The sequence below is a fragment of the Pantoea vagans genome, from assembly GCF_004792415.1.
Lineage (GTDB): Bacteria > Pseudomonadota > Gammaproteobacteria > Enterobacterales > Enterobacteriaceae > Pantoea > Pantoea vagans.
In genome coordinates, this window is sequence record NZ_CP038853.1 from 3,490,543 (window position 1) to 3,548,213 (window position 57,671).

46 protein-coding genes and 1 tRNA gene (1 of these 47 running past the window's edge) are annotated in these 57,671 nt (G+C 51.9%); 22 read left to right on the forward strand and 25 right to left on the reverse strand.

Translation table 11 applies throughout. The features are described from left to right. Positions 1 to 1,040: 1,040 nt before the first annotated feature. The 5 genes from EGO56_RS16495 to EGO56_RS16515 form a co-directional block, all read right to left on the reverse strand. Positions 1,041 to 1,361 carry a hypothetical protein gene (locus EGO56_RS16495; RefSeq protein ID WP_135910240.1) on the reverse strand — a complete coding sequence of 107 codons (321 nt, stop codon included), beginning with the start codon at positions 1,359 to 1,361 and terminating at the stop codon, positions 1,041 to 1,043. A 136-nt stretch (positions 1,362 to 1,497) separates the two neighbouring features. Then, on the reverse strand, positions 1,498 to 3,585 hold the full coding sequence (locus tag EGO56_RS16500) for a GmrSD restriction endonuclease domain-containing protein (RefSeq protein ID WP_135910242.1): 2,088 nt from the start codon (positions 3,583 to 3,585) through the stop codon (positions 1,498 to 1,500). A gap of 135 nt (positions 3,586 to 3,720) precedes the next feature. Continuing rightward, entirely contained in the window at positions 3,721 to 6,969 is a 3,249-nt protein-coding gene (locus tag EGO56_RS16505; RefSeq protein ID WP_135910244.1) for a type I restriction endonuclease subunit R, read from the reverse strand. Continuing rightward, positions 6,966 to 8,348: a restriction endonuclease subunit S gene (locus tag EGO56_RS16510; RefSeq protein ID WP_135910246.1), complete on the reverse strand. Its 1,383-nt coding sequence runs from the start codon at positions 8,346 to 8,348 to the stop codon at positions 6,966 to 6,968. Before EGO56_RS16510 ends, EGO56_RS16505 begins: the two co-directional genes overlap by 4 nt. After that, positions 8,348 to 10,708, reverse strand: a complete 2,361-nt coding sequence (locus tag EGO56_RS16515) for a type I restriction-modification system subunit M (protein ID WP_135910247.1) — start codon at positions 10,706 to 10,708, stop codon at positions 8,348 to 8,350. The genes EGO56_RS16510 and EGO56_RS16515 overlap by 1 nt, the downstream gene beginning before the upstream one ends. A gap of 370 nt (positions 10,709 to 11,078) precedes the next feature. Between EGO56_RS16515 and EGO56_RS16520 the strand changes: the two genes are divergently transcribed. The 6 genes from EGO56_RS16520 to EGO56_RS16545 are packed head-to-tail and all read left to right on the forward strand — an operon-like array spanning position 11,079 to position 21,872. Next, positions 11,079 to 13,115, forward strand: a complete 2,037-nt coding sequence (locus EGO56_RS16520; RefSeq protein ID WP_135910249.1) for a hypothetical protein — start codon at positions 11,079 to 11,081, stop codon at positions 13,113 to 13,115. After that, positions 13,112 to 13,975, forward strand: coding sequence for an OmpA family protein (locus EGO56_RS16525; RefSeq protein WP_135910251.1), 864 nt, complete (start codon positions 13,112 to 13,114; stop codon positions 13,973 to 13,975). Before EGO56_RS16520 ends, EGO56_RS16525 begins: the two co-directional genes overlap by 4 nt. After that, the gene (locus tag EGO56_RS16530; protein WP_135910253.1) at positions 13,972 to 15,297 is read left to right on the forward strand and encodes an EH signature domain-containing protein; all 1,326 of its coding nucleotides are present in this window, start codon (positions 13,972 to 13,974) and stop codon (positions 15,295 to 15,297) included. Before EGO56_RS16525 ends, EGO56_RS16530 begins: the two co-directional genes overlap by 4 nt. Further along, on the forward strand, positions 15,294 to 18,422 hold the full coding sequence (locus tag EGO56_RS16535) for a DEAD/DEAH box helicase (RefSeq protein WP_135910255.1): 3,129 nt from the start codon (positions 15,294 to 15,296) through the stop codon (positions 18,420 to 18,422). Before EGO56_RS16530 ends, EGO56_RS16535 begins: the two co-directional genes overlap by 4 nt. A gap of 39 nt (positions 18,423 to 18,461) precedes the next feature. Continuing rightward, on the forward strand, positions 18,462 to 20,636 hold the full coding sequence (locus EGO56_RS16540; protein ID WP_135910257.1) for an McrB family protein: 2,175 nt from the start codon (positions 18,462 to 18,464) through the stop codon (positions 20,634 to 20,636). A 3-nt stretch (positions 20,637 to 20,639) separates the two neighbouring features. Further along, positions 20,640 to 21,872, forward strand: a complete 1,233-nt coding sequence (locus EGO56_RS16545) for an McrC family protein (protein WP_135910259.1) — start codon at positions 20,640 to 20,642, stop codon at positions 21,870 to 21,872. Between the two features lie 408 nt (positions 21,873 to 22,280). Here EGO56_RS16545 and EGO56_RS16550 read toward each other — a convergent pair whose 3' ends face one another. The 7 genes from EGO56_RS16550 to EGO56_RS16580 all read right to left on the reverse strand — a co-directional run bounded on the left by EGO56_RS16550 (position 22,281) and on the right by EGO56_RS16580 (position 27,064). Then, positions 22,281 to 22,631, reverse strand: coding sequence for a DUF1493 family protein (locus EGO56_RS16550; RefSeq protein WP_135910260.1), 351 nt, complete (start codon positions 22,629 to 22,631; stop codon positions 22,281 to 22,283). Then, the gene (locus EGO56_RS16555) at positions 22,625 to 23,068 is read right to left on the reverse strand and encodes an STM2901 family protein (protein WP_110331299.1); all 444 of its coding nucleotides are present in this window, start codon (positions 23,066 to 23,068) and stop codon (positions 22,625 to 22,627) included. The genes EGO56_RS16550 and EGO56_RS16555 overlap by 7 nt, the downstream gene beginning before the upstream one ends. A 275-nt stretch (positions 23,069 to 23,343) precedes the next feature. Continuing rightward, on the reverse strand, positions 23,344 to 25,674 hold the full coding sequence (locus EGO56_RS16560; protein WP_135910261.1) for a phage/plasmid primase, P4 family: 2,331 nt from the start codon (positions 25,672 to 25,674) through the stop codon (positions 23,344 to 23,346). Between the two features lie 14 nt (positions 25,675 to 25,688). Further along, positions 25,689 to 26,012: a DUF5375 domain-containing protein gene (locus tag EGO56_RS16565; RefSeq protein ID WP_135910262.1), complete on the reverse strand. Its 324-nt coding sequence runs from the start codon at positions 26,010 to 26,012 to the stop codon at positions 25,689 to 25,691. Further along, positions 26,009 to 26,233, reverse strand: coding sequence for a hypothetical protein (locus EGO56_RS16570; RefSeq protein ID WP_135910263.1), 225 nt, complete (start codon positions 26,231 to 26,233; stop codon positions 26,009 to 26,011). Before EGO56_RS16570 ends, EGO56_RS16565 begins: the two co-directional genes overlap by 4 nt. After that, entirely contained in the window at positions 26,230 to 26,769 is a 540-nt protein-coding gene (locus EGO56_RS16575; RefSeq protein WP_135910597.1) for a host cell division inhibitor Icd-like protein, read from the reverse strand. The genes EGO56_RS16570 and EGO56_RS16575 overlap by 4 nt, the downstream gene beginning before the upstream one ends. Positions 26,770 to 26,797: 28 nt before the next feature. Beyond that, positions 26,798 to 27,064, reverse strand: coding sequence for a helix-turn-helix transcriptional regulator (locus EGO56_RS16580; protein ID WP_135910264.1), 267 nt, complete (start codon positions 27,062 to 27,064; stop codon positions 26,798 to 26,800). A gap of 532 nt (positions 27,065 to 27,596) precedes the next feature. Between EGO56_RS16580 and EGO56_RS16585 the strand changes: the two genes are divergently transcribed. The 6 genes from EGO56_RS16585 (at position 27,597) to EGO56_RS16610 (ending at position 31,833) form a co-directional block, all read left to right on the forward strand. Beyond that, entirely contained in the window at positions 27,597 to 28,340 is a 744-nt protein-coding gene (locus tag EGO56_RS16585; protein ID WP_135910265.1) for a phage polarity suppression protein, read from the forward strand. Then, positions 28,337 to 28,897 (forward strand): phage polarity suppression protein, encoded by a 561-nt coding sequence (locus tag EGO56_RS16590; RefSeq protein ID WP_135910266.1) that lies wholly within the window; start codon positions 28,337 to 28,339, stop codon positions 28,895 to 28,897. Before EGO56_RS16585 ends, EGO56_RS16590 begins: the two co-directional genes overlap by 4 nt. Further along, a complete protein-coding gene (locus tag EGO56_RS16595) occupies positions 28,888 to 29,163 on the forward strand; it encodes an ogr/Delta-like zinc finger family protein (RefSeq protein ID WP_135910267.1) in 276 nt (91 codons plus the stop codon). Before EGO56_RS16590 ends, EGO56_RS16595 begins: the two co-directional genes overlap by 10 nt. Before the next feature lie 15 nt (positions 29,164 to 29,178). Next, positions 29,179 to 29,991: a hypothetical protein gene (locus EGO56_RS16600; RefSeq protein ID WP_135910268.1), complete on the forward strand. Its 813-nt coding sequence runs from the start codon at positions 29,179 to 29,181 to the stop codon at positions 29,989 to 29,991. A gap of 395 nt (positions 29,992 to 30,386) precedes the next feature. After that, positions 30,387 to 30,767: a protein gop gene (locus EGO56_RS16605; protein WP_135910269.1), complete on the forward strand. Its 381-nt coding sequence runs from the start codon at positions 30,387 to 30,389 to the stop codon at positions 30,765 to 30,767. Position 30,768: 1 nt separating this feature from the next. Next, positions 30,769 to 31,833, forward strand: coding sequence for a beta family protein (locus tag EGO56_RS16610; protein WP_135910270.1), 1,065 nt, complete (start codon positions 30,769 to 30,771; stop codon positions 31,831 to 31,833). Positions 31,834 to 31,856: 23 nt separating this feature from the next. On the opposite strand, the gene EGO56_RS16615 is transcribed toward EGO56_RS16610, so the two are convergent. The 6 genes from EGO56_RS16615 to EGO56_RS16640 all read right to left on the reverse strand — a co-directional run bounded on the left by EGO56_RS16615 (position 31,857) and on the right by EGO56_RS16640 (position 37,028). After that, entirely contained in the window at positions 31,857 to 32,648 is a 792-nt protein-coding gene (locus tag EGO56_RS16615) for a sce7726 family protein (protein ID WP_135910271.1), read from the reverse strand. Between the two features lie 94 nt (positions 32,649 to 32,742). Then, positions 32,743 to 34,008 (reverse strand): tyrosine-type recombinase/integrase, encoded by a 1,266-nt coding sequence (locus tag EGO56_RS16620; protein ID WP_135910272.1) that lies wholly within the window; start codon positions 34,006 to 34,008, stop codon positions 32,743 to 32,745. Between the two features lie 163 nt (positions 34,009 to 34,171). Next, a tRNA-Leu gene (locus EGO56_RS16625) sits at positions 34,172 to 34,256 on the reverse strand. A gap of 122 nt (positions 34,257 to 34,378) precedes the next feature. Next, entirely contained in the window at positions 34,379 to 35,410 is a 1,032-nt protein-coding gene (locus EGO56_RS16630; RefSeq protein ID WP_135910598.1) for a DUF1176 domain-containing protein, read from the reverse strand. Positions 35,411 to 35,626: 216 nt separating this feature from the next. Further along, complete coding sequence (locus EGO56_RS16635; RefSeq protein ID WP_135910273.1) at positions 35,627 to 36,610, reverse strand: YsnF/AvaK domain-containing protein; 984 nt, start codon at positions 36,608 to 36,610, stop codon at positions 35,627 to 35,629. A gap of 16 nt (positions 36,611 to 36,626) precedes the next feature. Continuing rightward, a complete protein-coding gene (locus EGO56_RS16640) occupies positions 36,627 to 37,028 on the reverse strand; it encodes a DUF2382 domain-containing protein (RefSeq protein WP_135910274.1) in 402 nt (133 codons plus the stop codon). Positions 37,029 to 37,549: 521 nt separating this feature from the next. On the opposite strand from EGO56_RS16640, the gene EGO56_RS16645 reads away from it, so the two are divergent. The 3 genes from EGO56_RS16645 to EGO56_RS16655 all read left to right on the forward strand — a co-directional run bounded on the left by EGO56_RS16645 (position 37,550) and on the right by EGO56_RS16655 (position 39,499). Then, positions 37,550 to 38,059: a YjjA family protein gene (locus EGO56_RS16645; protein ID WP_135910275.1), complete on the forward strand. Its 510-nt coding sequence runs from the start codon at positions 37,550 to 37,552 to the stop codon at positions 38,057 to 38,059. A gap of 120 nt (positions 38,060 to 38,179) precedes the next feature. Continuing rightward, positions 38,180 to 38,815, forward strand: coding sequence for a hypothetical protein (locus tag EGO56_RS16650; protein ID WP_135910276.1), 636 nt, complete (start codon positions 38,180 to 38,182; stop codon positions 38,813 to 38,815). 15 nt (positions 38,816 to 38,830) lie between these two features. Beyond that, positions 38,831 to 39,499 carry a MarC family NAAT transporter gene (locus EGO56_RS16655; RefSeq protein ID WP_135910277.1) on the forward strand — a complete coding sequence of 223 codons (669 nt, stop codon included), beginning with the start codon at positions 38,831 to 38,833 and terminating at the stop codon, positions 39,497 to 39,499. Between the two features lie 43 nt (positions 39,500 to 39,542). Here the strand turns inward: EGO56_RS16655 and EGO56_RS16660 are convergent, their stop codons facing one another. The 3 genes from EGO56_RS16660 to EGO56_RS16670 are packed head-to-tail and all read right to left on the reverse strand — an operon-like array spanning position 39,543 to position 43,338. Continuing rightward, positions 39,543 to 40,805 carry a c-type cytochrome gene (locus EGO56_RS16660; RefSeq protein ID WP_135910278.1) on the reverse strand — a complete coding sequence of 421 codons (1,263 nt, stop codon included), beginning with the start codon at positions 40,803 to 40,805 and terminating at the stop codon, positions 39,543 to 39,545. A 4-nt stretch (positions 40,806 to 40,809) separates the two neighbouring features. Beyond that, positions 40,810 to 42,579, reverse strand: a complete 1,770-nt coding sequence (locus EGO56_RS16665) for a GMC family oxidoreductase (RefSeq protein WP_135910279.1) — start codon at positions 42,577 to 42,579, stop codon at positions 40,810 to 40,812. Between the two features lie 30 nt (positions 42,580 to 42,609). Further along, positions 42,610 to 43,338: a gluconate 2-dehydrogenase subunit 3 family protein gene (locus EGO56_RS16670; protein ID WP_135910280.1), complete on the reverse strand. Its 729-nt coding sequence runs from the start codon at positions 43,336 to 43,338 to the stop codon at positions 42,610 to 42,612. Positions 43,339 to 44,026: 688 nt separating this feature from the next. Between EGO56_RS16670 and EGO56_RS16675 the strand changes: the two genes are divergently transcribed. The 3 genes from EGO56_RS16675 to EGO56_RS16685 all read left to right on the forward strand — a co-directional run bounded on the left by EGO56_RS16675 (position 44,027) and on the right by EGO56_RS16685 (position 48,535). Then, positions 44,027 to 45,604, forward strand: coding sequence for an ABC transporter substrate-binding protein (locus EGO56_RS16675; RefSeq protein WP_135910281.1), 1,578 nt, complete (start codon positions 44,027 to 44,029; stop codon positions 45,602 to 45,604). A 121-nt stretch (positions 45,605 to 45,725) separates the two neighbouring features. Then, complete coding sequence (locus EGO56_RS16680) at positions 45,726 to 47,228, forward strand: helicase HerA-like C-terminal domain-containing protein (protein ID WP_135910282.1); 1,503 nt, start codon at positions 45,726 to 45,728, stop codon at positions 47,226 to 47,228. Between the two features lie 26 nt (positions 47,229 to 47,254). Continuing rightward, on the forward strand, positions 47,255 to 48,535 hold the full coding sequence (locus tag EGO56_RS16685) for a DUF445 domain-containing protein (protein WP_135910283.1): 1,281 nt from the start codon (positions 47,255 to 47,257) through the stop codon (positions 48,533 to 48,535). A gap of 9 nt (positions 48,536 to 48,544) precedes the next feature. On the opposite strand, the gene EGO56_RS16690 is transcribed toward EGO56_RS16685, so the two are convergent. Next, positions 48,545 to 49,453 carry a LysR family transcriptional regulator gene (locus EGO56_RS16690; protein ID WP_135910284.1) on the reverse strand — a complete coding sequence of 303 codons (909 nt, stop codon included), beginning with the start codon at positions 49,451 to 49,453 and terminating at the stop codon, positions 48,545 to 48,547. A 101-nt stretch (positions 49,454 to 49,554) separates the two neighbouring features. On the opposite strand from EGO56_RS16690, the gene EGO56_RS16695 reads away from it, so the two are divergent. Next, the gene (locus EGO56_RS16695) at positions 49,555 to 50,184 is read left to right on the forward strand and encodes an NADPH-dependent F420 reductase (RefSeq protein ID WP_135910285.1); all 630 of its coding nucleotides are present in this window, start codon (positions 49,555 to 49,557) and stop codon (positions 50,182 to 50,184) included. 62 nt (positions 50,185 to 50,246) lie between these two features. On the opposite strand, the gene lptG is transcribed toward EGO56_RS16695, so the two are convergent. Together lptG and lptF are read right to left on the reverse strand one after the other, a co-directional pair. After that, on the reverse strand, positions 50,247 to 51,323 hold the full coding sequence (gene lptG, locus EGO56_RS16700; RefSeq protein ID WP_033731354.1) for an LPS export ABC transporter permease LptG: 1,077 nt from the start codon (positions 51,321 to 51,323) through the stop codon (positions 50,247 to 50,249). Beyond that, positions 51,323 to 52,423 carry an LPS export ABC transporter permease LptF gene (gene lptF, locus EGO56_RS16705; RefSeq protein ID WP_033731353.1) on the reverse strand — a complete coding sequence of 367 codons (1,101 nt, stop codon included), beginning with the start codon at positions 52,421 to 52,423 and terminating at the stop codon, positions 51,323 to 51,325. The genes lptG and lptF overlap by 1 nt, the downstream gene beginning before the upstream one ends. Positions 52,424 to 52,691: 268 nt before the next feature. On the opposite strand from lptF, the gene pepA reads away from it, so the two are divergent. The 3 genes from pepA (at position 52,692) to EGO56_RS16720 (ending at position 57,588) form a co-directional block, all read left to right on the forward strand. Beyond that, on the forward strand, positions 52,692 to 54,203 hold the full coding sequence (gene pepA, locus EGO56_RS16710; RefSeq protein WP_009092357.1) for a leucyl aminopeptidase: 1,512 nt from the start codon (positions 52,692 to 52,694) through the stop codon (positions 54,201 to 54,203). Between the two features lie 65 nt (positions 54,204 to 54,268). Then, positions 54,269 to 54,727 (forward strand): DNA polymerase III subunit chi, encoded by a 459-nt coding sequence (locus tag EGO56_RS16715; RefSeq protein WP_135910286.1) that lies wholly within the window; start codon positions 54,269 to 54,271, stop codon positions 54,725 to 54,727. A gap of 5 nt (positions 54,728 to 54,732) precedes the next feature. Next, complete coding sequence (locus EGO56_RS16720; protein ID WP_033731351.1) at positions 54,733 to 57,588, forward strand: valine--tRNA ligase; 2,856 nt, start codon at positions 54,733 to 54,735, stop codon at positions 57,586 to 57,588. A gap of 51 nt (positions 57,589 to 57,639) precedes the next feature. Here the strand turns inward: EGO56_RS16720 and EGO56_RS16725 are convergent, their stop codons facing one another. Then, a protein-coding gene (locus tag EGO56_RS16725) for a hypothetical protein (protein WP_135910287.1) crosses the window boundary here: on the reverse strand, positions 57,640 to 57,671 show its 3' portion. 490 nt of this gene lie beyond the right edge of the window; only the last 32 of its 522 coding nucleotides appear in the window; the start codon falls outside the window, past its right edge — the gene reads right to left on this strand; its stop codon occupies positions 57,640 to 57,642.

Below are 57,671 nucleotides of genomic sequence, written 5' to 3' on the forward strand. Positions count from 1 at the left end.
GCGCGGGTGTGTTGCAGCACATCCGCACCGCGCTAAATACCTGTATATATCATCAGGAAAGAGAAGAAAAGTCCAGCTTAAAACAGCCTTGAATAAGCTATTTATAAAATCATTTGAATATAAATATTAAGGTTTATCTGGCAGGAAATAATAAGTCTCGCGCCAGCCAAGTGCGCAGGTAAATAATGATCAGGAGTTTTTCCGCGAGGATCTTTTAACTGTACTCACTGCACGTTCGGCCTTGGTTATTTTTCAGCAACGCGGCGACGCTTTTTTCTCAGTGTAATAAAATTTTCCGATACAAGACCCGGATACACACGAAGGTTACTCCGCTTTACGTTTTCTATTCACATATAATCTTCGATTATCCAGTCATTCTGCTATAGTGCAAACGATTTGGATTATCTTAACGTAGCACCATTTACGAAGTGGCTATAAATATCCCGCATGTAAGCATTTAATTGTGACATGAGTTCTCTCTGAGACCGATCAACCATCCAGTCTTTACCTGCAGGAACGAGGGCTTCCCTGGAAATCATTTTACAGGCCCCCGGTTACGGTAAGCACCATTGCCAGAGAACACGAGGAACGTACCTAAATCCGAAAGGGACAGCAGTGAGTAGTACGCATCATTGATGATGAACTTTCCATTTAAAGCCATAGATAATCCTTATATCTATAATCTTCAGTGCTTCTATACTACGCCTTTGAAATCAGTATGAGGAATGATTTTATATGGAAAAAAAATTGAAATTTTGGAATAGAGCAACTATGTTAGTGAAGAGTTAATAGAGAGGCGGAGAACTTGTAAAATACGTCACGCACAGATAAAAAATTCATGAGCCTTTTAACATTACAATTAATGATTTATATTTTTTATTAGCTTTAGAAAAGCTCCGACCTCATCAGGCAACTACCGAATCATTATTAAAATATCGATTATCTGACAGGAATGATATAAAACACTATCGCACTCCCGTCAGCTGAACCTACTCTTAACCTCGAGGCTTAAGTAGCCTTTAAATTAAAATGCTAATGATTTATTTTTGAATTATTAACACCCAGTAGGTTTTTGCTAAATCCTCTGGGTTCGGCGGCATTTTACCAGATTTCATTGAGGATAAAGCTGACATATCTGACTGCTCCAGAACATGCGTAACTTTCCAGCCTGCTTTTGACAAAGCAGGTACTGAGCCAGAGATATCGCTACCACATGAAAACTGAGTATTATCAGACAAAGTTGCTGCACTATTGGATTGAGGCAGTGAGGCCGAACGACAGACGTGCGCCTCCTCAGCTAAAACAGTGGTAGAAAAGAGACCCAAAGCAAAAATAGAGGCTAAAAATTTTAATGTTAGCATAAGAAAAGCTCCTTTACAGAATCGTAGATGTAATCAGGTAACTAAATTAAGGAAATATTCTTATCGATTAATATTTCCTTCCCTTTATTTTGCAAAGCAAATACACGAAACTTTCCAGCTCGTGAATTTTTAAAAACTAGTTATCCATTTGACGTTCAAATGCCTGCGTTACTAGAGACATTACATAAGGTAAATCTTCCAGCTTCTCGAATCCAATCTCAACATCACCATTTCCCCATCGACCCATATTAGAGACATCCCGGCATAATCCACGCGGATCATTAATTTCAGCAAACGGAATATTCAGTGAAAGATGCAGTCGCTTTGCCTGCGGCACGACATCCACAAAATTTACTTCAGCCTTATAGGCAACATAAAGCTTCAGGAAAACCTCTGTGACGCATGGGTCAAGCGCCAGCGTTGCTTTACGGAATGCTTCGAACAACTCATGAACATGTTTTTTCATAAGGTGGGGATGGTCTTTTAAGCCATAGGAAATATTACCTTCACTTTTATGTTGGTAATTTTTTAGCGAATCTGCGGGAAGACTGGCACTTGGCCAGACATGACTTGCCTGCTCTGCCATCTTTTTCGCTCTGGCTATAATCGTCTCTTCATTCCATTCGCTAAGAGCAGCAAGCCCGTCATTCAGGCGCAAATGACTAAATTTAAATCCCCCATCCATATCACGCTTATCAGCGAATGAGCGATTGCTATATTCAGAGTTATAACCCGTTAGTGTCAGATTCCCCAGTGAATGCCGCCATGTTTCCCATACACGCTGCCATTCATCTCCTAACTCAACTTTCCACGCAGTTGGTACTTTGTCAATCTGGTTATCACACTGTGGCATGATGTGTTCAATGGTATATTCATCAACCGGGATAGGTTCTTTATGGTTATGATTTTCGAGTTTTCTAAGCCAGTAGCTACGACTTCTGAAGTTATAGAGATCGCGTGTTTGTATATCTCTTTTAAACTCCTCATCGGTCGGGAATCGACGATAAGATGGCAGCAATATAAACGCCGCTTTTAAACTTTCCAGATATCTTTCTTTATAAAAGCTTTTACTCAACCCAGCGAAAGTTTTGTTCATTGAGTTTGTTGGGATAGCACATACTGCCCGACGAAAAACATAGCTTTCTATCAAACGCAAAGCTTCCGAAAAGTCATTTAATTTCAGAACATTCAGTTGGTAGTCATCATAGAGTTCCAGCATAAGAGGATAGGCAACATCCATCCTTAACTCACGAATGTTATGGAATATCTCTTTAAGCTGTTTGTTTTTCTCAATACCTAATGCAATCGCACAATAGTAAGTGGCATATTTATGTATCTCTGCAACTGCAATTTCAACAGGCTGTCTGTTGCGACAGAAGTACTCTTTAAATGCATCATAAATACCATCAATCTTAGGGATATCTCCCGTCTTTACCGTCAGGTAGTGACGCATAAAAGCATCAAATTGCTCAGAATAAGCTTCCTGACCAAACAGAAGCTCCATCTTACGCCAGTGATCATTATACAACATCGTCTGACGCTCGTTTTCCAGCCCCATGAGGATGTAATTGCGGATAAGATCGGCCTGACTTAATTTTTTCCCCGTGGAGTTCATACTTTCAAAGATAAGCTGTGGGTTATCATGATCGCGCTGAAGAGAAATATCGACCACGATGAGTTTACTCAGCCCTTTACAGACAATATCCAGCAGTTCCTTATTTCTCAACCTTTCTCTGAAATACTCAAAATTTTCTGATACGCGTAAAGAAACATTCTCTGGCTGAGGTTTTCCATCAATAATAGCGCGTAACGTGTCGTTGTCAGTTTTAGATAGAATGAGTTTATAGCGCTTCTCGCCTGACAATAAGGGGTTGGTTAAATAGAAACCCCGTAACTGAGCTTGATTGAACCCTTCAATAAATTCTTCATCGCCTACAGCTTCGGCTAAAGCTGCGATTAACAATGAGACTGTAGTGATGCGCTGTTGACCATCAATGATCAACAAGGGTGACTGAGAAGTCACCGAATAAAGTCCGTTTTCGATATAGACTACGGAACCGATAAAATGTCCTTGATTATTCTCATCTCTTCCACAGCGAAGAATATCATCCCAAAGCTGTTCGCACTCCTTCAGACTCCATGAATAAATACGCTGATAGATCGGGATAACTAGCTGAGGCGCTGTCTGCAGAAAGTTGAGCAACTTGGCTTCTTTTGCCTTCATCCTTAAATTTCCTTGTTAACTATCTTAATTACAAAAGATGGTTATAACTAAATCCATAATAATTATGAGGCGAAAAGCAACAAGAGAAATACATTCCTTATCACTTAAACACCCCACTCATCGCCGACTTAAAAATTATGCCCCTTTCAACATATCAAACACCACCCGAGCAAAGCCCTTCGCCAGTTCAGGGTTAGAGAGATATTGCACCATCATCTCCTGCTGGGCGTCGTTGCTGTCCATAACAGCATCATCAATGGCTTTAGGGAAATCACCTAACATCGCCTGTTCGCGCGTATTATTCGCAATCTGGGTCATCACAGACTGGTTTTCTGACAGCTTGTCACGCACCGCGAAGGCATAATTGATCATGTCTTTATCGGTGAGATTATCGGTGACAAATAGCTCATTAAGGCGAGACAGAATATTCGACAGAAACTCTTCTTTCTTGTCCTTCGGCTTCGCTGTACCGACATCATTCCCCGGCTTGATTTTGTATTCTTCAGCATCCTCTTGCAGCTTCAGGTGCTGTTCGTGAAGCTTAGACAGGCGATAATGGCTCATCTCCACGTTGCTTAAATCAATCTCATCTTCTTCGATACGCTGTTCATGCAGCAACGGACGTAGGTGACGAGCAAACAGGCTCAGCTTCTCCAGGTTCTTGTCGTCGTAATCGACGATTTGCGACATAAACTCGTAAAAGCGGACAAAGCTGCCGAGATCTTTTTTGAAGATATCCAGCTTACTTTTTTCTTTCTCGCAGTCCTTAAAGGTGTTTTCTGCATTGGTGATCAGCACAACATCGCCGGTCTTCTTAGTGCGTTCAAATATCTCTTTAGCCAGCACATAGGCATCAATCGCCGAGGTATAGCGATGCTTCCAGCGTTCCACCGCAGGTTTGCAGATATTGCTAATGGCTGCGTTGGATTTGTTTTTGCTAAAGAACGCGTCACAGAACTGCTCCACTTCGTTCCACAGGAAAATACCGCTGGTACGCAGCTTTTCAAAAAGCTCAAAGACCAACTGCGGATCGCTGACGTCCATCAGCTCTGCTGTCTGGTAGTACGGCTGGAAAGCCTTCAAAATCTCGTCAGGTTCGTTGTAGAAATCGAGCACAAAGGTGCCGGACTGCGCCTTCCCTGGATAGGTACGGTTCAGGCGCGAAAGCGTCTGTACGCACTCCACGCCGCCCAGCTTTTTATCCACATACATGGCGCACAGCTTGGGCTGGTCAAAACCAGTCTGGAATTTGTTGGCCACCAGCATCACCTGGTAGTCGTCAGTATCAAACGCTGTACGCATATCCCGGCCTTTCAGTCCGGGGTTCATGTTTATCTCAGTGAATTTCTGGTTGAGCAGCGCAAGGCTGTTGTGGTCATCTTCATGGAATTCCACTTCCCCGGAGAACGCCACCATTGCGCTGATCTTGTCGTAATTTTGCTGGGCGATGTATTTATCGAACGCCAGCTTGTAGCGTACCGCCGCCTTACGCGAACTGGTCACCACCATCGCTTTCGCCTGACCGGCCAGTAAGTGCATCACATGCTTACGAAAGTGCTCAACAATCACCTTCACTTTCTGCGACACGTTATGATCGTGTAGCGACACCCACTGGTTAAGTTTGATCTTCGCTTTCTTGCTGTCCACTTCCCGGTCAGGATCGTCCAGCTTTTGCAGCAGCTTGTACGCCACCTTGTAGTTGGTGTAATTCTTCAGCACATCGAGAATAAAGCCTTCCTCGATTGCCTGACGCATGGAGTAAACGTGGAACGCTTCCGGTTTGTTCGTTTTCGACGCCGGTTCCAGCGGATGAGGACGACGACCAAACAACTCCAGTGTTTTGGCTTTCGGCGTGGCGGTGAAGGCGTAATAGCTAAGGTTGTTGCTGCCTTTACGCGCGGCAACGGTGGCATCCAGAATATCTTCTGAAGATATCTCCACATCGTCATCCGCCTCTTCGGTCATCAGCACTTCTTTCAGCTGACGCGCCGTAGAGCCGCTCTGCGAGGAGTGCGCTTCATCGGCAATCACCGCGTATTTACGCTGCTTGAGGCTGACGCTGTTTTCAATCGCTTTCAGGACAAACGGGAAGGTCTGAATGGTGACGATAATGATCGGCTGCGAATTTTCCAGCGCGCTGGCCAGCTTCTCCGATTTAGAGCCGTCACCTTCTTTGTTATTGATACGCCCGACCACGCCATCCTGATGTTCGAACTGATAGATGGTGTCCTGCAGCTGATCGTCAAGCACGGTGCGGTCCGTCACCACAATCACCGAGTGGAACTGCTTCTCGCCATTTTCATCGTACAGGCGGGAAAGCTGGTGGGCCGTCCAGGCGATAGAGTTCGATTTTCCCGACCCCGCACTGTGCTGAATCAGGTATTTATTGCCGGTGCCTTCCACTGTGGCGGCGGTGATCAGTTTGTTCACCACGTCCCACTGGTGATAGCGCGGGAAAATCAGGCTCTCGGTTTTGTACTTAAGGCCAATAGCGTTTTCTTTTTCGACGATTTGCAGGTGCACGAAGCTCGCGAGAATTTTCAGCAGATTGTCCGGCAACAGCACCTCATTCCACAGGTAGCTGGTGGCGTAGTCGTTGGTATCTTCCGGGATGTCATTGCCCGCGCCGCCGTCATGAGTCCCTTTGTTAAACGGCAGGAAGAAAGTTTTATCGCCATCGAGTTTGGTCGCCATAAACACTTCGTACTGGCTGACGGCAAAGTGCACCAGCGCGCCGCGTTTAAAAGTCAGCAGCGGCTCGGGTTTATTAGTGCCCGGGTCCTTTGGCAAACGCGTTTTCTTATACTGAGTAATGGCGTTTTGCACTGTCTGTTTAAATTCAGACTTCAGTTCCAGGGTCGCTATTGGCAGGCCATTAACGAACAACACCAGGTCGATCCGCCATTTCTTCGCCTTAACGCCCGTTTCTTCAAATGCGGCGCTCGACGCATGTGGGCTGTAAACCAGCTCCGGCACGATGCGGCAGACATTATGTTTGTAGCGCGTCAAGGTTTCCGGATTGAGGTTATGTTCCGGCTTAAACTGGCACAGGGAAAAACGCGCATTATGGTTTTTGATGCCATGACGCAGCACGCCAAGCGTGCCATAAGTGCGCGACAGCATATCGGTGGCGTTGATGTCCGCTTTTTTCAGCTGCGCCACCAGCGCATCGAGGAAGTGACGCTCGGTATCGGTAGGATAAATTTTGGCAAATTTCTCCCACTCCTGCGGCTGCGTAGTCTGCACAAAGGTCAGCGCATCCTGCGAGTACAGCGCGCGTTCGCGATCGTAGCCGTCGGTTTTGCCACAAGTCCAACCTCGATCGAGCATCTGCGCGATCATTTCATCCTGGAAAACCAGCTCTTTGGTGCTATCCATGCTCATGCGGTGGCCTCCTGTGGCTCCTCAATGTCCTGCGTGTCAGGGGCAACCCAATCACGGACGTCGATTTTTCCGGTGACGGCGGCAGAGATAAGGGCGGTGCGTCGTTCCTGGAGTAAAGAGACTTGCAATAATGCCCTATCAATTAATTGATTATAAGACTCATTCATCCTGTCGACATAAAGCAAAATACGGCTAATTTCATTCATTGGTGGTACGGGCAGATATATTGACTCAATACCTTCACTGGAAATATTTGGTTGATTTGTAACTGTCATATTATTTACAAAATGAGCCAAAAACGCTGATGATTGTGTTGAAATCAAAATATATCTCGCCATATTTTTACTCCTAACCATCATAAAACCGACCCTTTGATTAACAAGGGGGGCACTGTCATCATCAAGTAATGTAACTTTTATGCCGCCAGATATAACCGGACGAGTCATTGCAAAGACCAATGCCCCATTGGGGGCAAGATATTCTTTATGCGTAAATGAAAAGCTGGGGGGTAAGAAAGATGAGTCCCCCCAATCAAAACTAAGGTGAGAAACGTTGGATATCTTAATTACAGGATAACCTTCATCGGTAAAGTCAGTGCTTTTAAAAGCGAATCCACCAATGACTTTACCAAAATGCTTGATGCGTTTAACTTCCCAATGCTCCGGCACATCCCCCAGCCACTCAACACCAGAATCTTTCATCTGCACATCAGGGTCTAGTCCTTTGGTGACGGCATGGCTAATCACTGCCTGACGTTTTTCTTTCAGCAGTTCAATCAACTGCTGTTGCTTCTCGATCAGGTTATCGATTTTTGCGGTTTCGTGCTTGAGAAAATTTACTATTATTGATTGTTCTTTTTTACCTGGAAGCCCAAATTTAAAATTATTTAGAAGTTCTGAAGGTACCCTCTTCAATCCACCAGCACCGGTCATAGCACCTTCAGCGATGGACATGAAGTTATCTTCCTGAAGACGATAAAATAAAAAATTATTGTTTATAATATCGTTACAACGTAAAATATAAATTTCAGAAGAGCCAAAGCCTATACCGTTATGCAAATCATGCGCAACGACCATGTTTTTATTTTCGAAGCATGGAGTAACTTTTGCAATTAAGATGTCTTCATTTTCAAAATATGTATATCCATTATATACATCGGAGACATCTTTTACTTCATCTAAAGATAAGGAGTTGAATTTGAGCTTTTCCATCGGAATAAAGCTACACATCCCTTTCATTTTTTCTATGCTAATACATGACTTAGAGGGATTTATTTGAGCTACATGTTTTATTGCTAACGTTGTCCAATGATCTGGAATTTCCCCCAGCCACTCAACCCCAGAATCCTTATACTCCGGATACGCCTTATACTTAGCCATCAGGAATGTACCTCCTGCAGCAGCTTCATAATCTCGGCGCTGACCGCATCCAGATCGGCATCAATCTCTTCGAGCGGGCGCGGTGGTTGATAGACGTAGAAATGGCGGTTAAACGGGATCTCGTAACCGACAATCCCCACCTCGCCATCTTTCGCATCACGTTTATCGGCGTTGATCCACGCGTCATTCACGTGCGGCAGCACTTCTGCTTTGAAGTAATTTTCAATCAAGTCGCTGGTAGGCACCGCCGGGTTCAGCGGCACGTTTTCGTTATCACGCAGGTCTCCGTCTTGTTCAAACTCGACCACTTTGCCTTTGTATTCAAACGCACCGTACAGCGGCTGAGCGGCTTCTTTCAGCGTCTTCTTCACCACCGGTTCGGCATCCGGGTTTTTGGTGGTGATGGCATCGATAAACTGCTTGTTCTCTTTCGCGTCCAGCTTCACGCCAGCGGTTTTGATGGCCCCTTTCAGGGTTAGCTGGAACTGGTTGAAGTCATTGCTCACCAGCGTTTTGCCACCCGCCTGCGTACCCAGAGCCGTCTGAATCTGCTGCGCCTTTTCCATTAACCCGCGCTGCGCCAGCCACAGCTTGCTGTCGAGCAGGTCTTTAATCTGCTTCTCTTTCAGCTCGGCAAATTCGGCTTTGATGATGGCGCGCGCTTCGGCTTCCAGTTCGGAGAAATCACCATAGGTATCCTCATGCCATTGGGAAGAGAACTCTTCATACAGGCGTTCCATCGGTGCGTTAAACGGCTTCGGCGCAAAGCGCAGCGTCGCAATGGATTCATCTGTCACCTGAGCAGATAACCGCAGCGGACGCTCAATGGTCAGGCGGCGATAACCAAAGTCGGTGCTGCTAAAGATTTTGCTGGCAAAGGTTTTCGGCGCTTCGGTTTTGGCCGTAGCTGACTGACGCCCACGGCTGGATTTTTGCTCGGCGGCTTTTTCCAGACCCAGTTCTTCCAGAGTGGTGGCATCCACCACCTCAAAATCACCGAAGGTCTGGGTGATCAGTTTGATATCGTCTTTGCCCATCAGATTACGTTTGGAACCCAGCGATTTACGCATTTTGCCGCACAGGTTGGTGCCATCAATCAGCTGCACTTTGCCCTTACGCTCGGCTCCTTTCTTATTCGACAAAATCCATACATAAGTAGCAATACCGGTGTTGTAGAACATGTCCGTCGGCAGCGCGACAATCCCTTCCAGCAAATCGGCTTCCAGAATGTAGCGACGGATTTCGCTCTCACCGCTGCCCGCACCACCGGTAAACAGTGGGGAACCGTTAAGGATAATCCCGATACGCCCGCCGTTGCTCACGGTGCCATCCACGTTGTGGTTGTCGCGCATTTTGCTGATCAGGTGCATCAGGAACAGTAGCGAGCCGTCGGAAACACGCGGCAGGCCCGGACCAAAGCGACCGCTAAAGCCTTTCTGCGTATGTTCGTCGTTAATCTCGCCCTCAATCTTCTTCCAGTCCACGCCAAACGGCGGGTTAGAAAGCATGTAGTCAAACTGGTCCTGCGGCAGCTGGTCGTTAGAGAGAGTGTTACCCAGCTTAATTCGGCTGACATCCTGACCTTTGATCAGCATATCGGCTTTACAGATTGCGTAGGATTCCGGATTCAGCTCCTGGCCAAAGGCACGCATCACCGCGTTAGGGTTCAGCTCGTGCACATATTCCATGCCTGAAGAGAGGAAGCCGCCGGTCCCGGCCGTTGGGTCGTAAATGGTGCGGATGATACCGTCCTGCGTCAGCGCTTCATCATCTTCCATAAACACCAGCGAAGTGGTCAGACGCACGATATCGCGTGGGGTAAAGTGCTCACCGGCGGTCTCGTTGGAGCTTTCCGCAAAACGACGGATAAGCTCTTCAAACACCAGCCCCATATCATGGTTGGAAATTGCTTTCGGGCTAAGGTCAGTCGTAGCGAATTTTTTCACCACTTTAAACAGCAGGTTGGCATCTTCCAGCAGGCCGACAAACTCGCTGAATTTGAAGTGTTCGAAGATTTCACGCGCATCCGCTGAAAACGCCTGCACGTAGCTTTCCAGGTTGGCTTTGATGTCATTCTGCCCCATTTTGCCCAAATCCATCTTCGAGGTGTTGAAGAAGGAAAATGTGCTGGTACGCAGCAGAAACTTCTCTTTCGCATCTTCCGGCAGCGGGCTGGTTTTTAATTCATCATATTTCGCCACCACCGCGTCTTTGGTCTCCGCCAGCACACATTCAAGACGACGTAGCAGCGTAAAAGGGAGGATCACGCGCCCGTACTGAGACTGTTTGAAATCACCGCGCAGTAGGTCAGCGACAGACCAGATAAAGGCAGCCGTTTGCGAAAAATTTTTGTCAGACATAGGAATTCCGGAAAAACATTGAATACGCAACCTACCGCATGTGGTCGACAGCCTGTCGAAACGGCAAACGGAGGGCAATAAATGAGATGGGTAAAATCATACATCGCATGCGCTCAAGCACAAGCATCAACTTTCCCTCAGTAAAACTTCCGCTTAGCTTCAGGAATCCCCTGCAAAACTAATACTTCTCTTTAAATTCACCAGCCAAGGTCGCGGCAACCGCCAGGTAATTATTTGATTATCAAAATTAAAAATGCAGAACTCAAACTTCTTCTTAAGACGTGCTGTTAAGATAGATAAGAATAATGAAATCTATTAGAGTATTCCCAAAAGAAACACTTCCCTTCTTCTTGTTATCTATGGTGTAAAAATGGATTCGCTGCTGCTTCCCGGCGTGCTGGTGCGTAATGGCATTTTGTCTATCGCTTCAGTTTTAAAAAATGATGCTGCCCCTGGATTTGTCACTATCCTGCTGGTTGCCACGCTTTGCTTTGCCGTTGTCCGCTGGCGCAAGCTGGTAAAAAGCCGCCGCAATGCTCTCAGCAGCATTCACAGCATTATCGCAAACACGCCTGAAGGTCAGTTCAGCCAGCATGTGACTGAAATCGACGCCAGTATTGCAGCAGCCGATAAAACGGAAGAACAAAAGAATGTTGCTGCAGCCTGGTATGAATATCGCGAAACCCACGTAATCGACGATCAGAACGGTACACTTGTCGTGCGCAATGCGGTCCGTCCCAGCCAATTTTTTAATCTGGATGACCTGCACTTTACGCAAGGCTTCTGGCGTATCGTTCCGGGGCTGTTTGTGACTGTAGGGCTATCTCTTACCTTTCTGGGCCTGATTTCTGCGCTTAACTCAATGAGTACTTCTCTGGATGACGGCGGGAGTGCAGCCTTAGAGGGCTTACTTACCATCGCTTCAGCAAAATTCATCATGTCCCTGACCGGTCTCTGCTGTTCGATTGTCTTTACCGTAGCTTTAAGACGCGGTACGTCACATTTAGAAAAAGCGGTTCATGGCCTCAATAGCCTGATTGAAAAGCGTCTGACGTTTATTAGCCTCGAAGATCTTTCTATTCGCCAGTTGAAAGCCACCATCGAGAGCCGCGAGCATTTCCGCAAGCTGGGACTGGAAATGGCTGCTGAGATTGGCCGCCCGCTGCGTGAAGACCTTCCAAGAGCGATCTCGGAATCTATTAGTACAGCTATTACGCCGGTTATCGAACAGGTCAGTCGTTTGGGAAACGATGGTGTGGGAGAAATGGTACAAAACCTCTCTTCACGTTTTTCTGAGGATGTCGGCAGGGCCCTGGCACAAGCCAGCGAACGTATTTCTCTGGCAGGAGACCAGATCAAATTGCTGGCAGAGCGAATGGATAAAAGCTCAGGAAAAATGGGCAATGAAATGGAAAGCGCGATTGGACGCTTAGGCCAGGCGGTGGAAACGCTACGTGATGGCATGCAGCAAACGGCAGAGACGGCAACATCGGCATTCAACCAAGGTGCCGAAAACCTGCTGGCAACCATGAATTCAACCCTGCAGGGCATTAAAGACAATACCGGGGAAGGCGCGCGTGCGATCGGCGAAGCGGCTGCTGATATGAAAGCCGCCGCCTTGGGTATTCGAACCGAACTCGAAGTTGCAGCGAAACAGGGGGCTGAAGCAGCGCAGGCACGTATGTCTGAATCAGCGTCCAAGGCCAGCGACGCGATTGGTCAGGCCGCAACACAAGTGCTGGGTGCTTTTGGCAATACCGCAGGTGAAATCACCAAAGCAACTGAGGCGATGACCCAGAAAGCCAGCAGCGAACTGCTTTCTCCTCTTTCTGTTATCGCTGAAAAACTGGAAGATGTGATGGGCATGCTGACCGAAACCAGCACTGCATTACGACGAGCTTCTGATGGGATTAAAGAAGGTGCTGTCGCCTCGGAGAACGCTTCAGGCAGCTTCCGCACATCCGCCCAATCATTGGCCAGCGCCGCCGATCCGATTCGAGCGATGATGGAGCGTATTGAAGTCAGCACACGCCAGCTGCGTGAGAGCAGTGAGAATAGCCTTTCGGCTATCGCTCAAGCCGCTAAAACCAATGCTGAACAATCTGCAATGACGCTTTCAGCTGCACAAGAGACACTGGGTGGGCAACATCGTGCGGTTGAATCCACGCTGACTAATCTCCAGTCTTTGATTGCGGCTTTACGCGGTCAGGGCGAACGTCTGGATGGCATTGACGAGAAACTTGGCAAGGCATTCGACAGCTACCAACAGCAAGTTGCCACATCGGTTGAAACGCTCTTCGATCATGTCAAAACCTTGCAGAATGAACTCATGCCAGCATTGGACACAATGCAGAGCATTGTCGATCAGGCTGAAAACTTCGCACCGAAACAAGGGCGAATCTCATGAGAGCCAATGCCAGTCGTAAGCGCTCACATGAAGAGGAAGAAGAGTCCGTTTTTGTCTCGATGACAGATATGACGGTCAGCTTTCTTTTCATTGTCATGGTGCTGCTCGCTTTTTTTGCCAGCCGTTACAACGATAAGAACACTGTCCCGCGTGATGAGTATGAACAGGCGGTACAAACACGCGATAAAACCATCGTGGATTTACGCGCTGAGATTGAGTTGTTAAAGCAGGTTGATCCGCTGGAACAGTATATGTCGCAGGCTGCTGCTGCCCGGCTCAACTTACTCTATCAATTGCGCAATAATCTGAAGCATTCATTTCCTGAATTGCCAGTTGATGTCATTCCTGAAGAAGGCACACTGCGCTTTCAGGGAGAAGGTTTGTTTACCAGCAATAGCTATACGCTAAGCGACGATAAGCGAAAAATCGTCGAAGCATTAGCGAAGACGCTCGATTCCCTGCTGCCCTGCTATACCTTCAGCCAAAGCGTCGGATGGAATAAAAGCTGCAATCCATCATTTGCCATTATTGAAGCGGTGCAGATTGAGGGACACACGGACTCTAAAGGCGAAGATGTTTATAACCTGAATCTGTCGACTAACCGTGCTATCACCACATTCACCAGCATGCTTGCCGCAGCGCCAGACCTGGTCGCACATTTTAATATGCGCAACCAACCCGTTCTTTCTGTGGCGGGCTACGGCAAAATGCGTCCAGTTAAGCCCAATGATACCCCACAAAATATGGCGATGAACCGCCGTATTGATCTCCGCATCATTATGCATACACCGGCTAATGCAGCGGAAATTGAAGACATCCGCAAGCGCCTGTTCGAGCCGCTGAGGAAGAGTACGCTATGAAATTGAGCGATGTTTTTCTTAAGCCTGTGGCCCTCTTCAAGCCAGCAATAGCTGTATCAAAAGGTTTAACGGTAAAGATCCAAGCCATTCATGAGCGCTGGCCTGATGTCGTTAAGGAGATTGCCGATCGCGATCGTGAAAAGGTGTTACGCAAGCTGCTTGACCATATAGAACGCTGGGAATGGAATGATGTAAAAATGTCCTTTATCTGCTCTGGCGCACCGATTGTGTTTGATAAAGAATTCAGAACCCAGGAGGAGTTTGCTGTACTTCAGGAGTTCTATTTACGGGAAACCATCGTTACGGACTCACAGCCCTTCATTTCTGCAATGATATCGGCCTATATCCGTAGTTATGAGCCGGGCTCAGTACACACAATCAAAATTAAAAACTGCCTTGATATCGCAAGCGAACATATGAGCGATAAGTGGAAAGATATTGTCGAGCAACTACCCGAATTTTTTAACGCTCACCAGGCGCATCAAGCTTTAGCAGAGAGAATGATGGAGATGGATGCGCCATGGAAAGAGCTTAAACAGTTTGGTATTACACGCCCGCACGATCCGGGGTTAATGTCGTACGCTCATCTGGCCTATATAGCATCACTGGCACCTGGATTGAATGAAAGATCCGCTATTGAGAAGCTATTTGCCTGGTTAAAACCCGATGGCAGAAGTGGCGCTTTGATGAATGGCGCAGCGGAAGCCATCAATGCGCTGTTATCACACTGGTTATATAAACAACCCGACGAAGAACTTTCTCGCTATCTGACCGAAACGCTGGTGGCTTTTTATGAAGATCCGCGCCTGAGCCGCGGTGGCGTATGGGGAAGCGTAGATGAAGCTTGCCGAAACCTGATTATAAGCTGGCTGACACGCGAAAATATTTTGTTCTTTTTAGATGTAGTTTCTGACGTTGAGGACAGCCATATGTGGGAGCCTCGACGCAAGTTCTGGCTCAATTTATACCATCAGGGCAGAATTGATTCAGCATGGGTGGCTTTTAGTGCAGAAGCAGATATGCGGGCCAGATCGATAAAAAAAACTATGCGGGAAAGTGCGACCTTAACCTTCGGACGGCAAGTTGCTGGCAGCCGCAAAAATACCTCATTGCTTATTCTGAAAATCGGACGTTGCATTGTGGTTGAAGGATCACACAACTACAAAGTGCATATTTTTAGCATTGATAATAAAAAAGCGCCTGAACTATTTAGATTGACCTATGACTGCGAACATATCCGCATGCTACCTAATCCTGTTGCGATTCCACACCTCAGCGGTTGGCAGGAAAAAGTACGCGAACAAATTGAGTATCTGTCATGACATTTATTTTCAATCATAATGCAGAGGCGATTACCCTCAATATTGCTGAAGAAAAGCAGAGCTTCATTAATCGCCTGTTTAAAAGACAGCAGCCCGCGACTTTGTCTGGCCTGACACATAACGATCGCGCCTTAGCTTTCGCTATCGCCGATCTGAAAGCGCTGGCAGAAGAATTTAGTGAACCCTTACACATCAGTGATGACGCTATCGTATTGAGTCATCATCTGGCAGGCAGACTAGACGCCGAAACGGCGCAAGCTTTGGGTATGCCTCCTCTCGTCGATCTGACATTGAAAACCGATATCGAAGGCTCACTTGGGAGCGATACCTTTCGCCTGCAGCATGAATGGCTACGCAATGGTGTTCGCCAGCTACCACACCGGACCGGATCAATTTTAACCACATCTCAAGGGCCACGCCGGTTGCCATTATGGATGATGGAGGCTGTTGAAGTTGCCGAAGACTTTACGCCAGGCGGCGGAGAAGCATCGGACTGGGAATCGCTGGCGCGCTTCCGTCAGGCCCTTGATCCTGGCGTCCAGATGGGCCATGAAATCAATGCCGTTCGTGTCTCGCTGACTGACTTTATGCAAGGTTTAGAAGTTCGCATTGCCGATCGTTTTTCTATTTCCACCAGCTCAAAGGGTGCTGATGATTTCGAAATCGTCCCTTTTTCCGGTAAGAGTATAGAAGAACTGGAAAGCAGTGGAGAGGCAGTTAGCGAGTCTGCAGGTGAGCTAAGTGAACAAACATTACGTCGGTTCCAGCAACGTGTCAGAACTCAAGGAGCGCTTTCCGCTTACCGTGTTGGCGAAGGCAATTATCTGGTCATTGACCGCAGCGCTCGGCCCACCCTCGATGTCATGGTGGAGAAGCAAAAGTCTTCACCTGACGAAAGACGCGCTTTTATTGAAAACCCACGACCTGCAATTACCAGTGCTGTTGAAAAATACTTAAGACAATCAGGCAGGCTGGATGGTCTCGACGATGTGGGTGAAGAAGAAGCTATTGAAGCTGCAGCAGGTCCTGCATTTGTTGAAACCATTGAATATTCCGAGCGTGTTAAAGGAATTTTGCATTATCGAAAAGGTGCTGTTTCTACGCCTATGACCGGAGAAACGGTCTGGTTGCCTGAGGTAATCCCTGATGCCCTGACCAACATTATCGCTGCGATGGATAGCCAGGTGCTGGCAAGCATCTGCGATCAGTTGCGTAATGCTATAGATGCATCTCAGAATGAAGTTGAGATCGCGTCTCATCCTGTTAAAGCCACAGAAGAGACATTGCACGCGCTAGAAACGCGTTTGGCTGATCTAAAAGAGATAGAAGGTTCAGCGGAAACAACAGAAATTGAAGATACGTCTGCGGTTAATGGTCTACCTCCCGCTACGGTAATCCTGGATACCAAAGACAACTTTGAGGAGCTGTTCTGGCAGCCTGACCTTAAAGAGCGTTCCGTATTTATTGATGAACAACTTCCCGCAGGCATTAAAACAGTTTTGCGGCCGCATCAGCTTGAGAGCTTTAGCTTGCAGCTTTCATCATGGAAGTCAGGCATGCCAGGCATTTTGAACGCAGATGAGCAAGGCTTAGGTAAGACACTTCAGACCATTGCCTTTCTACGCTGGTTAAAAGAGAACAATAACGTCAGTACTGTCAGCAATAAAGAGCGCGGACCAGTACTTATTGTTGCGCCGACATCGTTGCTGGAAAACTGGAATGCTGAGGTAAGGCAGCATACTGATAGTGATGGACTTGGCCATTTGCTGCGCCTCTATGGTTCATCTTTAAGCCAGTATAAAGATTTCGATGCTAAAGGTGTCGAGACAAAAGATGGCAATACCTTACTGAATTTTCAGCAGTTGCATGAGGCAATCAAAGAAGGAAAAGGTCATCGCTTTTGGATATTAACGACATATACAACGCTGACTAATTACCAACACTCCTTTGCGAAGATCCATTTCTCAGCTGTAGTGTTCGATGAAATACAAGCCGTCAAAAATCCTGACTCACTGCGAGCTCGTGCCGCCCGCGCCGTCAATGCTGATTATCGAATTGGCCTGACAGGCACGCCAATAGAAAACACCACGACAGACTTATGGGCAGTAATGGACCAGTTGGCCCCTGGTTCTTTGGATACGTTACGTAATTTCAATACGCTGTATAGCGAACCTGATGAGCAAAATATGCTTCAGCTGTATCAGCGAGTCTTTGAACCTCACAATCAACTGCCACCTTTAGCGTTTCGCCGTTTAAAAGAAGATGTTGCGAAAGAGCTGCCTGCAAAAACACGCTTTCTTCATCCGCGCCTGATGCCGGAAGGACAAGCTATTGCTTACGAAACAGCCCGGTTAAAACTTTCTCAGGGCGGTCCCGGCGCTGCACTTAAAATGCTGCAGCATATCCGCGGCGTTTCAGTACATCCAGCTATGGAAATGAGCGGCGACAATCAGAGTTTTATCGATGCCTCTGCGCGTCTGAATGCATGCTTTGAGATTTTGCATCGTATTAAAGCAAAAGGTGAGCGTGTTTTAGTTTTCATTGAACACCGGAAAATGCAGTTCCGGTTTATGGAACTGGCTCGCCAGGAATTCGGGCTTGAACATATTGATCATATTAACGGCGACACGCCCATTCAGAAGCGCCAGGCTATCGTGCGTCGATTCCAGCACCATCTTGAGCAAGATGGTGGCTTTGACTTGCTGGTGCTCGGCCCTAAAGCAGCCGGAACGGGTTTAACGTTGACTGCCGCAACACATGTCATTCACCTGTCTCGCTGGTGGAACCCTGCTGTTGAAGAGCAATGTAATGACCGTGTACATCGTATCGGCCAGCAGCACCCAGTCCAAATCCATATGCCAATGGCCATACATGCTGGCTACCAAGAACACTCTTTCGACTGTTTACTCCAGGGGCTTATGTCACGCAAACGAAGTTTAGCGCGAGCGGCCCTCTGGCCAATGGGTGACAGTGCTAGTGACATCTCACAGCTACAGGCCGCTTTAAGAAAAGACAAGTCTGAGGCGAGCGGAGATATTTTAGAAACAAGCATCCGAATGATGTTTGAAAGAGATGCTGAAAATGATGGTACGCGAATGGACGATGGATCATATCGAATCAGTTAGCTTCGTAATTTGCTCACTATTTAACAGAGGATAACAAGGATGAGCCGCTATACCGGTGAAGAACAAGCAGAACAAATTTTAAAAGCAGCCAGTGAATGGCGGCAACGTTGCCTGATTAATGGCGGCTCACTTTTCAGCAATAAAAACCTCTGGGATAGTCAGCATCTGGTCGAAATTGAGCGCGATGTGGTCAACAGTCAGCTAGAGCTTGAAGGCAACTTTATTCATCGTCTTAAGGAACAGCTGGCCAGCGTCACTCCAGAGGCGAAGCAGCTCACTGCAGAGATGTTATGGCTACTCTTTCTTTGTGCCAGTAACATCAGCGTCAGAACCAAGCGTGAGCAGATAACCACTATCTGGGAGCTTGCTGGTGAAGCGCTAAATAATGATAACCCATTACTAAAAGATGCGGTGCTTTCAGGCGTAGGCAGTGCTGGGACTGGATTCAACACTTTCCGGGCGCGTGAGTTTGCTTATCTTACTAACGTCCTGAAAGCGTTATTAGCACTATCATTAGCTGAGCGTGAAGCTCGTCTGAGTGATGGCTTCGCCTTTGCAGAGTGGCTAAGCATAATCCCTGAAAATGCCAGCCGCCAGTTCCGCCATATGCTGATGTTTATGCTGTTTCCGGATGAATTTGAACGCATCTTTAGTAACAATGATCGCCGCATCATTATCCACGCCTTCAAGCCACAACAAAAAGAAGAGCTGTCAGCTGTGGGAATGGACAGAGCGCTGCTTGAGATCCGTCGTGAACAGGAAGAAAAACAGAATAGTAAGCAGCTCGACTTCTACGTTCCACCGCTATCGGAAATCTGGCAAAAACGCGAAGAGGTTGTCGCAAAACCTGTAGCGATAACACCAATTGATAAAGTGCTTACACATCAGGAAATCATCAACCCTCTTAATTTAGTTTTATTTGGCCCACCAGGTACAGGTAAAACTTATGAACTTAATAAATTAAAGGAAAAGTACACAAGCAATGCTAATAGCATTTCACGAAAGGAATGGCTGGCGGAACAGTTAGCCAATAGCACCTGGTGCGATATTATATACATGTGCATTCGAGACTTAGGTTATAAAGCCAGTCTATCTCAAATAGCAAATCACGAATACTTTATTGCGAAGTCAAAACTTCATACTGGGAATGCTGATGTTAAATCAACTTTAAGATCAACTCTCCAACGACATACGAGTAAGTTCTCTACTACAGTTAATCATCAAAAACGCTTGTCTCCATCTTTATTTGATAAAGATGCTGATGGTCTATGGTATATCATTCCAGATACTGAAGATGACTCAGCTCATCTGGATGAGCTACAAGAGAGGCTCAAGCGGCAACCTGCTGCCACAGAAATAATCAGCCGCTATGAATTCGTCACCTTTCACCAAGCTTATAGTTATGAAGATTTCGTCGAAGGTATTCGTCCGGAAATGGACGAAGAAAGCGGTGAATTAAGCTACTCGCCGCAAGACGGAGTTTTTCGCCTTATCTGTAAGCGTGCCGAAGCTGATCCAGAGCATCGCTACGCTATATTTATCGATGAAATAAACCGTGGCAATGTGGCAAAAATTTTTGGCGAGCTAATCACGTTAATTGAAACCGACAAACGCACTAACGGCGACAAAGGCATGCGTATTACATTGCCCTATTCTCGTAAGCCATTTGGCGTGCCTGATAACCTGGATATTTACGGCACGATGAACACCGCTGACCGTTCCATTGCACTGCTGGATACCGCTTTACGTCGTCGTTTCCGTTTCAAGGAACTGATGCCGGACAGTAGCAAAATTGCTGGCTCAGACGGTGCGGGAAATATTATTGATGAAGATGGAGGCCAGATTGACCTTCGAGAACTGCTGGATGCGATGAATCACCGTATCCGCTTTCTTTTGAGCCGTGATCTTATGCTCGGGCATGCTTATCTTTGCTCCGTTACTAACCTTACACAGCTAAAGACAGTTTTCCTGAATCAGTTTATTCCTCTTCTACAGGAATACTTCTATGAAGACTGGCACAAAATCCAGCTGGTATTCCGCGATATCGACGCTACCGGTAAGCTGGTGGAGGCTCCACTGATTGGCCATGTTAAGCTGACCAGTAAAGATGTTTTCGGCTTTACCCATGATGACTTTGAAGAGGTCGTTGAATACCGTGTTTCAACTGCCCAGGAAATTACGCCCGACTCGATTCGCAAAATTTACGAGGATTAAACCGTGGCGGAAATATTGTCGGTTATTGAACATAGCTCGCTACCGATTATTGCAGAAAGAACCATAGATCAGTACGCGCTGGGCATTCATCATGCCCGCTTGCTGGAAAAGCTGGCGCCAAGTCTTCCTGCCGGCACCTTTAGCTGGGGCCATCAATCGATTCGTTTCGCACAATTTTGCGGCGTAATTCAGCTAGACGATTTAACACTTGAAATCCTGCCTAAGATACATGGTAAAGAGGAACAGCCTGAATCGTGCCGTGCAGCAATGGTGCAAATGCTGCATACCGCCCGACTCATGCGTACACATAAAGGGGCGCAGGCGAGTATCAATACTCAGCAACATAGCCTACTGGATATATTTATCCAGCACTTTTGCCATGATTTGCATACGCAGATCCTCCAGGGCAAGTTACGCAATTATATAGAACAGGAAGAAAACCTGTCAGTAATGCGCGGCCGCCTGGTTATCCCACAACATGTCCGGCACAACTTAGTTCATAAAGAACGTCTTTATTGTCGCTTCGACGAGTTTAGCGAAGACATGCTGTTAAATCAGATACTCCGCTTTACCCTACGCCTGCTAATACCTTGGACACGCTCCGGCAAAACCAAAAAAAAGTTAATCGAACTGTTAATGCATTTTAATGGCATTAATGATGCACCCATCACTCTGCAATCATTCAAGTTACTTAAAAACGATCGCATTACCCAACGATTTCAGCCTGTACTTGAACAGTGTCGATTGTTTATTGCCGCGATCAAACCAGATGTACTAGCGGGCAGCACGCCGCTGTTTTCATTGCTGTTTGATATGAATCGTCTGTTTGAAGCATGGGTAGCAGAAAAGCTGAAGCCTTGGGCACACCATCAGGGCTGGCATCTTCGTACTCAAGGCCCCCGAAAATATCTGGCAATGCACGACAATGATTCCCCAAAATTTCAATTAAGGCCGGATATTGCATTAGTTGATGACGATGGAAATCCGCAGTTAATAGCGGACACTAAGTGGAAATTGCTGAACGCAGCAGATAGAAAACTCGGGGTTTCCAGTAGCGATATGTATCAGCTTTATGCCTATGCAGGATGCTATAAGGTCTCACGCTTGCAGTTAATTTACCCAAGGCAGTCAGGTTTGCTTTCAGACTATAATTTTATGCTCCAGGGGATGCATGCGCCAAGACTTACAGTAAAAACAATCGATATAGACGGCTTCACGGAAATGGCATGGGATTAACTTCCCGTTGAGATTTTAAATTATTCGAGCCCGTTAAAAATAGCAAAGTATGTCCTGGATTTAATGAACTTACAGATTGAGAGAGTTGTGAGAAAAGACAATTTCGGTAGACACCAAATCCCAGACACAAAAAAAGCCGCCCTTGAGCGACTTTAATTCGTATACCTGGTGCCGAAGGCCGGACTCAAACAACACTGCAACCATATGTTTTTTATGAAGATAAAATCACAAAAAACTAAGAATGCCCCCTTTTGTGCCCCCACTTTATTTTAATCAATTTTTAAGGGCAGATGATCTCTAAGATTGAAGAGTAGCCAACCAGCAGATTCCCCGACCGATAAGTTAGGCTCCGAAAGACGGAACCTAACCGCACTGGCCCTTACTGGACGAGATAGCAACTTGCATCGATTAGCTGAAAAGCCACCGTCCGGCTTTCGCTGATTCGACGAGCATATGAATCGTCAAGGGTTTCGGTTCAACGTCAGGGAGCTTTTGGGATTTAGGCCTTAAGAAGTTAGGTAGAAATCCTTTTTCATAAGGCCAATATGCAAGAAAATCAAATTCGCTGCTATCGACGCTAAATCGCTCGAAATAGTCATTCATTATTTCGTCGCCAGTTTCTCTGGCCCAGGGATATTTACCTGTTGATAGACTGGTTTCAAGCGTTAGCTCAGGCTTATTTTTTGCAAAAAGAGGCTTAGAATTATAATTATTGTCATACCATTCCAACACAGCGCTTTCCATTGTGTCTTTTACCATAACTTGTCACCTTCCTTTGCAATCAGGTTATAGCTGTGAGTCGTTTTCCATGCAATTTGAACCACGTCATTCATGATAAATCCTATACCCAATATGGGTATCCAGCGCCCAGCGAAAGCACCCAGGTTATTTACGTAACTGAATCTCAATCCTTTAATGCTTTCGGTAGTAAGTGTTGGCCAGCGGTGCACTCTGATCTTTAACCAAACACGAAGATTTGCACTCAAGATTGAGGTTCCCTTAGTTGTTCCGGCTGGTTTTGCGCGCGTGGTTTGGGTTGGTTGACCTAAAATTATTAGTGCTAAAGTGGCTACATCTTCCACACCAAGCTGTTTCTGAGCCTCATCCAGGAACACGAAGAAAAAAAGCTCTCCAGCGGAAAGATTGAACATTCCTTTGTAAAAATACGTCCCTTTCAGCTCTTCGACAGTATCCATTACGCATCTCCTTTATGACTGTCTCAGTACCTTATCTACCGAATTGAGGTTCGTCCATAATCAAAATTTGAGATTTATTAATTGCAGTAGAGGATACTGAATTCAAATTTTCGATAAAAAAAGATTTTACAGAAAACCCTTCACATTGTTCACCTTTCATTTTTATTTATATATATCAGTTAATTACCTGATGAATGATAGATGTAGGGTGAAGGATATCATTCATCACTGGTGAAATTCAGGCATAAAAAACCGGCTTTCGCCGGTTTAGATAGTCATGCTGCTGGAGGGGCGTCGCACTTTGGCAGCCAGTCGGTGCTACTTTCTTCCGTCAGATCAAGGTTGGTCTGAACACCCAGCTTTGTCCGGCGCTTCATGTAGTGCTGTCCGTATTCCCGCATGATGCTCTCCAGCGACAGGCCGAACATCTTCATGCTGAGCGGATTCCTGTAGCCGTTGGCCTCCATGTAAGCAAGATAGGCGTGATAGAGGTAACGCCTGGGCTGAAGCGGCCTGATACTTGCGTTCCCCATATAGAGCGCATTTGGCTCCGGCGTGGTGAACAGGTAGCCGCAGAAGTCCACCATCGGATCCGCATCACGCTTGATGCGCATCGCCTCGTCAGAGTTCTGCTGCGACTGAAGCAGCGACCGGGCCTGCTGTGGCTGGCTGAACTGCTGCATCAGCTGACGCACAATGACGGCCAGCTCACCGCTGATTTTTTCCTTCAGCTGCGGGTCACGTTCGTCTGCCGGGATGATTTCCGGGAAGTGCAGTATCACCCGGCGGCGCGACACGCCCCCGCTGCGGTCGGTAAAGCGCATCGGGTTGTTGTTCACCGCCAGAATCACCGCCGGTATGTGGGTTGAATAGGCGTCGCGGTACTTCGGGTCAACGGACACCGCATCGCCACCGGTAATCGCCTTGATGCCCGCGCCGTCGCCGCTCCACTTTTCCTGGTCGGGCAGGATAATCAGCGAATACCCAATCACCGCCGCGCGTTCGCGGGACGACTCCAGCGTTTCGATGGTCGCGGAGGTGGTGTTGTCCGTTCCGGCCAGCATGGTGGCGATTTCCGCCATGATGCTCTTACCGCTGCCCCCGGGGCCGGTGACCTCCAGAAACAGCTGCCAGTCGTAACGGTTCGCCAGCACCATAAACAGCGCAGCCAGAATGATGTCGCGTTTGGCCGGGTTACGTCCGGCGGCGCGGTCGAGCCACTGCCAGAAGTGCGGCGCATGGTCTGCCAATGTTTCACCCTGAACGGGCTTCGTATAGTCCACCTCGCTGACCGTGCGCAGCCAGAAGTCTTTGCTGTGCGGGCTGAAGCCGCCGGTGCGGGTGTCCAGCACGCCGTTACGGAAGCCAATCAGGCGACGCGCCGGGTCGGCCTGCTGTGGCAGCATCAGCTTCAGCGTGTCCACTACGCCCGAAATTTTGCCCGCCGAAAACGGTGCGCGCAGGCGCTGGAACAGCTTCGCCACGTCGCGCTCAAACTGCTTCCCGGAAATCACCTTCCACGCGCCGGAGCGGTAACGGGACAGAATTTCCCCGCTGGCGTCCACGGCCAGCGCGCTGCGGTAGTGCTCCGCCACGCGCTCCGCCTTTTCGCTGGCGCTCATGGCCGAAAACTCCGCCTCGCTCATCACGTCGAACGGACTGGCGGCGGGTGGCGTGGCGGCTCCGGCCAGCGCCCGCCGGGTGCTTTCCTCACCGTGCTGCATGAAGGCGTCATTCCAGTCGCCGAACACCGGCGGCAGGGCCACGGCGGCGTGGCTGGCTTCAGCGGCCTGCTTTGCTTTCTTCTGCCCGTCGCCGTTCAGGTCGCGGTCGGCGGCAATCAGCAGAGGCAGCGTGGCGTGCTTTTCACGGGCAAGGCCAGCCAGAGAAAGGAGATTGACGGACGACAGGGCAATCCACACCTCATCCCCGGTCAGGTTGTGTACCGTCAGGCCGGTGGCGTAGCCCTCCGTCAGCCAGATGCGCGCTGCCGGTTTGCCGGTGCTGAGAACGTGGCACGCGCCTTTGACCTGGCCGCCCTTCAGCGTGCGCTTCTCGCCCGCGGCGTTAATCAGCTGCACGTTCACCAGCTGCCCGCCCGTATCGTGCAGGGGAACGAGCAGGTCACCGGCACGATACGCCGTGAGCGCGACTTTCTGCGGCTTCGCCAGCGTCAGGCAGGACTGCTCCGGCCAGCCCTTACGGGACAGGTAGGCGTTCCCGTTGGCCTGCTGCGCGGTGCTGACCAGCTGCTGTGCCTGCTTCACGGCGGCCGCACGGGCAGCTTCGTTATCTTCGCCCGCGCTGGCGACAGGCGTACTGTCCACCGGTGGCAGGCTGCCGGTCAGGCTGTTTACCCGCGCAGCGGCTTCGGTCAGGCTCAGTGAGAGGGCCTTTTTCACCAGGTCCATGCCGTCACCGGCACCGCACTGATTACAAATCCACGTGCCGCGTCCCTCCTGGTCGTCAAAGCGGAAGCGGTCGGTTCCGCCGCACACCGGGCAGGAGGTATGGCGGTTCTTCACCACCTTCACGCCCAGTGCGGGCAGAATGCGGGGCCACTGGCCCCGCGCGGCCTTTGCCGCGTCTGATACGGTCATTTTCATTATTCTGTTCTCCCTCAGTGCAGCACCGGCGCGTCTTTGAGGCGCCCGCAGAGTTCATCCATCACCACCTGTCCCAGAAAGCTCAGGCACGGAACCGACTTGAGCGGCCCGGCGGCCAGCAGGTCGTCGAGCAGCGCGCAGGCAATTTCCTGACCGCGCTGGCGTCCGTGCTGGCGCAGATAGAAGCCTTCCAGCTCGGTTTCAATGGCGTGCTCAAGGCGCGCCAGCGTCAGGCCGGGATAGCGCTTCTGTTCGCGGCAGACGGTCAGCCAGGCGCAGGCCACCGCGCGGCGGGACAGCGCGGCCCGCAGCTCAGTTGAAAGGGTACGCGCGCTCATGGCTCAACCTCTTCGTTCATCCAGCCGTCCTGACAGCGGTTTACCACCCCGTCCAGCTGTTCGGTGATAAGAAACACAAGAGAAGCCAGCTGCGCCTGCTGTGTGGCCGGTGGCTGTTCGTGGCACTCCTGAAGCAGGGTCATGTCGCTGATAAAGCGCCCGGCGTTGCGAAGGTGCTCAAGGCATAACAGGTCGGCGTGGGAAATGGTGGCGTGAGTCATGCGCGCACCTCCCGGACCGGCAGGCGGGCGGCAAGGGACAGCACGTAATCGCGGGCCAGCTTCTGGCGGGCGGCACGTTCGTCAGCGGCAACGGTGCGGAGCATGTGGATACGCTGCTGGCGCTCAGTACGGCGCACGGCGGCAAAGACGAAAACAAACTGAGGGTATGGGGAATTCAGGACCGTAGCCATGATGGCAGTCTCCATTGAGTAGCGGTTATCGCCACCACCGGAAACGCCAATTTCACTGGTGGTAGCCCGGACGGGGTTGGCGTAACCGGCCTCAATGGATACCGGCGCTTCGTGAGAAGCCCCCGCCCGGGCCACCATTACACAGACGGCACTACGGCAATAAAACCGCAGCCCGAAAAATGGTTGCACTAAGGCATGGACACAAAAAAAGACGCATTGGGCGTCTGGTGTCGCCATTGAGATATTCAGGACGCCAATCCCGGCTGCCGATTTTGCGACAGCAGAAAGACTGTACCAGGGAATGGCCCCGGCGCGCAAGCCGGGGAACACAGGAAAATGCAGCATGGCGGAAAATCTCAAGAGTTGGTGAAGATCATGCTGCACGTTCCCGACCACGTGCGGCGATGCGTGCATTCATCCAGGCACTGATTTCACTGGCAAGCCACGCGACGTTCTTGCCGCCAAGCGACACCTGCGCCGGAAAAGCACTGCGGCTGATGAGGTCGTAAATGGTCGAGCGGGACAGGCCGCAGACGTGGATCACTTCCGGCAGACGCATAAAGCGTTCCTGGACCGGGAATGATACCGGCATGGCAGGGGCCGCCGGGGCGGATGAATGAGCGCTTAAAGTCGTGTGCATGAGCTACCTCTAAGGTGTCCGTGAAGCGCCGCACAGGTGTGTACGGCATCGGGTAGCTCTTTATTTTGCGAATATTTTTGCCAGTGACAACAACAGAAATCTGTCTGACCGGTCGCACAAAAACCACATAAAGTATGGGTGTACCAGAACAGTACTAAATAGTACTAAAGAGGGATAGTAAGGTTTTATCCAATAACTTTAAGTTCGTTTGAATCGGATTTTAAAAACCAATCATTCTAAAGGATAAGCTAGGCCAATATCCTTCTGATGAAGAATGGTGAACAGAGGGTGAAGGATTATTTTTTCACTCTTCACCTCTTAATTAACTGTATTTACTAATTTTTTCTCTCTGGTGAAGAATGGTGAATAATTTATTTAAAACTGAAAGCTGATAACAGGCTTCATTGAGGCCTTTCCCTGGCTCGCCAGAAGTAATGCTTTTGTCTGGTCCGTCATACAACGCCCTCCGGTAGCAGCCGCTGTGCCAGACCCGGCACAATTGACTTACTGAAACCAGCCGACAGGAATGCCCATGACCGATAACGCCACCGTAACAGCAGCTGACGCGCTCCCTGCTTCCGTGCAGAGTGCGCTGGAAAAGGTTAACGCTGCCCGAAATGCCTGGATTGAGACGCGCCATAAACAGGAGTCAGCGGCTTCGCAGGCTGACACCATCCGCCAGCGCCGTGCTGAGACTGAGGCGAACGCGACCGCACAGAATGACGAATGGCGCAGGCTGTTCCGTGAGAACGGCGGCGTGATGACGCCGGAGATGAAGAAGCTGCGCGCGGAGATTGCGCTCTACCGCGAGTCGCTGGAAGAGTTTGACGCCCTGCTGGCCCTGCACGCACAGGAAAGTGAGTTCCTGCCGTGGGAGACTGCCGACCGCGCGAAAGATTACATCAGCGCCCATAACGAACTCATCCGGCTGCGTGCCATGCAGCTGTGGCAGGACTTCATGCAGACGCACGGCGGGCCGCTGATTCAGACGCTGAGCCTGCTGAAAATCACGCTGGGCCGCGAGGCATCCATCACCACCGGCGTCGTCCGGGGCGTCAACGACCCGGAAAGCGTACTCAGGGAATTTATCGCAAAACATATCACACGCCCTGCGCTTGAGCGCGACGCCCTGCCGGAGCAGGACGCAGCCTTCAGGCTGGCAGGTGTATTCCCGGATCATGCAGCCCGCACTGACCTCAGCAAAGGCCCGTCACCGGCAGCACGGAACAGAATGCTGATCCGCCGCGAAATGGCGCAGAAGGAGCAGCAACAATGACCGCTGCAATCACACCCGCACAGGCGGTGGAACAGTTCCGCACCGCCCGCAGCCAGTGGCAGACGCACCTGAGTGAGCGTCAGGAGGCCGAAACGGCGCTGAATACCCTGCTCACGGCGGGCGAAAATACGGCTGATTACAGTGAGCAGGTGCCACAGCTGCGCGAACGCATCGCGGTGCTGAACTGGCAGATTAACTGCGCCGCGCGCGAGAGCGTGTATTCACAGCGGATGGTGCTGGAGGCCTGCACGGAGGATGCGCTCAGCGGTTTTATGAGCGAACACGGCCCGGCGCTCACCTCCGCGCTGGCCCCGTTCCTGAACGGCCCCGGCGGGCTTGACGTGGCCGCCCGGCTGCTGCGCAGCGCCGTGGCGCGTGAGGTGCAGCGGACGCGCCCGGCGGTGGCCGCAGCCTATCAGGACGCGCTGGCCGAAACGGGCCTTGCCCCGGAGGCCGGTATGCTGCGCGACTGTCAGGGCAGCCACACCCCCGCGCAGCACCTGCGCTTTGCGCAGCGCCGGGACCGGATTTCGCAGGAGGGCGCGCAATGGCCCTGAAATGCCCGGAGTGCGGCACCACCGCGCACACACGCACCAGCGCCTACGAGTCAGCGACCGTCAAGCGCACCTGGTATCAGTGCACCAACCTTGACTGCTCCTGCACGTTCACCGCGCTGGAGAGCGTCGAGAAAATCATCATGAAGCCGCAGAAGCCTGCGGAGTCAGAACCCGCAACTGAACCACTGAGCGCGGCGCGTCAGCCGCAGACGCTGGGCCGCTACGGCGACGCCTGCACCCGCCGCGACCGCCACGCACAGCCCTGACAGAGAGAAAAAAGCATGACACAGCAGAACATGACAGAAGAAGAGATGAAGACAACCGCTGAACTCGTTGGCTCGCTCGTGGCAAGAAGCCGGAAGCCGCTGCAGGATGCGGGATGGCTCCTGAAGCTGCCCGAGGCCGACGTTATCAGCCACACGACCGCGCTGGTGAAGGACCTTCCCGCTGGCTGGCAGGCCCGCGTACAGGACCTCCAGTGCAAAATGCTGGCCTGGCTGGAGGCAAAGCAGGCAGAAGCCGCCGCTGAGGACAGCATCAGCGCACTGCGCCAGCGTAAGGCCGAAACGGAGCAGACCAGCCAGGACAACCGGGCGCGCTTTCGTGAACTGCTTGAGCAGAACGGCGGCACCGTCACGCCGGAAATGAAAGCGCTGCGCGCGGAGTATCTGGAACAGCAGGAAACGGCATCAGACCTTGCCGGACTGATTGCCGAAAGGGAAAAGCAGCTGCCCGCGCTGGCCGATGCGACCGGACGCAAGGCAAATGCCTATGTGTTCTGCCATGACGGCATTACGGACGAGCGTATTGACACGCTCATTGATGAATTTTTTATGGTGAACGGCGTTGAACTCGGCAGCCTGCTCAGAATGAAATACAGCCAGTTTGAGCGAAACGGATCAATTCATGCGCCCGGCGTGATTGAAGGAGCGAACGATGCGGATACGCTGTACCGTAAATTTGCCGTGAACCTCATTGAGAAATGGACGCATAAAAACCTGCCGCTGATGTTCCGGGATGACGTTATCAGCCTGGCTGGCGCTTATCCTGTCAGGGGAGCCAGAACCGACCGGCGCAAGCGCAAAATTTTCTGAGTCTCTGATTTAAAATCCCACAGATGCCCGGCCATGTGCCGGGCTTTTTTGTGCCTGCACACACCAGCATGAGCGTGCATGTCTATGCTGCATGAAAACGCATGATTCTCAGACACCCAAAAGCGGCAGCAAAGGCCAGCAGCGGCGGGGTCCGGAGCCACTCATGCAGTTGCATGAAAACCGCTGCATGAAGTGCGCAGGCGTGGCGGGGCTACGAGCGCGCGCTGGGCGTTGTACATCAGAACTGCATCTGTAAACGGCATGAGCATGCACGCATCGTGCAATATCGAAATAGACATAGCATTAATCCTAAAAATGTGTAAAAAATAGTGAAGAATTTTTAAACCACTTGTCCGCTCTTTCAAGAAAAAATCTTCACTCAAGAGAGTCATAAGATGCTAAATCATATTTATGGAATAGTTGGTATAGTCGGCACATTGGTTACGATTGTGACGAGCTACATAAGGAATCAAGAAATATCACAATGGTTACTTGTATGTTCTGGTTGGCTGGCGGCGCTACTGATCGGTTGGTTTACACATAGAACTATTGAACTTCTAAGCAATAACCACAAAGAGACAATCATCAGTAATGATGGTATCAAACAAACTTTGATTGAACGTAATGAAACTTTGACCTCCCAGCTTACACACGCATTAGAACAGAAAGAAAAAATGGAAGGAATCGCAGCTTATTTAGCCACTCAGAACCCACAAATTAATGCTATGCCCAGAGCCATCGCGCGGCAAGAAAGCACTGAGTTAGGAGGTAATTAAGATGAAAGTAAATTTTGATAGTTATTCGTATTATCCTGCGTTAAGAACTCGCGCAGCTGAAATCCTTGGTTTAAGCAATCTGGCTCATGATAAAAAAGAGAAAATAATCCCACTAATTACTTTAGGCAAATGGCCTCGTTCAGATGAAATTCAAGTCTCTCTCGACAAAAGCCTAGATGCAATGGGTGGTTTACCTTTTATCTTAGACGTTACGCAAGAGAATAAGCATCATTGTGCATCAAGCTTTGATCTTCTGTCCTCTGAAAATAACTTCTCGAATTGGATATCTTTTTGCTCAAATAATGAAAACATTATTCCCGTAGTTCAAATGCCTGAATCTGCTAGATTAAGAGACATAGTGCAGCAAGCAAGGATACTTGAAGATAACAAAGGATCTATTGCATTTCGCATAAAGAACCTTAACAATGATATAAATAAAACAATAGCATCTTTAGTTTCTATCGACTCACCTGAGAACGCCATTATATTCATAGACTTGGGCTACATACGCGGGCATGTTTCCGCAATGACGTCTGCTGCCATTAGTGCAATAAATCAAATAAGGACAGAAATACCCGAAGCTATAATAAGTGTGCTATCAACTAGTTTCCCAAGCTCTGTAGCAAACTTTGCAGGGGAGAATGGTCAGGCTGGATTTATTGATATTATGGAAAGAGAATTTCACCAGACCATTGGAGGACGAGGTGTTTCTATATACGGAGACCATGGTTCAATTCACTCTGTTGTATATGATGATGTTGGGGGGCGTTATGTTCCAAGAATTGATGTTGCATTAGACGATGCCTGGTTCTTTGAGAGAAGACCAGGACTCGACAGCAAAGGTTATATTGAAGCGGCAAGATCGATCCTCAAAAGATATCCTAATTATTTAGAAGAAGAATCTTGGGGGGCGTTGATGATTAAAAATGCTGCCTCAGGGGATGTTGCGGGTATGGGTAGTCCAGCTAAATGGATTTCTGTGCGTGTAAACCTTCATATAACAAAGCAAATCGAGTTATCAGAGGCACTTAAAACAGCCTACGATCCTGAAGAAGATTTCTTCTAATGCATAAGGGAGGAACACCTCCCTTATCTCACTACCCTTTTTAATACCTTGATAGGAGTAACACTTCCAAACTCCCCGTATTTTCTCATTAATTCTTCCATATTGACTGTATAAAAATCTTTCGATTTTTCGTCGTTACTGCCTTCAAAATCTTTAAAGTTAATTTGTTCTCGTCTTTTTTTTGACTTACTCAACAAACTCAAATCAACAGATGACAATCCACTTACCGTCAATTGTTTCAAATAATCATCAGAAGTTTCTTTATAGCGCAACTTAATTGCTTCCAGCACAAACCCCCTAATTTTAGATAGAGGGATTTTTTCAGCGATACGTTCTAAAGCTTCACGTCCAGATTCAAATAGAAAACTTTTACCATTTTCAATAAGTAGTGATTGCAATTCTTTCTTTAGTAAAAAATTAATGTAGACTTTTTTATTACCGAGTACAGTTGTCCGACCACGCTGAACTATTTTGAAATGAATACCTTTACTAGTATTTAGGTATTCAATAATACCAACATTTGATGATACTTTCGTCGCAATTTCATAGGTAAACTTTGGCGCGCAAACAACAGTGACCTTTTCAAAACGAGAAGTGAATGTTTCCAGTTGACCATCTAATCTCTTAAGGGAGTCGAAATCACTTTTTATTTCAATGGCTTGCAGATGACCATTAGCCACGGCTAAATCAGCGCGCCGACTCCAATTAGCCACAACCATTTCATTAATAATGGTTGCGTTTTCTAATAGACCCTTTCTATAAAGCCAGTCAATAAATGCGACTTTTATATCTTGCTCTCTTAATAAACCTGACATGATTTCGTCACACCTTAAAATGTTATTAATCATTATAGCAAAAAAAGGAGATATTATCTATTCGTCCGCGTTAATAGTTTTGTATTTTAATTCATTAGACCTTATTTATTATCCTTCCGTAATCATAGGGTGAAATGTATTGATCTTTGTTTAATTGTAGATAGTCAGCCCACCATTGAATCATTTTGCGCCTTTCATCTAAATGTTCTGACGTATGAATATAAGCGGCCCTAACATTATTACGTTCTGTGTGGCTCAACTGGCGCTCTATCGCGTCATCGCTCCATAACCCTGACTCACCTAATGCGCCACGCGCCATAGTTCTAAATCCATGCCCGCAGACCTCTTTTTTTGTGTCATATCCCATCGTACGTAATGCACTATTTATCGTATTTTCACTCATGACCTTAGTTGCATCGTGATCCCCCGGAAAAAGCATCTCTTTATCACCACTAATCTGTTTAAGCTGCTCTAACAAAATCATCGCCTGTCGACTGAGAGGAACAATATGCTCCTCTTTCATCTTCATACCCCGGTATGAGTAACGCACGCCTTTAATTTCTTCTCGTTTTGCAGGTATACGCCAAAGAGATTTATCAAAGTCGAATTCATCCCAACGCGCGAAACGTAACTCACTGGAACGTACAAAAGTTAGCAAGGAAAGCTCGACCGCGATCCGTGTCATTACACGGCCACGATATGCAGCTAGACGTGTAAGAAACTCATGGAACCGGCTGGAAGGTAAAGCCGGGTAATGTCGCGCTTTGGTTGTCGATAGCGCACCGGCCATATCGCTGGCTGGATTTGAGTCGATGTAATCGTTCTGTACGGCATAACGCATAATGGCCGTGACGCGCTGTTGCAGGCGCTGAGCAACATCGTGTTTGCCACTGGCATCAACTTTTTTAATCGGGGCTAACAGGTGGCTGGTTTTAAGCTGCCGAATGTCGGACGAACCGATGTGGGGGAAGATATAAAGCTCAAGATAGCGTAGAACGCGTGATCGATGGTCTTCACTCCAGCGCTTGTTACTGGCATGCCATTCGCGAGCAATTGTTTCGAAAGTGTATGCCCCCGAATTCTCAGCATGAGCTTCTTTCTGTTCGGCTTTTGGGTCAATGCCCTGTACTAAGAGCTTTTTAGCCTCATCACGCTTTGCTCTTGCCTGAGCAAGCGTCACAGTAGGCCAAACACCAAAGGCAAGGCGATCCTCTTTTTTGTCAGAGGGGCGTCTGTATTTCATGCGCCAGTATTTAGAACCCTTGGCCGAAACCTCGAGATACAAACCACCGCCATCGGCCATTTTGTAGTTTTTGTCTTTTGGCTTTGCGGTCTCGACCTGTCTGGCGTTGAGCTTCATTTGGGGGCACATTTCTAATCGAAGTTAAGATGCCCCCAATTATGCCCCCAATGACATCCGGATTTCAACGGACTATCTCGGACGACTCAGGACGTGAAAATCGCTGCAAGCATTGATTTTAAAGGGATAACTGGACTTTCTCGGATGGTCTTAGAAGTACTAATGGTGCCGAAGGCCGGAATCGAACCGGCACGCCTCGCGGCGGTTGATTTTGAATCAACTGCGTCTACCGATTTCGCCACTTCGGCACTGAAGGGTATGCGGAAAACGTTGAGGATTATACCGTTACCCCCTGTTTCCGCAACCCTTATCCGCAGACGAAGGTGTAACTGCTGAAAAAACCGTCTTTTGGGTTCTCCGGTTTACCTGCCTAACCCGAAACAGCCTTAACATCCGTCACCAGCGTCGGCAGATCCCAGGTGCCGCCCGCATGGATATACCGACACATGCCGGTCCCGCCGTCATAGCTTTTGCGGAAGGTCTTGCCGTCCCATACCCAGCTTTCCTGGCTCATGCAGTCGCCAATACCGCGGCCTTTCTGCACGCTGGTGATCTCGCCTTTGTCGTAATCCGACCCGGAAATGGTCACCAGCTCAGGCTTGCCTTTTAACTGGTTATCAATGACCCAGTAGCCATAGCCTTCGTTATAAGCGGCACGCCAGCAGAGTGCCGAAAGCAAGGCGTGTGTGTCATCCAGTGGCGTAAGCGTGAGTCCGTCGGTTTCCGGATCGCTGTTTTCTGCCGGTGAATAGAGGCTGTCGCACGTGTCATCATCATTATGATTGACCGTTGCAAGCAGCCGGGTTTTCAGCGCGTCACTCTCTAAGGCGGTCAGCAAACGCGGTTCGCCGCCGAGGGTTTTAGCCGCCTGTATAACCGGTGCGGGCACAGCCTTAACCACGCTGTTTTCCGGCTTATTGCCCTTTTTGGTGAGCGCACCTGGCGTGCCGATACGGCCCTGTACGTCGTCCGCTTTCAGCAGCACGGCATAGGCGCCTTCGCCGGAAAGCTGGAATGGCTTTGTGCCTCCTTTAAATTCGACTTTACCGCTGCCTTTCACGGCGCTGATCACCGCAGCGGTCTGACTGGCCGACATTCGCCAGTTGTCATCAGCCGCCACCAGATCGCCAGCTGATTTACCATTGATCCACAGCGTCAGATTTTCCGCTGGTTCACTGTCATCTTCGGTGTCGCCGAGCGTCACTTCGCCCACTGTCTCCGTTCCCGGTCCAGCGGCACGGGTGAGCAGGATGGAGCCGGAGGGATCCTCTTCTCTGGCATAACCCGCAATGCGGCAGGTCCGAGTGTTATCACAGACCACTTCCCAGTCTTTGTGCTCAAGCGTTTTTCCGCTCTGAGCGGCCTGAGCCGACAGGGAAAGCATCGCCAGCACGAAAAGCATCGGTTTACAGTTCACGTTAATCCCTCAGGTTTTATTTCTGCCCGGCCTGCACAGATAGCGCCTGATTATATCGAAGAGAATTTGACGTCGTTATCCGTTTTTATTGCCCTCCTCCACAACGCAAAAGAGCCAACCTCTCGGTTGGCTCTTTCTTGCATCTTCAGCATCGGGTATCAGCAATACCCATCAGCGCCTGTTGTTGTCAGGATAAGCGCCTCAATGCGAATGATCATGCAGCTTATGCTCCACTTTATCTTTCACTTCGCCAGCTTTGTCCTTCACCTTCTCAGTCAGACTCTCTTTGTGGTCGCGGTTATGCGCCGCTGGTGACTGCGTAGCGGCGGCAGGTTTCACCCCTGCAGTTGTACCCGGCAGTTCGCTCTCCAGACCACCTCGTGCATGGTCGATATCCACTTCCTGACGACGCACCGTGTCATTAATGGTCTCGGTACGATCGCTGCCGTCGGTACGCACCACTACTTCTTCTTTCACGTGGGTCGTTTTGTTAATCACCGGCTGTTCGTGAGTTTCAGCGACTTCAACGGTTTTCTCTGACCAGTCCACTTCTCCGGCCAGCGCGGGTTCATTCACCGAGCGGCGGAAGATGTCAGCGTGCTGCTCATGCAGCGAGATATCTTCAGATACGGTATCGGTCACGGTATAGCGTCGTACGCGGGTCGAGCCTTCACTGACCAGACGTTTGCCCACTTCCACCTGCTCTTCGGCCAGACGCAGAATATCTGCTTCGCTCTCATCACCGGTCAGTGAGGTGCGTAGCGGCTCAGCCGGACGGTCATTGGTCTCACCGGCAAACTGCTTGCCTGCGGTCGGGTTGATGCCCGGTGCGGTGGTGCCGTTCCCGACTGAACTTTGCATACGTGACGGCACATCTACCGAGTCATGAGAATGGAGAATCGTCATGGCGCGGGCCAGCTTCTCCTCCTCGGTGCGGATGGTCAGCACTACGCCGCCCTTATCCATTGCTCTGGTGTAGACATCCGCCTCATCTTTATCGACGTCGTGCCCAAACAGACGCTGCCACAGGCTCGGATGGCGGACAGACTGCCCTTCCTGCTGCAAACGTTCTCCACTGATAAGACTGATGTCCCGATCAGAAAAGCCTGCTTTCACGAGATTTCTTTTCGCGGCCTCTGCCTGAATTGCAGAATCGAACAGTGTTACGATTTTTTCCTGTGCCATGATAGGTTCCTCTCTGTTAGCTGATTTGATCGTCATCTCTCTCAACGTTCACCTGCTGCTCACGTCGGGTCACCACTTCCTGAAAAGGAACATTCTCCTGCACTTTTCGGATGTGGATCTCCTCTTTAAGCACCAGCTTTCTGACGATTTGGATTTCTTCCTCTACTACCGGGACAATCAGTACACCGTTCTCTTCCCTGATTTCGGGCATCGTTTCAACGGGCTGTGCTTTCGCTACATGCTTAACCTCAACCTTCTCCTGGGTAAGCAGTGTACTGATGACCTCGTCATGTTCAGTTGTGGAACGGGTAACACGGACATGTCCATCCACAATCTTTTGCTTCGTCAGGGCTATTTTCTCTTCAGCGAGTTTAAGCGTGACCTCTGCATTATTATTGTGCTCTGGCTGTCCAGCCATAATAACTCTCCCGTTAATTTTAAATATCGGCCACAACTGCCTGACACAGTGATTAAGCATGAACACCCTCGCGATTTTCGCAAGGCGGGATAATAAAATTTTTTGCGGGCCCGATTTAATTACGGTACGAAAAATACCGCCAAATCTCTTTCATCACCGCTACGCTAAAAATAAAAAATATCTATAAATCAGTAATCTGCAAAGAAGTAATTGCGAAGATAAATATTAACACCGCAGACACAAAGACTTTTAAAATCGCTTATAGAAAAACGAATATTTTAATTCAGACCAGGACAATTCCTGATAAAACTGGCGAGAATATTAAAGAATGTTTCAGCAAAAGTGATAATTAACGCATCAGAGTGAATCACCTCACGAAATAATAACACCCGTGCTCATCCGGATATTTTATTGCCTCTATTACAGAAGATTCCCAAAGCGTTATTTATGAAGGGAGTTCAGGAACTTTCTGCTCGTCAGACTCTCTTAGCAAAACTGAATACGCAGATACTGAGGTTAAGATGAAACAGGCACAACGCAGTGCATGGATGTTGGGCATGGCGGCGCTTCTGGTGGCAGGCAGTGCATCAGCGGCAAGCTGGCAGGATCAGCTGAGCAGTGCAGCATCGCAGCTCAGCCAGCAGAATAACGGCACCACCACCAGTACCACGCAGCAGAATGGCGGCATGTCGCTCTCTACTATTACCAGCATGCTGGGCGGCGGCGACAAAGCGGTCAGCGCCAACAGCATGACCAACGCGGCCGGTGTGATGCAGTACTGCGTCGAACACAACGTGGTAAAAAATAATGTGCAGTCGGTAAAAGATCAGGTACTGAGCAAGCTCGGTCTGAATACGACTACCGCGCAGGAACAGAAAACCGACTACACCCAGGGCGTGGCAGGACTGCTGAATACCGGGAACGGCCAGCAGCTGAATCTGCAAAGCCTGAGCAACTCACCGATGGGTGAGAAGCTGAAAACCAAAGCCTGTGACGTGGTCCTGAAGCAGGGCAAAAACTTTATCTCCTGATCCCTCTCCCCTCTCTTCTCAGAGGGGAGCGTTAAACCCCGCTTTGCTGTGATACCTGACATTCCCTTAACCTGGGATTGAGCGTTATAGTGTTGTTTTGATTTCAACAGGACAGCACGCATGAAAGGCATCAACATCGCACTTTACTTCGACCCCGATCAGATTCAGGCCTGCGTTCACGAACAGGACGACAGCTATCTCAGCAAAAAATTCGAGTATGACGATGGCGTGATTGAAGAGATCTACCAGTGGCTGGAGCAGTACGAACCTAAACGCACCCACATCTGCCTGATTGAAAACGAAACCGCCGAGCTGCTGGCCGATGAGCTGGTCGACAGCGGATTTCGCGTCCATCAGGTCACCATGCATCAGCTGCTGAGCTGGTTTGCTACCGAGCCACCATCCACGCCAGACGGTACGCCGATGCGCGCCATGCTGCGCTTCCTGGAAGATGAACATCCGCGTGAATATGAGTCGCGCACGCCGCAGACCGAAGCGCTGATGGAGATGTTCGACGAGCTGGATGCGCTGGAAATGGTCGATGACGGCGATGACGAAGACACGCTGCCAGGCGATCTGCTGCGCGCCATGAAGAAGCACAAAATCACCGCCAGCGCTGCGGCCCAGCGTCTGCTGCCGGATGTTAACGAGCGTATCCGCGAACATCTGATGCAGTATCCCGAACTGATGACGCCCGAAATCCTGCAGGACTTCTTCCCGGAGCTGCTTGAGGCGCTGGAGCGCCCGAAACACTAATCAGGGAGATCGGACATGCTGGAGCTGATTAAAGCGGTCAGCCTGGGGCTGGTCGTCATCCTGCCGCTCGCGAACCCGCTCACCACCGTGGCGCTGTTTTTAGGGCTGGCGGGTGACATGAATTTCGAGGAGCGCAACCGTCAGGCGCGCCAGGCTTCCATCTACGTTTTCGCCATCATGATGGTGGCGTGGTACGCGGGCAGCGCGGTGCTGAATACCTTCGGTATCTCTATACCGGGTCTGCGCATGGCGGGCGGTCTGATCGTCGCCTTTATCGGCTTCCGGATGCTGTTTCCGGCGAAGCCGGCGGGTCATTCGGTCGAAGCGAAGCATAAACTGGATGAGCAGGAGGCAACCAAAGAGCCGGTGAACATCGCCTTCGTGCCGCTGGCGATGCCAAGCACGGCGGGACCGGGAACCATTGCGATGATCATCTCCTCTGCCTCAACGGTGAGAAGTGGCGTCGATTTTCCCGCCTGGGTGATCAGCGTGGCACCGGTGCTGACCTTCCTGCTGGTGAGCCTGATCCTGTGGATCTCGCTGCGCAGTTCGGGGGCCATTATGAAGCTGGTGGGTAAAAGCGGCATTGAGGCGATATCGCGCCTGATGGGATTTTTACTGGTCTGTATGGGCGTGCAGTTCATCATTAACGGCGTGCTGGAAGTGGTGCGCACCTTCCATTAATACGGGTTTTCCCCTCTCCGGACAGGCAGAGGGGAAAGCGCGATTACTTCAGCGTTTTACGCACTTCAGCAACCTGATCTTTGCTCACCGCAGGCGCGGTGTTGCTCCAGCCCTGACGAATAAAGGTCGCCAGTTGCGCGACTTCATCATCATTCAGCCGCTGGGCAAAGCCCGGCATCGCCAGTTTAGACGGTGCTTTCTCGGTAGAAGGCTGCTGCGCGCCGGCCAGAATGGTGTGGATCAAGCCGGTTGGATCCTTAGCATTGACGATGGTTGCGCCATCCAGCTCCGGGAAGATCCCAGGCGCGCCTTTGCCGGTCACGAAGTGACAGGCACCGCAGTTATCCAGATAGAGACGCTCGCCTTCGCTGAGGTTCTTCGCGGCGGTGAGTTTCGCTTCCGTTGCCTGCTGCGCCTGCACGCTGAACGCCTGCAATGGCGGATTACCGCCCAGGAACTTCAGATAGGCCGCGATAGCTTTGAGATCGGCATCGGTCATGTGTGAGCTGCTGTGCTCAACCACCGAGGTCATCTCGCCGCCGACTGCCGCTTTATCGTTACGGCCGGTCTGCAGGTAATCAATGACTTCCTGCTCGCTCCAGTGTGGCAGGCCACGCAGTGACGGCACATCCCAGTTGTTCAGGCTGCCGCCCGCCAGGAATTTATCGTCACCGCTATCCAGCGCTTTCTCATTCATGCCCAGACCGCGCGGCGTATGACAGCTGCCGCAGTGGCCGAGACTTTCCACGATATAAGCACCGCGGTTAACTTCGGCTGATGCGCCACCAATCGGCTGGAACGGTTTATCGGACGCGAACGCCCAGTTCCAGAACCGCATGCCCCAGCGCTGACTGAACGGGAAGCTCAGATCGGTTTCCGGTGGCTGTTCTGCGCTCGGCTGCACGCCTTTCATAAAGTAGACGTAGAGCGCGTGCATATCGGCATCGCTGATTTTGGCGTAGTCAGGATACGGCATCGCCGGATAGAGATGCGATCCGTCCGGTAATACGCCCTTGCGCACCGCGTCAGAGAACTGCTGCTCGCTGTAGTTACCGATACCGTGCTGCTTATCCGGCGTAATGTTGGTGGAGAAGATAGTGCCGAGGTTCGACTCAATCGCCAGACCACCCGAATAGGCCGGTTTGCCGGGCAGCGAGTGGCACGCCATACAGTCGCCCAGCCGCGAGAGATACTCGCCCTGCTTAATCAGTTGCGCTTCATCTTCGGCGTGAACCGGCAGCGCAAATCCGCTGGCCAGCAGCACCGCGTTGGCAAAAATAAAAGACTTCAGTTTCAGCTTATTCATGCGCTTATGCCTGTACCAGTGGGCCGGGATTTTTCAGGTAGTGATCTTTGATCGCCTGCGCCGCCATCAGGGTAATCGCACCGATGGTATCGGTCGGGTTCGCCTGGAAGTTCTGCGGGAAGGCGTTGCCGCCGGGCACAAAGACGTTATGCACATCCCAGCTCTGCAGATACTTGTTCAGCGCCGAGGTTTTCGGGTTATCGCCCATCACCGCGCCGCCCACGTTGTGGGTAGAGACATATTTGGTGAGATCGAAGTCCGCGCCCATCGGCAGGAAGCTCATGCTCATGCTGTCCGGGTTCAGCTCTTTAGCGATGTTGCCGACGATGCCTTTCAGATGCTGCTGCAGCTTCAGCTCATTCTCTTTCCAGTTAAACGTCATGCGCAGCAGTGGCAGGCCACGGTGATCGTTGTAGTTCGGATCGAGATCCAGATAGATGTCGCGATAAGACTGGCAGGTGGTGGTGATGCTGATCTTCATCGAATGGCCGTACCACTCTTCCAGACCTTCCTTGTAGCCCATGCCCCAGGTCGGCGTGCCTTTTGGCAGCGCGGTACTGATCGGCGTGCCGGTCGCCTGTGAGCTGTGGATCTTCGCGCCGCCCAGGAAGCCGAGTGAAGGACCGTCGAAGTTGCCTGGCGAGATATCGTTAAACATCTGGCCGGTCGCGCCCGCAGTCGCATACGGATTGAAGTTTTTATCTTTGAAGAACAGCGTTGCACCGCCGTTCGACAGGAACGCGTAGTTACGGCCGACCACGCCCTCTTCGGTAATCGGGTTGTAAGGTTTGCCGATGCCGGAGAGCAGCATCAGACGCACGTTGTAGAGCTGGAAGCTGCTCAGCACCACGATTTTCGCGGGCTGGAAGCACTCGTTGCCCTGTGCATCGATGTAGATCACGCCCTTGGCGGTTTTCTTATCATCGTTCAGCACGACCTTAATCACTTCCGCATTCACTTCATAGGAGAAGTTCGGCATCCGCTTCAGCGAATCCATCACCGCGGTCTGCGGCGAGGCTTTGGAGTAGTTCAGGCAGGGATATTTGCTGCAATAGCCGCAGTAGTTGCACGGTGCGATCTGGTTGCCGTACGGGTTTTTCCACGCGCGCGACACACAGGCTGACGGGTTCGGGAACGGGTGATAACCCAGTTTCGTCGCCACCTCTTTGAACATCACGTTGTTCAGCGTGTCATCCAGCGCAGGCAGCGGATAAGGTTCGGAACGCGGGCCTTCAAACGGGTCGCCGCCTTCCAGGATTTTGCCGCGCAGGTTGCCGGTGTTGCCCGACTGGCCGCAAATCAGTTCGAATTTGTAGTAGTACGGCTCGATCTCTTCCCAGCTGAACGGGAAGTCCATTACCCGCATATCGTCCTGCAGAATGCCGGGCTTGTAAGCCTCGTCAACGTAGGTTTTAAGTTTAATATCGGTCGGCGTCGGACGAATCAGTACCGCCGTCCAGTGCAGGCCGGAACCGCCTACGCCGGTGCCCGGTGCAAATGCGCCCCACTTACGGGTCGGCAGTGCCGTCTGGCTGCTGTTATAACGGACGGTGACAGCCACTTCGGCGGGTGTCGCAAACACTTTATTGCGTACCGCATAGGCGTATTCATCTGCCGGTTTCGGGTAGGCGAATTCGTCATAATCGCGATCGCCGCCGCGCTCAAGGGCGCGCACGTCCAGACCTGCCAGTGCCAGCTCGATGCTCATCAGCGAGCCTGCCCAGCCGAGGCCGCAGACCACGACGTCGACTTCTTTTTTAGTAACCTGTGCCATGATAATCCTGTTTACCTGATGTGGAAGCGCTTATGCGCGTTCACCTTTGATGCTGACCGGGCCGAGTGGATAAGGAACGTTGTGCTGTTTCACCCATTCGGTGAAGCTGGCACGCGCCCCCGGGAAGCCGATGGCGATCCAGGCTTTCATGCCTTTATTACCGCCGTACATCGGGTCGGCCAGGTAGCCATGCTTGGTATCGGAAAGCAGCTGGCTGAAGAAATGGGAAGGCTTCAGATCGGCTTCGCCCAGCGCGGCAAAGTCGATCTCGTTTTTGTTGACCTGGGTCAGCACAGCATCTTTCTCTTCCAGCGTCAGCGCATGAAACGCTTTCTGGTGCGTATTCTGCGACCACTGATTGATCAGCCGGATACCGGTCTGATACATCTGCTGGGGACGGAACGGGATCTGATAACCCATCGTGGCGGGTGCTTTCGTGTTGAAAGGTCCCTGAATGTAGATTTCGCTGCCAAACGCTTCGCTGTGCAGCTGCTGATCGATAAAGATCGGCACGTTAGTTTCCAGCGCGCCTGGCGCTTTGCCTTTGCCGCCCGCCGGAATCAGGCGGTCGGTGGCGGCCAGAATAAACTGCCACTCATCGGCACTAAAAAAGATCGGTTTGTAATCGGCTAACTCGGGGGCGGCCATCTCTGCAGCCTGTGCCGCAGTCATGCCTTTCAGGACCAGCTCACTTAATGGCAACGCCAGCAGTGAACCGAGCAAAAATTTACGCCTGGTGGTGGGTTTTTCTAAAAGCATATCCGCACGACTCTCATCTGCTAAATACCCGCTTACGGTGTTATGCAGCTGAAAGGCCTGGTGCAGGCAGGAAACTCCCCGCAGGGATGAACGCACACAGCACAGACAACGGCAGAACAGCGAAGGCAGGTAGAATTATGGTTCGGTAACTAACGGAACATATCGGTTAATAACCTGGCAATATTAGGGATATAACTATGTCTGAATGTAAAAATTGAATTTAAAATGTGTCGCAGTGAAAGTTTATCATGGTGTTGCGGAAGGGTTACGGAGAGGTAAAAGATTTACAGCGAGGAAATTGCGTCTAAAACCGCATAAACATCGGGTATTTAGCCGTTTTAACGCAGGAGCGACGGATATTATTTTCATCCTGTCATCATCACGCTGAATAACCGATAAAAAAATATCATACTTCCATACCAGAGAATCATTCTCATCGATAACACTATAGTGACTTTGATGGTCATACAATCAGACAGTGCGCAAATTGTGATCGCCTGAATAAATCCGGCTTTATTCCGCCTGCTGTAAAAGGACGCTGAAATAATAACTGGCCGACATTATCTTAATTCGTCTTTTTGCCTGAATAACTAAGCATGTAATTGTGCAAAGCTCATAACAAACCGGCATTTTGAGATTATCCGGCGCCCGATAGAGTAGAGCGATCAACGACTCAGGATAACTCTCGATGCGCAAATCGCTACTCTCACTCTCCTTATTGACTGCACTGGCACTGGTTCACCCGGCACACGCCGCGACGCCTGCCGACACGCTGGTGGTTGCCGTTCCGCTGGATGGCATCATCAGTTTCGATCCGGCGGAAAGTTTTGAAATGGTCAGCAACAGCAGCCAGCGCAATATCTATCAGAGGCTCGTGGAGCCGGACCATCAGAATCCGCAAAAATTATCGCCGCTGGCCGCTACGCACTGGCAGGCCGGGAAAACGCCGCACAGTCTCGTTTTTGACCTCAATCCGCAGGCCCGCTTCTCCAGTGGTAATCCCCTGACGGCACAGGATGTGGTGTTCTCCTTAACCCGTGCGGTAAAACTCAACAAGGCGCCCTCCTTTATCCTGGGTGAGTTTGGCTGGACGCCGGAAAATATCGATCAGCAGTTCACGGTGATCAACGACCACCAGATTGAGCTGCGCTGGCCTGCTGAGATCGGCAGCGATCTGGCGCTGCGCCTGCTGACTGCGCCGGTCGCCTCCATCGTTGACAGTAAACTGGCACAGCAGCACGTCAGCAACAATGATTACGGCAACGCCTGGCTGAAAACGCACTCGGCTGGCAGCGCGGCATATGCCATCAAACAGTTTGTCCCGCTGCAGGCACTGGTGCTGGAAGCTAACCCTTACAGCACGCAGAAGCCGCATCTGAAGCGGGTATTGCTCAAGGGCGTCGCCGAAGCCGGCAGCCGCCGACTGCTGCTTCAGCAGGGTGACGTGGATGTCGCCTACCAGCTCGGTCCGGACCAGATTGCCGCGCTGAAAAATGTGCCCAATGTGCGGGTCGACGCCTTCCCGTCCAGCCTGGTTTACTACGTTGGCTTTAATACTCAGAGCGCGCAGCAACCGGCGCTGGGCAATCCGGCACTGTGGCAGGCGGCACGCTGGCTGGTGGACTATGACAGCCTGGCAAACCAGCTGCTGAAAGGTCAGTACCGCATCCATCAGAGCTTCCTGCCGGACGGCTTCGATGGTGCACTGAACACCACGCCGTTCCATTACGATCTGAAAAAGGCGCAGGAAATCCTGCAGAAAGGCGGCATCAAACCGGGCACCCACATCGCGCTGACGGTGGTGAACCAGCCGCCGTTTATTGACGTGGCGCAGGCGCTGCAGGCGAGCTTTGCCAAAGCGGATGTGCAGCTCGATATCCAGCCGGTGGCGGAGTCAGAGCTGTGGAGCAAAATGCGCAGCCGCGACTTCCAGGCCATCTTCACTTACTGGGGCGCGGACTACGTCGACCCGAACACCAATGCCAGCGCCTTTGCTTCTAACGTGCCAGGCGGCGGCAAAACCCTGGCGTGGCGCGTCGGCTGGACCATTCCGGAGCTGAGTGCGCAGACCCGCGCCGCCGCCGGAGAGAGCGATGCGGCCAAACGCCGTAGCCTCTATACCGGGCTGCAAACCCGCATCCAGCAGGATTCACCGTTTGTGGTTCTGTTACAGGGCGCGACCCAGGTGGCGGTGCGCAGCAACCTCAATCACCTGCAGCAGGGCATCGGCGTCAGCCTGCTCAATTTCGAAGAGGTGCAGAAGTAATCCTGCGTTTCAGGCCGCTGCTCATAGAGTAGCGGCCGCGTTTTTGACGAATTGTTCTCCTCCTGTCTATGCTCCGCTTGCTATCCTTCAGGCATAATCCTTTGACTGAGAGTGGAAAACCATGACTTCCCCGCTACTGATTGCCCGTACGCCAGACGTCGAACTTCATCTGTTACCGCAAATGGCCAACCGCCACGGTTTAATTACCGGTGCGACCGGCACCGGGAAAACCGTGACGCTGCAGAAGCTGGCCGAATCGTTCTCCGCCAGCGGCGTACCGGTCTTTATGGCTGACGTCAAAGGTGATTTAACCGGTGTGGCGATGGCGGGCCAGTCCAGCGAAAAGCTGCAGGAGAGGCTGGCGAAAATCGGCGTCACCGACTGGCAGCCGCAGAGCAATCCGGTGGTGCTGTGGGATATCTTTGGCGAGAAAGGCCATCCGGTGCGCGCCACCGTCTCCGACCTCGGGCCGCTGCTGCTGGCGCGGCTGCTGAATCTGAATGAAGTCCAGAGCGGCGTGCTGCAGATTATTTTCCGCATTGCCGATGACCAGGGCCAGCTGCTGCTGGACTTCAAAGATCTGCGCGCCATGACACAATACATCGGTGACAACGCCAAAAACTTCCAGACCCACTACGGCAATATCAACAGCGCCTCGGTCGGCGCGATTCAGCGCGGATTACTGACGCTGGAGCAACAGGGTGCGGAACACTTCTTTGGTGAGCCGATGCTGGATATCGCCGACTGGATGCGCGTCGACAGCAACGGTAAAGGCATCATCAACATCCTCTCTGCAGAGAAGCTCTACCAGATGCCAAAACTCTACGCCACCAGCCTGCTGTGGCTGCTGTCGGAGCTTTACGAGCATCTGCCGGAAGCGGGCGACCTCGATCAGCCAAAGCTGGTCTTCTTCTTTGATGAGGCGCACCTGCTGTTTACCGACGCACCGGCGGTGCTGCTGGAGAAAATCGAGCAGGTGATGCGGCTGATCCGTTCCAAAGGCGTCGGCGTCTGGTTCGTCACCCAGAACCCGGCAGATATTCCCGACCGGGTGCTGGGCCAGCTTGGCAACCGCGTCCAGCACGCCCTGCGTGCGTTCACGCCGAAAGATCAGAAAGCGGTGAAAACGGCCGCCGATACGCTGCGCGCCAATCCGGCGTTTGACAGCGTGGAAGCGATTCAGGCGCTGGGCACCGGCGAAGCACTGATTTCCTTCCTGGATGCCAAAGGCAGCCCGTCGGTGGTGGAGCGTGCCATGGTGATTGCGCCCGGCTCGCGCATGGGTCCGGTCACCGGCGATGAACGTAACGGCCTGATCAACCATTCACCGCTGTATGGCAAATATGACACCGAAATCGATCGCGAATCGGCGTTTGAAAAGCTGCAGAAAGGCTTCCAGGCCGCCAGCGATGAGGCGAGTGCACCCCCGGCCAAAGGCGATGCTGTCGCGGTCGACAATGGCATTCTCGGTGGTCTGAAAGAGATCCTGTTCGGTCACACCGGCCCGCGCGGCGGCAAACACGATGGCGTGGTCCAGACCATGGCGAAAAGCGCCACCCGTCAGATCACCAGTCAGATCATCCGTGGGGTGCTCGGCAGCCTGCTGGGTGGCCGTCGCCGATGAACCGTGATCTCTGCTAAGATCAGGTTATGGATAAACACTACGAACTGAAACGGATGAAACGCCTGGCGCTGCTGTTGCTGCTGCTCGCCGTCGCCACCTTTGTTGTCACCCTTTTCCTGCCGCCCGGCTTCTGGGTCAGCGGCGTCAAAGCGATTGCGGAGGCCGCGATGGTCGGCGCACTGGCGGACTGGTTTGCCGTGGTGGCGCTGTTCCGGCGCGTGCCGGTACCTTTTATCTCGCGCCATACCGCTATCATTCCGCGCAATAAAGATCGTATCGGTGAAAATCTCGGGCGCTTTGTGCAGGAGAAGTTTCTTGATACCGACTCCCTGCTGAATCTGATTCGCCGTCACGATCCCTCAAACCTGCTGGCACAGTGGCTGAATGCGCCGGGCAATGCCGACCGCGTTGGCCGCCATCTGCTGCAGGTGATGCGCGGTTTCCTTGATCTGACCGATGACGCACGAATTCAGACCTTTATGCGCCGCGCCGTGCATCGCGCCATCGACAAGGTCGATCTCACCCAGACCAGCGCTATGGTGCTGGAAAGCCTGACCAAAAATAACCGTCATCAGGCGCTGCTGGACGCGGCCATTGAACAGCTGCTGAAGCTGCTGCATAAACCCAGTACCCGCGAGTTTATTGCGATGCAGCTGGTGCGCTGGCTCAAACGCGAGCATCCCATCAAAGCCAAAATGTTGCCGACCGAATGGCTGGGCGAACACAGCGCCGAGCTGGTGGCCAACGCGGTCGATTCCCTGCTGGATGATGTGGCGCTGGATCAGGGCCATGAGCTGCGCCTCGGCTTCAACCGGGCAGTTGATAAACTGATCGTTAAGCTGCAGACCGACCCGGAAATGGCCGAGCGTGCCGAAGAAATTAAGGGCTGGCTGAAAGAGGATGCCTCGTTCAATCGCTACATCGGCGAGCTGTGGAATGATATGCGTAACTGGCTTAAGGCCGACCTCAGCAGTGAGGATTCGCGGGTGCAGGAGAAAGTGCGCGGTGCCGCCCTGTGGCTGGGCGAAACCCTGGCCGCCGACCCGGCGCTGCGTGACTCCATGAACCAGCATCTGGAACAGGCGGCGCGCAGCGTTGCGCCGGAGTTTGCCAGCTTCCTGACGCGTCACATCAGCGACACCGTGAAGAGCTGGGATGCGCGCGACATGTCGCAGCAGATCGAACTCAATATCGGTAAAGACCTGCAGTTTATCCGCATCAACGGTACGCTGGTCGGCGGCACCATCGGGCTGATTCTCTATCTGCTGTCGCAGCTGCCCTCGTTAATCCCGCTGCTGGGCAGGTAATGCATCGGTTTAGCCTGCTGCGGGAGGATAGAGGCCAAATTCGGTGATGAGGGCGTTAACAAAACTGCGAATCTTCACCGTCTGGCGGCGGCCCGCCGGGATCAGTACATGCATGGGGCGTGCTGGCCCGGCATAGTCGGGCAACAACTGAACCAGTCTCCCCTGCCTGATCTCTTCAGACAGAATAGTAGCTGGCCCCAGCGTGATGCCATAGCCTTCCAGCGCCGCATGCAGGAGTGCTTTCCAGTCATTGGATCGCATTCGTCCCTGTGGATGCACTTCTTCGACCTTCCCGTCCCGGGTAAACACCCAGCGGCAGGGTTTTGAAGGCGACCAGATGCCGTAAACCAGGCAGGCGTGGTTCACCAGCTCCGCAGGCGTGGCAGGAATGCCATACCGCGTCAGATAGGCGGGTGATGCACAGGCTATCAGCGCATAAGGCTGCAACGGATGGGCGATGATTGAACTGTCCGCCAGCGCCCCAATCCTTATCACCACCTCATACCCCTCTTCAAACGGATCAACCAGCCGATCGCTGAGTTCCAGATCGACCTGCGTGTCAGGAAACCGATCAAGATAGCGGGTCACAAACGGTGCAAGGCTGAAAGAACCAAAGGTGACCGGCGCACTGACCTTCAGCGTACCGGATGGCCGCTGCTGCATATCCCGCGCAATCGCATCCGCTTCCTGCACCTCGGCCAGCACGATCTTACAGCGTTCGTAATAGTTGCGGCCCACATCCGTCAGGCTTTGCCGTCGTGTAGTGCGATGCAGAAGGAGCGTGCCGATATGCTTCTCCAGCGTGGCGATATGCTTTGCCACCATCTGCGGCGAAATGAGCAATTGCCCGGCGGCGGCGGCAAACGAACCTGATTCCGCGACGGTAACAAACACGTTCATGCTGGTGAGCCGATCCATGATTCCCTCCTGTTGGTTGTTTATATTGCGTCCGTTTGTCGATTTATTCACCCACTGTTTTTAATTAAGGTCAGTGCGTGAAACTCATCGAGGAACAAACCATGAAAACAGGCATTATTGGCGCAGGCTTTGTTGGCCGGGCGATCGCAAAACTGGCGATTAAAGCGGGACATGAGGTGATGCTCAGCAACTCACGCGATCCACGAACGCTGTTCAGTCTGAAACCGATGATTGGCTGCGAAACCGGCACTGCTACCGAGGCTGCAAACTTCGGTCAGGTGGTCGTGATTGCTGTGCCGCTCACGGCAACTGAGCAACTTCCGGTTGCGGCGTTACAGGGGAAAATCGTGCTTGATGCGGTCAATTACTATCCCGACCGTGACGGCGAAATCGAAGAACTGCTCAATGGCCGCATCAGCACCAGTGAACGGCTGGCTCGCCTGTTACCCGGCAGTCGGATCACCAAGGCATTCAATGCCATCCGCATGACCGATCTGGAAACTCAGGGCCTGCCGCCAGGCGATGCGAACCGTCAGGCGCTACCGCTGGCGGGAGATGACAGCGAAGGCAAAGCCATCGCCACGGCGTTGTATGACGCGTTTGGGTTTGATGCGGTGGATGCAGGCGCGTTAGCGGAAGGCTGGCGTTTCGAGCGTGCGACACCCGCCTATTGCGTTGCACTCAATAAAGAACAACTTATCAGGACACTCCAGGAGACCACCCGGTGTTGAGCCTTACACCGGCCACAAAAAAGGCCGCTTTCGCGGCCTTTTTTTAACTTCGTTTACTGCGCTTAGCGCCGCTTAATCAGCATAAACAGACTGATCGCAAAGAACGCAAAGCTCGGCAGAATCGCCCCCAGAATCGGCGGTAAGCCGTAAACCAGGCTCAGCGGGCCGAAAATCTGGTCCAGCACGTAGAACAGGAAGCCGAAGCTGATACCGGTTACGACGCGCACACCCATCGACACGCTGCGCAGCGGACCGAAGATAAACGACAGCGCCATCAGCATCATCACCGCCACCGATAGCGGCTGGAAAATCTTGCTCCACATATTCAGCTGATAACGTCCCGCTTCCTGACCGCTCTGCTTCAGATACTTGCTGTAGCTGTGCAGACCGCGAATCGACAACGCGTCCGGATCCAGCGCCACCACACCCAGCTTGTCCGGCGTCAGATTGGTTTTCCATTCGCCACTCAGACTCTGTGAACCGGTAATCTGCTTCGGATCGGTCAGGTTTGACTCATCGACCTGTGACAGCATCCAGCGCTTTTTAGCCGCATCCCAGGTCGCTGTCGCCGCGTAACGCACGCTCTGCAGGCGACGCTGATCGTTGAAGTTGTAGATGCTCACCCCATCAATTTCGTTGTCGCCTTTAATGCGCTCAATATAGATGAAGTTATTGCCATCTTTCGCCCACAGACCATTCTGCGTCGAGACCAGTGCGCCGCCATAAAGCTGCTGCGCCCGGTAGTTACGCGCCATCTGCTCGCCCGATGGCGCAACAAACTCACCAATTGCCATGGTTAGCAGCACCAGCGGAATCGCCGTTTTCATCACGGACAGTGCTACCTGCATGCGGGTAAAGCCCGCCGCCTGCATCACCACCAGCTCACTGCGCTGCGCCAGCGCGCCCAGTCCCAGCAGCGCACCCAGCAGGGCCGCCATCGGGAAGAAAATCTCAATATCTTTCGGCACGCTGAGCAGGGTGTAATAACCGGCACTCAGCGCGCTATAGCTGCCCTGGCCGGTTTTACGCAGCTGGTCGACGAACTTGATGATGCCGGAAAGCGACACCAGCATGAACAGCGTCAGCATGATGGTATTAAAAATGGTTTTACCGATATAGCGGTCAAGTACACGAAACATCAGACCGACCCTCCGCGGGTAAAGCGGGCGCGAATCCGACGCATCGGCACCGTATCCCACAGGTTAAGCAACACCGCCAGCACCAGATAGCTGATATTCACCACCCACATCCAGAGCGCCGGATCGAGCCGCCCTTTCGCTCCGCTCGACTTCAGCGAGCTCTGCAACAGGAAGAAGATCAGATAGAGCAGCATGGCGGGCAGCATCGACAGCACGCGGCCCTGACGCGGGTTCACCACGCTGAGCGGCACTACCATCAGCGCCATCACCAGCACCGCAAACACCAGCGTCAGACGCCAGTGCAGCTCGGCCTGGAAATCCGGTGTCTTATTCGCGAACAGGTCGGTCATGCTGGCCTGCTCGGCATCGTTAGGATCGAGCGTTGCCGCTTTATAGCCCACGATGGCCTGATAGTTGGTGAAGTCGGTGATACGGAAATCACGCAGCAGTGCCGTGCCCTCAAAGCGGGTGCCTTTATCCAGCGTCACCACCTGCGAGCCATCTTTGTGCTGCTCCATGTGACCGCTGTCAGCCAGCACCACCGAAGGACGCGCGTTGCCTTTTGGCCGTAACTGCGCCAGGAACACGTTGCCAAAGTTGTTGCCCTTCACATCCTCGACAAACAGCACGGCGCTGCCGTCGCTGGAGGTCTGGAACTGTCCGGCAGCCATCGCCGCAGCACCAGGGTTCGCTTTGGCGTTCTGCGTCACCTCATCCTGATAGCGGGATGACCACGGCCCCAGCCAGATGACGTTCACCGCTGCCACCACCGAGGTAAACAGCATCAGTACCATTGCCGCTTTTACCAGCACGGCCTTACTCAGGCCGCAGGCATGCATCACGGTAATTTCACTTTCCGTGTAGAGACGCCCCAGCGTCATCAGGATCGCCAGAAACAGACTTAAGGGCAGTATAAGTTGTGCCATTTGAGGCACACCGAGTCCTAACAAGGTCAGAACGAGGTTTGTCGGCACTTCGCCATCCACCGCGGCTCCCAGGATCCTGACTAACTTCTGGCAAAAGAAGATGAGTAGCAGGATAAACAGGATAGCCAGCTGGCTTTTGAGCGTTTCCCGAACCAGATATCTAATGATGATCACGCTTAGTACGCCTGTGAAAACTTGTCTTTTTGCAGGAAAATCGCTAGTTTCAACGCTTATCAGCCATTTTTCTTCATCAATGGCCGTCGTCGTAGCTAAATTTGTATGAAAAACGCGTCCGGGTGGTGAAAAAACAACATCTTGTCACCCTGATTCATTATGACCTCCAGCGGCAGAATGTCATGCTGCGACAATGAATAAATGGGTCATGAGCGCGCTACATTCTAGCGGCAGCAGCGGCCGTTGTCTTTAAGATTCAGGAGAGTGCATGGAGTTCAGTGTAAAAAGCGGAAGCCCGGAAAAACAGCGCAGTGCCTGCATTGTCGTTGGCGTTTTCGAACCGCGTCGTCTGTCACCGATTGCCGAGCAGCTGGATAAAATCAGCGACGGCTACATCAGCGCCCTGCTGCGCCGCGGCGAGCTGGAAGGAAAAGTGGGCCAGACACTGCTGCTGCATCATGTGCCAAATATCCTGTCCGAGCGTATTCTGCTGATTGGCTGCGGTAAAGAGCGTGAGCTGGATGAACGCCAGTACAAGCAGGTCATTCAGAAAACCATTAATACGCTGAACGACACCGGCTCCATGGAAGCGGTCTGCTTCCTGACCGAGCTGCATGTCAAAGGCCGCAATACTTACTGGAAAGTGCGTCAGGCGGTGGAGACCTCAAAAGAGGCGCTCTACAACTTCGACCAGCTGAAAAGTAACAAAGCCGAGCCGCGTCGTCCGCTGCGCAAGCTGGTGTTTAACGTGCCGACCCGCCGTGAACTCACCAGCGGCGAACGCGCTATCCAGCATGGATTAGCGGTCGCTGCCGGCATGAAAGCCGCTAAAGATCTCGGCAATATGCCGCCGAATATCTGTAACGCCGCCTATCTGGCGTCGCAGGCGCGCCAGCTGGCCGATGCCTTCAGCAAAAATGTCACGACCCGCGTAATCGGCGAACAGCAGATGAAAGAGCTGGGCATGAACGCCTATCTCGCCGTCGGTGCCGGTTCGCAGAACGAATCGCTGATGTCGGTGATTGAATACAAAGGCAATCCCGACGCTGAAGCGCGCCCGATTGTGCTGGTGGGTAAAGGGCTGACCTTTGACTCCGGCGGCATCTCTATCAAGCCGGCCGACAGCATGGACGAAATGAAATATGACATGTGCGGCGCGGCCGCCGTCTATGGCGTGATGCGGATGGTGGCCGAGCTGAATCTGCCGCTGAACGTGGTGGGCGTGCTTGCGGGCTGTGAAAACATGCCGGATGGCCGCTCAATGCGTCCGGGCGACGTGCTGACCACCATGTCTGGCCAGACGGTTGAGGTACTGAACACCGACGCTGAAGGCCGTCTGGTGCTGTGCGATGCGCTGACCTACGTGGAACGCTTCGACCCGGAAGTAGTCATTGACGTGGCAACGCTGACCGGAGCCTGCGTGATTGCGCTGGGCCATCACATCAGCGGCCTGCTGTCGAACCACAACCCGCTGGCGCATGAGCTGATCAGCGCCTCGGAGCAGTCGGGCGATCGCGCCTGGCGTCTGCCGATGGCGGATGAGTTCCAGGAGCAGCTGGAGTCCAACTTTGCCGATATGGGCAACATCGGTGGCCGTCCTGGTGGCGCGATTACCGCCGCCTGCTTCCTGGCACGCTTTGCCCGCAAATATAACTGGGCGCACCTGGATATCGCCGGCACCGCCTGGCGTTCCGGCAAGGCCAAAGGCGCGACCGGACGTCCGGTGCCGATGCTGTCGCAGTTTCTGTTGAATCGGGCAGGATTGAACGGCGACGACTAAGCGCCCTCTTTTCTGACAGCAGGGGCGGATCTGAATCCGCCCCTGATCTTCTGATGAGCTAACCGATGAAAAACGCAACCTTCTACGTGCTGGAAACCGATGCAACGAGCGATGACCTGAGTGCCGTTGAAGCGCTGGTGTGCAATCTGGCGGAAACACGCTGGCGGGCCGGAAAGCGGGTGTTGATCGCCTGCGAAGATGAACAGCAAGCCATTCGTCTCGACGAAGCGCTGTGGCAACGACCAGCAAATGCCTTCGTGCCGCACAACCTGGCGGGTGAAGGCCCGCGCTACGGTGCGCCGGTCGAGCTGGCCTGGCCACAGCGTCGCGGCAGTTCACAGCGCGACCTGCTGATTAGCCTGCTGCCCCACTTCGCAGATTTTGCTACTGCTTTCCATGAAGTGATAGACTTCGTTCCTTACGAGGACGCTCTCAAACAACTGGCGCGCGACCGCTACAAAGCGTATCGCAGCGTTGGATTCCAATTGAATACGGCAGCGCCACCACAGCCGCAAACGACATAGCAGAAATGGAAAAGACATATAACCCGCAAGATATCGAGCAGCCGCTTTACGAGCATTGGGAAAAGCAGGGCTACTTCAAACCGAATGGCGATACCAGCCAGGAAAGCTTTTGCATCATGATCCCGCCGCCGAACGTCACCGGTAGCTTGCACATGGGTCACGCCTTCCAGCAAACCATCATGGACACCATGATCCGTTACCAGCGCATGCAGGGGAAAAATACCCTGTGGCAGGCCGGTACTGACCACGCGGGCATCGCCACGCAGATGGTGGTTGAGCGCAAAATTGCGGCTGAAGAGGGCAAGACGCGCCAGGACTATGGCCGCGATGCGTTCATCGAGAAAATCTGGCAGTGGAAAGCGGAATCCGGCGGCACCATTACCCGCCAGATGCGCCGCCTGGGCAACTCCGTCGACTGGGAGCGCGAACGCTTCACCATGGACGAGGGTCTTTCCAACGCCGTGAAAGAGGTGTTTGTTCGCCTCTACAAAGAGAACCTGATCTACCGTGGCAAACGCCTGGTGAACTGGGATCCTAAGCTGCGCACCGCGATCTCCGATCTGGAAGTGGAAAACCGCGAGAGCAAAGGCTCCATGTGGCATATCCGCTATCCACTGGCTGATGGCGCAAAAACCGCCGACGGTAAAGATTACCTGGTCGTTGCCACCACCCGTCCGGAAACCCTGCTGGGCGATACCGGCGTGGCCGTTAACCCGGAAGATCCGCGTTACAAAGATCTGATCGGCAAATTTGTGATGCTGCCGCTGGTTGGCCGTCTGATCCCTATCGTTGGCGACGAACACGCTGACATGGAAAAAGGCACCGGCTGCGTCAAGATCACCCCGGCGCATGATTTCAACGACTACGAAGTGGGTCGTCGTCATAAGCTGCCAATGATCAACATCCTGACCTTCGATGGTGATATCCGCGACCGCGCTCAGGTATATGACACCAATGGCGAAGCCAGCGATGCCTGTTCCGATGAGATCCCGGCCGCTTTCCAGAACATGGAACGCTTTGCCGCGCGTAAAGCCATCGTTGCCGCTGTCGATGAGCTGGGCCTGCTTGAAGAGATCAAGCCGCACGATCTGACCGTCCCTTACGGCGATCGTGGTGGCGTGGTGATCGAGCCGATGCTGACTGACCAGTGGTATGTGCGCACCGCGCCGCTGGCAAAAGTCGCGGTTGAAGCCGTTGAGAATGGCGACATCCAGTTCGTGCCGAAGCAGTACGAAAACATGTACTTCTCCTGGATGCGTGATATTCAGGACTGGTGTATTTCCCGTCAGCTCTGGTGGGGTCACCGCATCCCGGCGTGGTATGACAACAACGGTAACGTCTACGTTGGCCGTACCGAAGATGAAGTCCGCGCCGAGAACAACCTGGCCGCCGATGTGGCGCTGCGTCAGGATGATGACGTGCTGGATACCTGGTTCTCGTCCGGTCTGTGGACCTTCTCCACTCTGGGCTGGCCGGAAAACACCGAAGCGCTGCGCACCTTCCATCCGACCAGCGTGCTGGTCAGCGGCTTCGACATCATCTTCTTCTGGATTGCCCGCATGATCATGCTGACCATGCACTTCATCAAAGATGAAAACGGCAAACCGCAGGTGCCGTTTAAAACCGTCTACATGACCGGTCTGATCCGCGATGAAGAAGGTCAGAAGATGTCGAAATCCAAGGGCAACGTGATTGACCCGCTGGATATGGTCGACGGCATTTCGCTGGAAGATCTGCTGGAAAAACGCACCGGCAACATGATGCAGCCGCAGCTGGCGGAGAAGATCCGCAAACGTACCGAGAAGCAATTCCCGGACGGCATCGAGCCATCAGGCACCGATGCGCTGCGTTTCACCCTGGCGGCGCTGGCCTCAACCGGACGCGACATCAACTGGGACATGAAACGCCTGGAAGGGTATCGCAACTTCTGTAACAAGCTGTGGAACGCCAGCCGCTTCGTGCTGATGAACACCGAAGACCAGGATTGCGGACAGAACGGCGGCGAGATGACGCTGTCGCTGGCGGATCGCTGGATCCTGACCGAGTTCAATAACACAGTGAAAGCGTACCGTGAAGCGCTGGATAGCTACCGTTTCGACATCGCGGCTAACCTGCTGTATGACTTCACCTGGAACCAGTTCTGCGACTGGTATCTGGAGCTGACTAAGCCGGTGATGAACAGCGGCAGTGAAGCTGAACTGCGTGGTACTCGTCATACGCTGGTTCACGTGCTGGAAGCGCTGCTGCGTCTGGCGCATCCGATCATTCCGTTTATCACTGAAACCATCTGGCAGCGCGTGAAGGGGCTGAAAAATATCAGCGACGACACCATTATGCTGCAGCCTTTCCCGCAGTACGATGCGGCGAAAGAAGATGCCGAAGCGAAAGCGGATATCGAATGGATGAAGCAGGCAATCGTCGCGGTGCGTAATATCCGTGCCGAGATGAACATCGCGCTGAGCAAGCCGCTGGATGTGCTGCTGCGTGACTGCTCGCCTGCGGCGCTGCGTCGCGTTGAAGCTAACCGCAACTTCCTGTCGCGCCTGGCGCGTCTGGAAAGCCTGACCATTCTGCCTGCAGGCGAGAAAGGCCCGGTGTCGGTGACCAAACTGGTTGAAGGCGCAGAGCTGCTGATCCCGATGGCGGATCTGGTGGATAAAACCGCCGAGCTGGAGCGTCTGGCGAAAGAGCTGGTTAAGCTGGATGTCGAGATCGAGAAGATTGAGACCAAGCTGGCGAACGAAGGCTTTGTTTCGCGCGCGCCGGAAGCGGTCGTTGCGAAAGAGCGCGAACGTGTGGCAGACCTGCAACAATCCAAAGCAAAACTGATTGAACAGCAGGCGGTCATTGCGGCGCTCTGATTGATTCCTCGCTCTGAAAAAACCCTGCGCTCTGGCGCGGGGTTTTTTATATCATTTTTGCGCTGACATCCTTCCCGCCCTTG

Coding starts and splice junctions, on each gene's coding strand:
- EGO56_RS16720 (WP_033731351.1), top strand. CDS start 54,733: ATGGAAAAGACATATAACCCGCAAGATATCGAGCAGCCGCTTTACGAG.
- EGO56_RS16655 (WP_135910277.1), top strand. CDS start 38,831: ATGCTGGAGCTGATTAAAGCGGTCAGCCTGGGGCTGGTCGTCATCCTG.
- lptG (WP_033731354.1), bottom strand. CDS start 51,323: ATGTTTCGTGTACTTGACCGCTATATCGGTAAAACCATTTTTAATACC.
- EGO56_RS16575 (WP_135910597.1), bottom strand. CDS start 26,769: ATGCTGCATTTTCCTGTGTTCCCCGGCTTGCGCGCCGGGGCCATTCCC.
- EGO56_RS16630 (WP_135910598.1), bottom strand. CDS start 35,410: ATGCTTTTCGTGCTGGCGATGCTTTCCCTGTCGGCTCAGGCCGCTCAG.
- EGO56_RS16665 (WP_135910279.1), bottom strand. CDS start 42,579: ATGGCACAGGTTACTAAAAAAGAAGTCGACGTCGTGGTCTGCGGCCTC.
- EGO56_RS16530 (WP_135910253.1), top strand. CDS start 13,972: ATGAAATTGAGCGATGTTTTTCTTAAGCCTGTGGCCCTCTTCAAGCCA.
- EGO56_RS16620 (WP_135910272.1), bottom strand. CDS start 34,008: ATGAAGCTCAACGCCAGACAGGTCGAGACCGCAAAGCCAAAAGACAAA.
- EGO56_RS16495 (WP_135910240.1), bottom strand. CDS start 1,361: ATGCTAACATTAAAATTTTTAGCCTCTATTTTTGCTTTGGGTCTCTTT.
- EGO56_RS16525 (WP_135910251.1), top strand. CDS start 13,112: ATGAGAGCCAATGCCAGTCGTAAGCGCTCACATGAAGAGGAAGAAGAG.
- EGO56_RS16510 (WP_135910246.1), bottom strand. CDS start 8,348: ATGGCTAAGTATAAGGCGTATCCGGAGTATAAGGATTCTGGGGTTGAG.
- EGO56_RS16555 (WP_110331299.1), bottom strand. CDS start 23,068: ATGGATACTGTCGAAGAGCTGAAAGGGACGTATTTTTACAAAGGAATG.
- EGO56_RS16600 (WP_135910268.1), top strand. CDS start 29,179: ATGACACAGCAGAACATGACAGAAGAAGAGATGAAGACAACCGCTGAA.
- EGO56_RS16535 (WP_135910255.1), top strand. CDS start 15,294: ATGACATTTATTTTCAATCATAATGCAGAGGCGATTACCCTCAATATT.
- EGO56_RS16560 (WP_135910261.1), bottom strand. CDS start 25,674: ATGAAAATGACCGTATCAGACGCGGCAAAGGCCGCGCGGGGCCAGTGG.
- EGO56_RS16670 (WP_135910280.1), bottom strand. CDS start 43,338: ATGCTTTTAGAAAAACCCACCACCAGGCGTAAATTTTTGCTCGGTTCA.
- EGO56_RS16500 (WP_135910242.1), bottom strand. CDS start 3,585: ATGAAGGCAAAAGAAGCCAAGTTGCTCAACTTTCTGCAGACAGCGCCT.
- EGO56_RS16680 (WP_135910282.1), top strand. CDS start 45,726: ATGACTTCCCCGCTACTGATTGCCCGTACGCCAGACGTCGAACTTCAT.
- EGO56_RS16540 (WP_135910257.1), top strand. CDS start 18,462: ATGAGCCGCTATACCGGTGAAGAACAAGCAGAACAAATTTTAAAAGCA.
- EGO56_RS16585 (WP_135910265.1), top strand. CDS start 27,597: ATGACCGATAACGCCACCGTAACAGCAGCTGACGCGCTCCCTGCTTCC.
- EGO56_RS16615 (WP_135910271.1), bottom strand. CDS start 32,648: ATGTCAGGTTTATTAAGAGAGCAAGATATAAAAGTCGCATTTATTGAC.
- EGO56_RS16640 (WP_135910274.1), bottom strand. CDS start 37,028: ATGGCTGGACAGCCAGAGCACAATAATAATGCAGAGGTCACGCTTAAA.
- EGO56_RS16685 (WP_135910283.1), top strand. CDS start 47,255: ATGGATAAACACTACGAACTGAAACGGATGAAACGCCTGGCGCTGCTG.
- EGO56_RS16590 (WP_135910266.1), top strand. CDS start 28,337: ATGACCGCTGCAATCACACCCGCACAGGCGGTGGAACAGTTCCGCACC.
- EGO56_RS16515 (WP_135910247.1), bottom strand. CDS start 10,708: ATGTCTGACAAAAATTTTTCGCAAACGGCTGCCTTTATCTGGTCTGTC.
- EGO56_RS16570 (WP_135910263.1), bottom strand. CDS start 26,233: ATGACTCACGCCACCATTTCCCACGCCGACCTGTTATGCCTTGAGCAC.
- EGO56_RS16520 (WP_135910249.1), top strand. CDS start 11,079: ATGGATTCGCTGCTGCTTCCCGGCGTGCTGGTGCGTAATGGCATTTTG.
- EGO56_RS16695 (WP_135910285.1), top strand. CDS start 49,555: ATGAAAACAGGCATTATTGGCGCAGGCTTTGTTGGCCGGGCGATCGCA.
- EGO56_RS16565 (WP_135910262.1), bottom strand. CDS start 26,012: ATGAGCGCGCGTACCCTTTCAACTGAGCTGCGGGCCGCGCTGTCCCGC.
- EGO56_RS16505 (WP_135910244.1), bottom strand. CDS start 6,969: ATGAGCATGGATAGCACCAAAGAGCTGGTTTTCCAGGATGAAATGATC.
- EGO56_RS16645 (WP_135910275.1), top strand. CDS start 37,550: ATGAAACAGGCACAACGCAGTGCATGGATGTTGGGCATGGCGGCGCTT.
- EGO56_RS16675 (WP_135910281.1), top strand. CDS start 44,027: ATGCGCAAATCGCTACTCTCACTCTCCTTATTGACTGCACTGGCACTG.
- EGO56_RS16650 (WP_135910276.1), top strand. CDS start 38,180: ATGAAAGGCATCAACATCGCACTTTACTTCGACCCCGATCAGATTCAG.
- EGO56_RS16690 (WP_135910284.1), bottom strand. CDS start 49,453: ATGGATCGGCTCACCAGCATGAACGTGTTTGTTACCGTCGCGGAATCA.
- EGO56_RS16610 (WP_135910270.1), top strand. CDS start 30,769: ATGAAAGTAAATTTTGATAGTTATTCGTATTATCCTGCGTTAAGAACT.
- EGO56_RS16580 (WP_135910264.1), bottom strand. CDS start 27,064: ATGCACACGACTTTAAGCGCTCATTCATCCGCCCCGGCGGCCCCTGCC.
- EGO56_RS16660 (WP_135910278.1), bottom strand. CDS start 40,805: ATGAATAAGCTGAAACTGAAGTCTTTTATTTTTGCCAACGCGGTGCTG.
- EGO56_RS16605 (WP_135910269.1), top strand. CDS start 30,387: ATGCTAAATCATATTTATGGAATAGTTGGTATAGTCGGCACATTGGTT.
- EGO56_RS16595 (WP_135910267.1), top strand. CDS start 28,888: ATGGCCCTGAAATGCCCGGAGTGCGGCACCACCGCGCACACACGCACC.
- pepA (WP_009092357.1), top strand. CDS start 52,692: ATGGAGTTCAGTGTAAAAAGCGGAAGCCCGGAAAAACAGCGCAGTGCC.
- EGO56_RS16550 (WP_135910260.1), bottom strand. CDS start 22,631: ATGGTAAAAGACACAATGGAAAGCGCTGTGTTGGAATGGTATGACAAT.
- EGO56_RS16635 (WP_135910273.1), bottom strand. CDS start 36,610: ATGGCACAGGAAAAAATCGTAACACTGTTCGATTCTGCAATTCAGGCA.
- EGO56_RS16715 (WP_135910286.1), top strand. CDS start 54,269: ATGAAAAACGCAACCTTCTACGTGCTGGAAACCGATGCAACGAGCGAT.